Below are 45,535 nucleotides of genomic sequence, written 5' to 3'. Positions count from 1 at the left end.
CTCCAGTGATACCCGTCGCACCAGTAGAACCAGTATCTCCAGTGATACCTGTAGCACCAGTAGGACCAGTAGCTCCAGTGATACCTGTAGCGCCAGTAGGACCAGTATCTCCAGTGATGCCCGTTGCCCCCGTAGGTCCAGTAGGTCCGGTATCTCCAGTGATACCCGTGCTGCCTGTCGCGCCGGTATCTCCAGTAGCCCCGGTAGAACCGGTAGCCCCAGTAATACCTGTGGCACCAGTAGGTCCAGTTGAACCGGTAATACCCGTGGCACCAGTAGGTCCAGTTGAACCGGTGATACCCGTCGCCACGGTAGGTCCAGTAGCCCCAGTGATACCTGTAGCGCCAGTAGGCCCAGTTTCACCTGGTGCTGCTAAAAGTGTGTAATCTGACGACATATCTGGCGTACCTGAAGGTGGTGCAGAATCCACAATATACGTACCACCACCATAAGTGACCACTTGCCCTACTGAATATGTTGGTGCCATAACAGGATCATAGGCTTCAACACCACTTAATCCGATCCCAGTAGGCCCCGTAGGCCCAGTTTCTCCAGAAGCAGCCAAAAGGGTATAGTCGGGGGAGAGTCCAGGTATTCCTGATGGAGCGTCAACATTGGCAATGTAAGTACTGCCATTAAACGTGACCACTTGCCCTGCATCGTAATCTTGTGATTGTGAGGGATCAAAAGGAAGGGCGCCGGTTAACCCGCCAGCAGGTCCAGTAGGTCCGGTTGGTCCAGGGGGACCTGCTGGGCCTGCCGGGCCTCTTGGTCCAGCTCTTTGATTTGGTTTTGATTGCTTTATTCCTTTTGCAATGTGGCAGGGGTGATTCCCTTGAGATATATTTTGTTTTGGATATTCTTGTTTAATGAATGGACAGTCTCTTTTTCGAGGACGGTCATGACGTGATCTTTTGTAATGAGGCTGTTCATGGTATTTACCGCAAAAGGGACATTTGTGTTCGAATTGATTGTACAAATTGCCCATCTCCTAGAATTGATATTTCATTCTATGTGCAAATTTTCAAATTGGAAGTAAAACCTAGAAAATCATCATTTCGAAAATCATCGAATCAAATCATTTAAATCTTTCATGGATTTGTGTTATGGTGTTGAAAGTATAAAATAGTATGATTTTTGACAGAAATGGGGACATCATTTATGAGTCAATCAGTTTTACAAGGCAAAGCCTATTCCGTTTTAAATTTATCCTCAGTGACAGAAGGAGGTACCATTAAAGAATCTTTTGATCGTAGTATGGATTTAGCAAAAAAGGCGGAGAAGTGGGGCTATCATAGATACTGGCTGGCAGAACACCATAACATGGAAGGGGTAGCGAGCTCTGCAACGTCAGTTTTAATTGGATATATTGCGGGAGGAACCGAAAAAATTCGAGTAGGATCTGGCGGGATTATGCTGCCAAACCACTCTTCACTTGTCATTGCCGAACAATTTGGCACACTTGAGACATTGTATCCGGGGAGAATTGATTTAGGTCTTGGCAGAGCACCAGGGACAGATCAGTTAACAGCAAGAGCGCTTAGACGTAATCTTCATAACGGAGAAGATTTCCCAGAGCAGCTTGAAGAACTTCGTCAATATTTCAAGCCGACCGGTCAGGTTAAAAAACATGTAAGAGCTGTTCCAGGAGAAGGTCTGGACATTCCGATTTGGCTCCTTGGTTCAAGTGGTTTTAGCGCCAGACTTGCAGGAGAACTTGGATTACCATTTGCCTTTGCAGCACATTTCTCACCTAAAAATACAATTCCCGCGTTAGAGTTGTACAGACAGTCATTTAGACCTTCTGATGTATTAAAAGAGCCTTATGCCATGGTCGGTGTGACGGTTTTTGCTGCAGATCAAACAGAACGGGCTGAATACTTGGCAACATCTCATTATCAGCGGTTTTTAAGTCTCATTCGCAACACACCAGGAAAACTGAAGGCACCTGTCGACAGCATGGACGGTCTTTGGAGTCCATATGAAAAGGCGATGGTGGATGAACAATTAAGCTCGACTATCATTGGGGATAAAGAAAAAGTAAAAATAGAATTAGAAGCCTTTATTGAAGCTACACAAGCAGATGAAGTGATGATTAATTCGGATATGTTTGATCATCAAGAAAGAATGCGTTCGTATGAAATCATCGGAGAGATCTTTCAAGAGGCACAAGAAAAATAAACATAAAAAAAGAACTGCACAGAGCAGTTCTTTTTTATTTAAGCTTTTGTAAAAATGCGAAATGGTTGTCCGATTGGCAGAACAATACGGCCAAAATGTGTATTAAGAACAACAGCTGCAGAACCATAAAATGAAAGCAGGGAAATGATCAATTCTGCAATACCAGCCATGGTATGAGTCAAATCATACATCACACCAAATGTACTAAGGGAAAGACCAATGAATAAGAAATCAATAAAGACGAAAATCAAAAATAACACTTTATGTGTTTCCATTGCACCAATCGTCATAAACAAGCTGAAAATCAAATAACCAATAAACGCAAAGCCTAGCTGTTTTGGATCTGCTGCTCCCGCAAGCGTTTTCCCAAAGACGCCGGCTTGAATGAGCCAAGTTGTTCCAACGCCCATCCAGAAAAGACCGAATGCGCCAAAAGCAGTGGCTCCAAAAATATTATGATGCTTTGAATCTTGTATGGACGCGATCAGCTGCGCGATTCCTCCAAGGAAGATAGCCCAAGGTAAAATAAGGGAAGTGCCATCTGTGATTCCTAGTTTTTGTGAGGACGCAACGAGCGTCACCATTGCTAAACCAAACAAACCAAGTGGTGTTGGGTCTGCAATTGATAATCGAATTGCTTGAACATTCTGTTTTTCCATAATGACCTCCTACAATTTGCACTTACAAAAGATACTCGAATTCGATAGAAACGTCAAGCTCTTTTTTAGTAGACACTTGCATCGTCTTCCAAATAAATCTATATTTAATACATATCAAATGTGATAGAAAAAGAGGGATAAAATGAGTAAAGGCTTATCTGGAAAAACGATTGCCATTTGTGGAACAAGAAAAACAGAAGAAATGCGTACACTTGTCGAAAAACAAGGAGGACAAGCCGTTATTCGCTCTCTTCAAGGAACCGTATTTTTAGCCAAAGAGGAATTAAAGCCAGGCATAGAAACCTTTGTGAGGCAAGGGGCCGACTGGGTGATCTTGACAACAGGCATCGGTACAGATACATTGATTGAGAGTGCGGAAGAGCTGCAGCTTGGTAAAGAATTTATGAACATTCTATCAAACGCACATATTGCTTCAAGAGGGTACAAAACCTTTGCTGCTTTGAAAAAACGCGGAATTCAGCCTGAGGTCTCTGATGAAGACGGTACGGTTCGTGACTTGATTTCAAAGCTTGAAGACAAGGAATTTCAAGGCAAACGTGTGATGGTGCAGCTTCATGGTGAAAATGCACCAGCTCTCATTCAGTTTTTACATGACAAGGGGGCAGATGTTTTGCCGCTTTTACCATATCAGCACACACCTCCTGAACCAGAGGCAGCTGAAACGCTGCTGCGAGAAATGAAAGATGGACTAGTTCATGCCGTCTGTTTTACAACCGCTGTCCAGGTTCACGCCTTTTTCAAACTAGCCGCAGAATGGGGCAGAAAAGAAGAATTGCAAGCATTATTCGAGCAGCACGTGCTTGCAGTAGCTGTCGGAAAAGTCACTGCTGAAGCTTTAAAAGAAGAAGGAATAAACCGAATTCTTGCCCCGTCACTTGAGAGAATGGGTGCAATGATTATAGAATTATCCCAATATATGAAAAAACAATCAGCACACATATAAAAAAACGCCTTTCACCAGATCAGTGAAAGGCGTTTTGGTTAGATTGTCCGTTTTCGATTCGTCCGAATTTTTTTGAGTACAAAGTAGAGAACAATCAGGACAATGGCAATGACCATAATAGGGGTTGTATAAGCATGAGCAACACTTTGAATATGATCCCATTTTGTCCCAAGCTGCATGCCAAGATAGATAAATAAGATAGACCAAGGGATGGCAGCTAATCCTGTCAAGAAAACGAATTTCAAAAAAGGCATCTTGGCAATACCCGCTGGAATCGAGATGGCATGACGGACAACAGGGATAAAGCGCGCGGTAAACACTACACCGGTTCCATACCGGTCAAACCAGCGCTCTGCAGTCGCGATATGATGTTCATGGATGAATAAATACTTTCCATACTTTGTTAAAAAAGGTCTTCCGCCGTACAGACCGATCCAGTATATAAAACACTGGGCGAGTGTACCTCCAATGACGCCGGCAATCACAGCTCCAACAAAACCAATTGTGCCTGTTGACACCATATATCCGCCATAGGCAAGTACAATTTCACTAGGAATGATTTCAATCATCAGCCCTAGTGCTACACCTACATAACCTAGGCTTGTCAGCCAGGTCAAAATTTCATTAAAAAAGGTTCCCATTCATTTCACTCTGCCTTTAAATACGATTTTCTTCAAGCATCCTTATAAGAGCCTATGCTTGTTTTTCTTCTCTCATGAGTATGCTTTGCATATATGCTAGCATGGCTGGCCGCATATCATGACGCATTAATCCAAGTTCTGCCGCTGCCTTAAATGAGCCGAGCTTATCACCAACATCAAATCTCATTCCCTCTAATTGTGTTGCATAAATGGGTGATTCATGTGCAATGATTTTCAGCGCATCTGTCAGCTGGATTTCGTTCCCGGTACCTCTCTCGATTCCTTGTAAAATAGGAAAAATCGATGGTGTTAACAGGTACCTGCCCATGACGGCTAAATCGGAAGGAGCTTCATGAATAGCTGGCTTTTCCACTAAGTCTGTGACTTCAAACACTTGACCGTCTATTCTAGCTGGTTTTATCATACCATACTTGCTGACATCTAGACGATCCACTTGCTGGACGCCAATGACCTCTCTTTGTTTGTCTTCAAAGACTTCCATGAGCTGAGAGAGTGCTGGTCTTTCTGACACCATGACATCATCACCTAAAAGGACCGCAAAAGGATCGTTACCAGTAAAATGACGTGCACATAATACCGCATGTCCAAGACCTAAGGGCTCCTTTTGACGAATATAATGAATATTGGCCATATCCGCAATATGTTTGATTTCAGCCAGCTGTTCTTCTTTCCCTTTTTCAAGCAAATTCTGTTCTAGCTCAATCGAACGGTCAAAGTGATCTTCAATCGATTTTTTGTTTCTTCCTGTGATAATCAGTATATCTTCAATTCCTGATTGAACAGCCTCCTCAACTATGTATTGAATGGCGGGTTTGTCGATAATAGGCAGCATTTCCTTTGGCTGTGCTTTCGTTGCGGGTAAAAAACGTGTGCCTAATCCGGCTGCTGGTATGACGGCTTTTTTGATGTTCATTGAATCATCGCTCCATTTCTGATGGTTTATTTTCTGAAGGAAAAACCCATAGGCGGCTTCCAGTAAAAGTGATCTTCATGCCAAGAAGGGTGCCAATCGCTTTACTAATAATTAATGAGAAACCTGCTAGCTGCATGACATATAAGACAACATAGGTGAGAAGACACGCTGCTCCGTTGACTGTGGCCCACTTGATCCATTCCCACCTGTCAGCTTTCTTTTTTACTTGGAACGTCCATTTTCGATTCCAAACATAACTGTTCAGCATCCCTGCAGTATAGGACAGGCACTGGGCAAGAAAAGGGGGAACAAAGAAGGCGGTTAAAAAAAAGAAGAACAGAAAGTCAATCATTGTATTGCTTGCACCTACAATGAAAAATGCGGCATAGGTCCGAATATTACTCTTTGTCATGTGAAGAATCATCACCTCCTAGAGTTTGAGTGGGTGTATGAATACTATACAAAAGCGAGTTGACGAATCAGTGAAGAAAAGATGAAAAAAACATGAACAAGCGATATCCGTTTTTTCACCAGCTCGTGATATAATTTGTAAGATGAAACGAACGGGTGGTGCACAAACATGTATTTAACAATCGCAGAAACAGCTGAATACTTGGAAGTATCAGAATCGTATATTGAAAAATTAATCCAGCAAAAAAAGATCCGTTACGTATTTGACGGGGAATCTTATCTTATTTATCAAGGGCAGTTTCAAACGCATTTAAAGCAGCTCGAACAATATAAAGAGCTCGTCCAAGAGATCTTAAATGAACCGATTCCGGAAGACCCCGATGTAAAGGATGAAGATTAGAATATTGTCATTTTTTCAATTGATTCAACATGGATCAATGTAGAAAGAATAATCTTTATATTAACTTATGCTCAAATGGTTCTCGCTCTTTCTCGAATGACAATCATTAGCAGCAAAAGGCAGTGAAAACAATGGGGACAACTACTTTATGTGAAGCCTGTCAAAAAAACGAAATGAACGTTGTAGAATCGTCTGATGAACCGAAACAGCCTTATCAATTATGCTATCAATGCCACGAAAGACTACTCACCTATTCATTACGGCCTATTGAATGGTATAACCTAGCTGTTCTCCATTCTCCTAAACAATTTTTACTCCCGCGATGATTTTTATGGAGAGGACGGACAGGCTTTCCAACTAAAGGAGGACGTCGTCATTACCAAAAGTGAGAAAGCACCAACATTAGAAGCCGTTAGGCGTGATTTGGTGTCTTTATTAGACTTTTCAATCACTAGATGGTTTCTTGAGGATGATGTCATCGATGCGCTAAAGCAGCACGATCAGCAAAAAATCTTGGATTCTATTCAAAGTAGGTTTTATGAAACGGAGCATGCCGAAGTGAAATCACGAATGTTAGAAATCGCGGCTGATGTTCTCGATACATTTGCCGCTGAATGGGTCAGGGAACTTTTGGATCACGAGGACGAAGAATTCCTTTATCCACTTTCGTGGGCAGCAGCCAGCTGTTTGCCAGAAGATGAGGGATTACACCATATATTGAAAAAAATGAAATCGATCAGTGAAAAAGAATTGCCGTTAGAGGCTTTTATTTGCCTGCACCGTTTCCGTTCTCACAAAATATTGGATTGGATGGAGTCAAATTGCACCCATTTTCACGATCAGTGGGGAAGGCTGGCAGCCGTCAGCTGCCCAACCTGGGAGAGAATGAAATCTTGGCTAAACAAAGGAAGACCTTTCAGCTTAATTGCACTAGATACATTGGCAAACTGTGCAGGGAATAGACCGGCCCTAGTGGAACAATATTCACCTAAAATCCTTAAAACGGATAAAAATGAAGTAGAAAAGATTTTACATGATGTTAATCAAAAAGATCCGGTTCCACGAGTGAAAATGAAAGTGTCCAAAATCTTGGAGAACAAACAAGACATATTTGCATAAGCCTTTTTATTGGCTGACTCCCGTTTGAACAATTTTCATGTGGCATTTCACTTGTACATCTGCATCAGGATAAATGTCTTGCCATTTTTCTGGTGTCATTGCCTTGTCTTTTGATCTATACCTAAGGCCCAGTCCAAGCGGGTCTATGTTTTGCTTTTTAAATGACTGTACAAGATCTTCTCCTTGCTGAGTGATACGTTTTTCAACTTCTTTTTCGACTTGGTCCAATATATTCGGTTTATCAATTTTTTTGGACTTCATGAATTCTTTTAATTCGCCTTTTAGTTTGATATCAATCGTGATATGAGGCTTTTTTGTTAGGTTTTTCGTCGGTTTGATCTGGTAAGACACATGTGATTTGATATTTTCAATGACAACATGAGTCTTCGCTCGATTATGCAATTGAAACTCATAGATGCCATTTTTATGATTTTCAATCATCGCTTTAAATGTGAACGTGTCTTCTCCTGGAATATGACCCACCATTTTTTCTTGATCAAATAGAGCAACGCCTGAGACCTTGATGGCATTGCTTGTTCTTTTAATGTAAGGGAGATAAGCATCGACCCCTTTTGCCATCATCTGATTCATAAAAATATGCTGATTTGTGACAGGCTCATTGCCATTTCGCATATTTTGGGCTAACAGATCAGAGAGATATACACCTATATTTAAGTTCGTTTGATTCATTTTTGTGTATAATAATTCTTCGACTTCTCCGCCAACAATCGCAAACACTTGGCGTGAACCAATAATAGGATCACGATAAATGTAATTCATTAAATCGATCATGCCGACTTCTTTTGCTAACTTTTCACTGACTAAAATAACGAGCACCTGGCCCATAACCACCGGAAAAGGCGATTTTTCTGACACGAGAAATTGGATATTACTAATCGTGTTTGACTTTGCACTTAATATTTGATAGCTGCCTTGCTCTTCACTTTTAAAGACGGGAAAGACAAAAAAGCCCTTCATTTCGCCATCTTCCATTAAATCAAATCCTGCCGCCTGGGAGATATTTAATTCATCTAATAGACGGGGCTGTGCACAGCTAGTTAACAAAAGACTAAACAACATGAGACCTATGAGTACATACTGTTTCATGTTCGTTTTTTCACCCACCTTTTTTTCAGCATCAGTCCAATGACCATACAGACAATCAATCCATAGATCAGAATGAATCCGCTAAATTCCACCCATTGATTAAAGGTTTCAAAAGAAGTTGCACTGGCAAAAAACGAAAACATGATCAGAATGAGGATGCTGAGTCCGATGAATGTGACGCGCTGGCTCGTATGAAGCACTTGTTTTGCCATGCGGCTCGCAGCCCATAATGGAATCGCGATATTTGGAATGATCAAAATCAGCCAAAGAGACACTTCAATAAATTCAAAACGCTGGATAAACGGAAGCTTCACAATGCTGGTTAACGTTAGCGTCGGCCATTTTGTTAATTTGAGCTGAGCACTTGAGTAATATGCAATGGAGACGAGAAAAGTGAGCAAGTTTAAGCATGTTGTAAATAATACCCCCATGTGAGCAAATTTTTGAGATGTCTGAGCTTGTTTAATAAAGGGATAATAGACAAGCAGCGTCCCAAAACCAAACATGGATAAGGACGCATCTTTGACTCCCACAAGCAGCTGAGAAAATGTATGATCAAACATTGGGAACATGAAACGAATATGACTATATTTCATGACATAAAAACAAATAAACGTCATCCAATACGTCAGTACAATGCTAAAAAATGCCCATCCAGCAATGGTTCTAAAGCCGCCGGTATGAATGTAATACACAAGCAGCAGCAGTACGGATGCAAACAAAAGACCAGGGATTTCTTTAAACAGCCATACATGGATCACATCCATGTAATGGATAAGAACGGTCAGCGACAAAGAAGCAAAATATAAGATATAAAGAATGTTGAATAATTGCCCAATCCATTTGCCAAATACATATTGTGTGATTTCACCAAATTCATCCGAAGGTGCCTTTTTAAACATCAAGTACATGAGAAAGATCATGACATTGACGCTCATGCCAGAAATCAGAATGGCGATCCATCCATCATTATTGATAGAACGAACAAGGTTTGTTTGAAAGTTTAAAATGCTGACACCGACTTGATTGGCATTGATGAGAAAAAACACAAAATAAGGGGATACTTGAAATTTCTCTTTGACAGAAGAAGAGCTCATTCATTCACTTCCTTATTCATAAAAATCATTTTTCCCCTTGCGGCCTTGCTTAGGCTTAGAGCGATGGATGGTTTCATTTTGCGGACGTAAATTTTCCGGCCTTTTGTTCAAAAAACGGAGCTGAGGACGAATCAAACTGCCCTTTAAATCAGCAAGGCGCATTGGAAAAATAGGCTCTAAATACGGCCGGCCAATTGAAGTTAATTTCATTAAATGGGTGAGCAGAAAGGATCCCATCACTGCAATACCTAATGCGCCCCAAACCTGTGCTGCGAGTAAAAAAGGAAATCTCAGCAACCGAATGGCACTGCCCATTTTGTAAATAGGGGTGACAAATGAGGCAAGAGCAGAAAGGGCAACAATAATGAGTAAAATATTGCTCGTTAAGCCTGCTGCTACAGCAGCCTGTCCAATGACAATCCCTCCAACAATCCCAAGTGTCTGCCCGACTTTAGCCGGGAGCCTTGACCCTGCTTCTCTTAGTAATTCAATCGAAATCTCTAAAAATAGTGCCTCAATGATCGGAGGAAATGGCACAAGATAGCGCGAGGACACAATGGTTTCTAATAAATCCTTTGGGATCAGCTCATAATGAAAGGTTAAAACGGCAACATATAAAGGTGTTGCAAAAATGGAAAATATCACAGCAAATATGCGTAACAGCCTAAAGCAAGAAGCCGCAATCCATGACATATTGTAGTCTTCCATAGTGGAAAAATACTCAAGTAAAATAGTCGGGGCAAGCAAGACATGAGGCGAACCATCCACTAATATGGCAATTTTCCCTTCTGATAAACCTGAAGACACGCGGTCGGGTCTTTCTGTATTCAAAAACAACGGAAAGATCGTATTGGACACATCATAAAGCATTTGAGCAAGGTAATTCGCATCTGAAATCTGATCATAATTAACGTCCTCAATTCGCTGAAGAACCGTTTCGATGTTTTCCGGGTTGGCGATTTCTTCAATATATAACACGGCTACTTTTGTTTGAGACAGCGTACCAACCGTCTTTTCCTCAACTTTCAGGTTAGGCGTCGGCAGCCGCCGCCTGACCAAATTTAAATTGGTATCTAAAACCTCCACAAATGCTTCCTGAGCACTGATAATGCCAAATTCAATCTCAGGCGGACCTACTTGTCTGCCTTTCTTTTCTTCAATCGGCAAAAGAAGCGTTTTGCCCCAGTCTGTCTCAAGTCTAATAGCAATGCTGCCCCGGTGAAGGGCTTCTTCCACTTTTTGAAGATCGCTCGTGATGACAGCCTGCTCAATGGGAATTCGTTCTTTCAGCTCTTCAAGAGTTGGTGTCAGGTGCAGTTGTTTGAGGGAGGGGAGAATTTGTTCATGTAGAAGATGTCCATTAATTAACGAACGAAAAAAGGAAATCCTATACAGGAAATCTCCATTTCGAGACAGCTCATTTGTAAAATCAGCAGAACGTGACAATGCTTCAAATACTGAATTCGGGTCCTTGTGTTGTTTGTTTTTCTTCAGCATTTGAACCAGCTCCTTCGGCGATTTGCCTCTATTATCTAACCAATTGTCTAAAGATATGCATGAAAAAAAGCGTTCAGCTTGATGGGCTGGACGCTTTTTTTCCATATAGAACGGCTTCTAATAATAAATCAGCTAAATGGACCGCGCGCATGCTCGGCGAGTGCCCTGAGCGTTTGATGCCTGCTGCCATTTGCAGCTGACAGCCTGGATTAGACGTAACAATGGCAGCGGCCTTTGTTTGGCTGGCTTCTGTCATTTTATGATCTAAAATTTGCATCGACATCTTTGGCTGCAACATGTTGTAAATGCCAGCTGAGCCGCAGCACCGGCCCGAATCCTTCATTTCTTTAAATGATACACCGTGAATGGCCTTCATCAGCACCCTTGGCGCATGCAGTACACCCATTCCGTTCCGCAAATGACAGGAATCTTGATAGGTGATGACTTGCTCTGGCAAAGCAAGCGGCATGCGGCGGTGAAATTCAAGCTCCACTAAAATGTCTGATATATCTGTGATTTTCTTTGAGAAGACTTCACTTCGCTTTTGAAAATCCGGATCATCGCAAAGCAAATGATCGTAATCACTTAAAAAAGCGCCACAACCGCCCGCATTCATGACAATGGCATCCGCATCTATCTGTTCAAAAGCTTCAATATTCCGCTTTGCTAACTGTTTCGCTTGTTCTTTTTCACCGCTATGGCCATGGAGCGCTCCGCAGCACGTCTGAATAGGAGGGACGATGACGTCACAGCCTGCCAGCTGCAAAAGCTGGATGGTTGCTTCGTTTGTACTGGAAAAAACCGTGTCCATTAAACAACCAGTAAAAAAGGCGACTCGTTTTCTCGCTGGCCCGGCGGCTTTGTATTCCGTCAAACGGCTTTTCTGTTGACGCGGCACCTTTGGAAGCGCCTGTTCCATCAGGCGTAAGTGCGGTGGAAGCACCTTCAGCATGCCAGTTTTACGGGCGGCCGTTTGCAGACCAGATGTTTGATAAAATCGAAGAAGTCCTGCTGCTTGCCTCATTCGGCTTTGTGAAGGAAAGAGACCTTTAAACACGACACGTCTTACAAGTTTGACAGGGATGGATTGTTTTTTGTGCTGCTGAATGATGTCTCTTGCATCCTCAAGTAACCTTCCATATTTGACGCCGGAAGGGCAGACCGGTTCACATGCACGGCAGCCAAGACAAAGATTCAGTGAATGCTCGACATCTTCATCTGGCTCAATGACGCCGTCTCTCACCGCCTTCATTAAAGCAATTCGGCCGCGGGGAGAGTGTGTTTCTTGCTGACCAGATTCAATATAAGTAGGGCAGGAAGGGAGGCAGAAGCCGCAGCGCATGCAATTGAGTAGCTCTTTTTCGTCCATCTGCTGCTGAAATGTTTGCTGAATCTCTGTTTGTTTAGAACTCATGAGACCACCACCCGCTTTCTTGCGGCTTTTCCAAACACTTTATCAGGGTTCATGATATTTTCCGGGTCAAGCGCTTGTTTGATCGCTTTCATTGCCGCAATGCCTTCTTTTTTAACCTTTAGTTCTAAGTAAGGGGCTTTCATAAGACCTACGCCATGTTCACCCGTAATGGTGCCGCCAAGTGAGACTGCTTTTTCAAAAATGGCCTGAAAGGCTTCTTCCACCCGTTTCATTTCTTCTTCATTTCTTGCATCTGCTGCACAAGTAGGATGCAAATTGCCATCACCTGCATGACCAAATGTACAGATTTTCACTTTGTACTCCTTCGCAATGTCTTCGATCGCCCGCACCATGCTGGCAATTTCAGACCGGGGAACTGTGGCATCTTCTAAAATGGTCGTCGGGCTTAAGCGGGCGAGGGCAGATAAAGCGGATCGTCTCGCTGTTAAAAGTGCATTTGCTTCTTCTTCAGAATGAGCGATATTCACTTCTTTTGCACCGTACTGCTGGCAAATTTTTGCGATGCTCTGCATATCACGGGCAACCGCCTCAGGATGGCCGTCTTGTTCGATTAACAGCACCGCTTGAACGTCAGTCGGCAAACCGATTTTTGCAAAGTCTTCAACGACTTCCAGAGTCGGCTGATCCATAAATTCTAATGTAGCGGGGATGATACGCTCGGCAATAATCGCCGACACTGAAGCGGCGGCTTCCTCTAAACTTTCATATAAGCAAAGCATCGTTTGTTTTGTTTCTGGAAGCGGCAAAAGCTTCAGCGTGGCTTCAGTGACAATCCCGAGCGTTCCTTCTGAACCTACGAACAAACGGGTCATATCATACCCGGCCACGTCCTTTGCAAGCTTGCCGCCTGTTTTGATGATGTCACCGTTTGGCAGAACGACTTCAAGTCCAAGGACATAATCTCTCGTCACTCCATACTTTAACCCCCGGAGACCACCTGAATTTTCATTAATATTTCCGCCTAATGTAGAGATTTTCATAGAGCTTGGATCAGGTGGATAGAAGAGGCCTTTCGCCTCTACTTGGTGAATGAGTTCCTGTGTGATCAAACCAGGCTGCACCGTTGCTGTCAGGTTTTCTTCATCTATTTCTATTAATTGGTTCATTCTTGTAAACAGCATCACAAGTCCGCCTTGAGTGGGACATGTGCCTGCACAAAGGTTCGTTCCTGATCCTCTTGGCACGATCGGAATGTTATATGAGGAGCAGAGCCGGACAATTTGCTGGACTTCCTCAGCCGCGCGCGGGCTTACGATGACATCTGGCATATACTGGAAATTTGGTGTTGCATCATAAGAGTAGGCAAGCCGATCGGCTTTACTGTCCTGCATGTAAGACGCACCGACAATCTTTTTTAATTGATTTAAAAATTCAGAATGTAACATACGCATTCAACTCCTATTGATGAGACGTATCGTTTCTTTCAGTATAAAAAAAGAATCGCCTTATGCCTATGGACGATTCTACAAAATATCGGGCTGTTCGCTTCGTTTTTTTGGATCATGATCTAATAGCATGAAGGCTAAATAAAAGAGCATTGCATCTTGCATACGCTTTGGATCAAGTGTCGTTAAATCTTGGATGCGTTTTAGCCTGTAATGCAGTGTATTGATATGGATATGCATCGCTTCTGCTGTATATTTCAATGAGCAATCTGATGTCATAAGCACCCGCAATGTTTTCACTAATTCAGGATAGGGGAGAAGAGGGGCGATTGTTCGATCAAGAAACACTTCTTTTGTTTCCTGACTCACTTCCTCCATAAAAAGTTCAAGCGTTAAATCTTCATCAAATACAATCGGTGTATCAGCATGTGCCATTTTTAATGCTCGAAAGGCTTGTTGAAAGGATTGCTTCATCAAATGAGCAGCTGCTGGTTTTCCCGCTCCAATCAAAACCCCCTGTGTGCCCCGCGCCGTAAGGGAGGCATGGATGTGAAACAGGCGCTGCTGCAAGGCTTTACGATCATCTGCTGTTGTCTGCAGCATGAGCAAAAAACGGGCATGCCCCCAGCGGACGATGATCTCCTGACTAGTGAGATGCAGCGTTTCCTTCCATTCTTTGTATTGATTCTGCTTCATAAACGATTCATCCTGACAATCGATCAGGACAACCGCACGCTCCTTGGTGATATCAAGCTGAAGCCGCGACGCTTTTTCAGTGAGATCAATCGCTGTCTCTGGCAGATGAAGCCAGTCGAATACAAACGCTTCGAGCTGACGTTCATCCGTTTCAGTTTCTTGAAAAAATTCATGTTCATGAATAAGCAGCTCTGTCATTTTTCTTAATATTTCGCCAAAAGGAGACACATGTATAGGATCTCCTGTCATTCCAATGACCCCGATGACCTCTTGCTTAAAATAAATAGGCAGATTGATGCCAGCTTTGACGCCCTTCATGTGCTGCTGGTCATCCTTTGTGAGAATTCGTTTCTGTCCTTCAAAAGATGTCAGATACGCTCCTTCATGAAATTGTCCAACGCGCGCTGGATCAGTTGCTGCAATGATGGTGCCGTTTGTTTGTGCAATGATGATTTCCTCAGTCAGCACCTTTTTAACCTCGTCTACGATTTTTTCTGCCAGTGTCATTGTGAGCAAAACGTACCCCTCCGAGATGTTTCTTTTGACACTATCATACCATCATATGCTAGGACATATCTTTCTTTTCATGAGTTATGCTAAAATAATGAATGCACATGAAGAAGAAAGGAGACATAGCCATGTCGTTACTAAATCGCTTACAAGAACTATTAAAAGAAGGACAGGCGCTGACAGACTTCGAATATGATGAAGCGGCGCGCCATAATTGGAGATTAGAAGGGTCGAGAATTAAAGAAGAAGCCCGCTTTGGCGATGTATATATAGAACGTGTAGACAAGGAATCAGAGGACATGATTCAAACAGAAAACGCCTCATTTCTAAACACACCGCTTACATATGTGAAAAAACATCAAAAAGAATTCATTTATATCGAATCAAAGTGGTTTGATGTCGTGAAAGTGGATGGCTTGGCCATTGAATGGGATGAAGTGTTTCAAACGTATACCGTGCTATTCGGTTTAAAACGTCCTAAAAAAGACACGGGTATTCTAAAGGACATGCTATCGCCATTAAATGGTGCTCAGCTTCAATTTAATGGAGAAGATGGCTTATTTGATGTGAATTTGCAACTTCTTGAGCTTGAGGACATCCACGAAGATACGGCTTTCATTGACGTCATCTCGGCCGTGTACCGATTTTTATTCCGAATGAACATGCACCTTGAAATCAATGAATCAAAAAACGGCTCAAATTCCTGAGCCGTTTTTTTGTCCATCTATTCATTTGATGAAGGTGTGACAAACCGTACATCATGCTCTTTTCCATATTGAAGATAATCTTCATTTGGCTCCTGATTGGTCACGACGATATCAATCTCGTGCAAATCACAAAACGTGGTCAAGGCGTAATGATCGAATTTGCTATCATCCACTAATAAAAAGGTTTTGGCACTTTTTTGAACAAGCGTCTTTTTAATATCGGTTTCAAGCGGAGACGAATTCGTGACGCCGTGATCAATGGATAAACCAGTTGACGCGATAAAGGCTTTATTGACATTGTAAGCTTTTAAGCGCTCAACACTTTGATAGCCAACGAAAGAATTCGTTTTTCTTTCAAGCATCCCGCCAGTGGAAAAGATGGTGAGATTTTCATAAGGCATCGCCTGTGTAATGAAATCGACATTATTGGTCACAATGGTCACCTGCTTCTCCGTCAAATAGGGGAGCATCTCAAGCGTTGTCGTACCAGAATCAATAAAAATCATATCCCCGTTTTCCACAAAAGCGGCAGCCGTCTGACCGATCAATTGCTTTTTACTGAGCTGACGGATCTTTCGCTCCTGATACACCACTAACGTTGAGTGGTTCACAGCCACTCCGCCATACACTTTTTTGAGCACGCCAGACTCGACCAATGCCTGTACATCTCGGCGTATCGTGTTTTTTGAGACACCAAAATGCGCCACAAGCTCATCAAGTGAGGCAGATTCCCGGTCAAACACATACTCTTTGATTTGCTGAATCCGTTTTGTTTTTATCATACTTCATATCTCCAATCAATCCGAATGTCCTTTCTCCATTATACCAATAAATTCTCTTACTGGGATTAGGTCAATTGTTTCTCTTTTCTCCTTTGATATAAAAGCGTATGATAGAAAAAAGAACGAAACCAGAAAGGACTTTCACTTCTATGAATCAATCAAACAACCCATTTTCAAAGCTTGCGAATTTTAGAGAAGTAGGGGGACTTCAAACAACAGATGGGATGGTGATCAAACAGGGAATGATTTATCGATCCGCAGACTTATCCCGTTTGTCGAAACAAGACATCGAAATATTCTCAGCACTCGGAATTCAAACCGTTTGTGACCTCCGTACAGCCTCAGAACGTAAATCACATCCGCCAAAGATCAAGGAACACGACAAAATCGTCCATATTCCGATGCAGCCGGACAGTAAGATGCCAAGTAAATGGACCATGTTTCGTATGCTGGTAACAGAAGGGAAGTCTCTCTCATTTACACCGATCATGAAAGAGTTATATCAAAGCATGCTGACAGAGCGTAAAGAAGAGATTCGGCAGCTGTTCACACTGCTTTCAGATCAAAGCCATTACCCGCTGATGCTTCACTGCACGAGTGGCAAGGACCGTACAGGTTTTTTATCTGCCCTGATTCAGTTAACAGCAGGTGTACCGCTGGCTGTCGTTTTAAGTGAATACATGCGTTCCAATGAAGGCGTGCAAATGCTCATCAGAAGGCAGGAACGATTTGTCCGATTGATGAGTTTATACCGGGTGTCAAAAGAACAAATTCAGCCGCTTGTCGGTGTGCAGCAAGATTATCTTGAAGATGTGCTGCACGAAATGCTGGAGACATACGGTAGTGCAGAGCGGTATTTAATTGAAGCCTGCAAAGTCCCTGAATCCCAGCTCAAGGAAATGAAAAATATTCTGCTTACACCATCTGCTGGCATTCCATCACAAAAAGCGGAATAAACTTAAGATGAGGTGATGCAAAACATGCTGAAAAAGATCAGTATGACAGTTTTAACACTGATGTTGATGTTTGTATTTTTATTGATTCCTTCTAGCAGTCTAGCAGCTCGTGCAGTGCCAAAAGGGAAGCTTGAGAGCACAAGAGAGATGCGCGCGGTATGGATTGCATCGGTTTATAACTTAGATTGGCCCTCAAAGAAGGGGCTGCCTGCAGCAGAGCAGAAACAAGAGTTCATTCGTTTGTTAGACGAAATCAAAGCGATGAATATGAATGCCGTCATTATGCAAATTAAACCAACAGCAGATGCCTTTTATCCTTCAGCATACGGGCCGTGGTCAGAATATTTGACTGGAACACAAGGGAAAGATCCGGGGTATGATCCGCTTGAATTTATGATAGAAGAAGCTCATAAACGCGGCCTCGAATTTCACGCTTGGTTTAACCCTTATCGAATCACAATGAATCATACTGATCTCAGCCGTTTGTCTGCCGATCATCCTGCAAGAGAGCATCCTGATTGGACAATTGCCTATGGTAATCAGCTTTATTACAATCCTGGTATTCCTGAAACTCAGGACTTCATTGTAGGCGGCATAGAAGAAGTTGTGAAAAACTACGATATTGATGCGGTGCATATGGATGATTATTTTTATCCATATAAAATAGCCGGTGTCTCGTTTCCAGATCAAGAAACGTATGAAACATATGGAAAAAAAGCATTTACTCATATAGAAGATTGGCGAAGAGATAATGTGAACCAACTCGTGAAGCAAATCAATGACACCATTAAGAAAGAAAAACCGTATGTGAAATTTGGTATTAGTCCATTCGGTGTATGGCGCAACATAAAAGATGACCCGACTGGTTCAAACACCACAGCAGGTATGACCAACTACGATGATTTGTATGCTGATACAAGAGAGTGGATTCAGCAGCACGATATTGATTATGTTACTCCGCAAATTTACTGGAGCATCGGCTTTCAAGCTGCCGATTATAATGTGCTGACGAAATGGTGGTCAAATGAGGTGAAAGGGGAGCCGGTTCACCTGTACATTGGTCAGGCGGCATATAAAATTAATCAAAACAGTGATCCTGCTTGGTCTGACCCGGAAGAATATTTCAGGCAGATTGAGCTGAACAGGCAGTCACAGCTCGTGCAGGGAAGCATGCATTTCAGCCTGAAGGATATCAATCGCAACCCTTTGAATGTAAAGGATCGATTGATAGAAGAGTCATACCGCAAACCAGCTCTCATTCCAGAAATGCCTTGGCTTCATCAGAAAGCCCCTAAAAAACCAATCATTCAATCTGTGAAAAAGACATCGGATGGTGCGGCTTTACAAATCAAAAATGATCCGCATTCTACCGTATCCTATTATGCGGTCTATCAATTAACAAATAAAGGAACATATGAATTGCTGCAAACGGTTAGAAAAGAAAAAGACGCCATAACAACGATTAAAGACCTCCCAGTCAATCAAAAGAAAATGGATACTTACAAGATTACGGCTCTTAATCGTCTTCATCACGAAAGCAAGCCTTCTACAAGAATAGTGAAATAACGAAAAAGCATGAATGAGATTTTCTTCGTTCATGCTTTTTTTCTATTATTCTTGTTTTAATTTTCTGAATTCAATCAAGCTTGGCATGAAGCAGCTGCTTGATTAATAAATATGATAGAAAAGAGCTAAAGGGGGAAGCAAGATGGATTTTGAATTAACGAAAGAACAACAAATGATCCGCCAGATGGTCAAAGATTTCGCCAAAGCAGAAATTGCACCACTCGCTCAAACGATTGATAAACAGGCCGTATTCCCAGCCAAAACGTTTCAAAAAATGGGGGAACTCGGCTTTATGGGCATCCCCTTTCCAGAGAAATACGGCGGCTCAGGAGGAGATACGATATCATATGCACTCGCTGTAGAAGAAATCGGAAAACAGTGCGGTAGTACAGGTCTTAGTTATGCCGCAGCCGTCTCCTTAGGCGCAAGCCCGCTTTATTACTTCGGTACAGAGGAACAAAAGATGGACCACCTTGTCCCGCTGGCTTCTGGAACAGCACTTGGTTCCTTCGGATTAACAGAACCAAATGCAGGGTCAGATGCAAAAGGGACGAAAACAAAAGCAGTCAAAGACGGACAAGAGTATGTCATTAGCGGGGAGAAGTGCTGGATCACAAACGCCAATTTTGCCAGAACCATTATCGTCACTGCTGTCTCGGATCATGATGAAAACGGCCGCCCAATCATCTCCGCCTTCATTGTGGAGAAAGGGCAAAAAGGGCTGACCATTACAAATCCATATGACAAAATGGGCGTGCGCGGTTCAGATACAGCAGAAATCATTTTAGACGGTGTACGTGTACCCGCCCAGAATATTTTAGGAGACCCAGCGAAAGGCTTTAAACAATTTTTATATACATTAGACGGGGGACGCATTTCAATTGCAGCGTTATCAGTTGGTATCGCACAAGCTGCACTAGATGCTTCGCTCTCGCATGCAAAAGAAAGAAAGCAATTTGGGCAGACCCTTTCTTCCTTCCAAGCGATTCAGTTTAAGCTGGCAGATATGGCGATGCAAATAGAGCTCGCCAGACAAATGGTTTGGAAAGCCGCTTGGCTGAAAGATCACGGCAAGCCGTTTACAAAAGAAGCTGCCTATGCCAAACTTTTCGCTTCTGAAATGGCGACAAAAGCAAGTCTTGATGCTGTTCAAATTCACGGGGGAACAGGCTACATGAAAGAATGTGGTGTAGAACGGCTTGTGAGAGATGCGAAGCTAATGGAAATTGGAGAAGGGACCTCTGAAATTCAGCGTCTAGTCATCGCAAGACAACTGTTAGCGTAATCCGATAATGAAAACGCTTACCATCAATAGAGGAGGAAAGCCATGATGTCGATTCATCCACAAACGATCGGCTCTCTATTAAAAGAGAAAATGGAGCAGCATCCAGCACATGAAGCCATTGTGTATCCAGAACATTCTTTACGTTATTCATATGAAGCGTTTTATCGAGAAGTCAAGGAAACCGGGAAAGGTCTTATGGCATTAGGTGTTCAAAAAGGGGATCATATCGCCATCATGGCGCCCAATGTACCTGAATGGCTCATGTTGCAATTCGCCTGCGCGTCAATTGGAGCCGTTCTTGTCACCGTAAATACGAATTTTCAAGCACAAGAACTCGCCTATTTACTCAAGCATTCTGATAGCAGCATGCTGTTTATCGTAGACGGGTTTAAAGAGACATCCTATGTCAAAATGCTTGAAGAACTCATACCGGAGCTTCAAAACGCTCATCAAGGAGAGATCACATCCTCATCTTTTCCTTATTTAAAAAGTGTCGTCTATATAGGTGAGCACACGCCAAAGGGCATGCGCAGCTGGAACAGTATTCAAGCAGCTGCCAAAAGAACAGAGGATCATGAGTGGGAGAAGCGAATGGATGAGCTTGCACCTGATGATGTCATTAATATGCAATATACTTCAGGCACAACCGGCTACCCAAAAGGAGTCATGCTCAGCCATACAAACATTGTCTGCAATGCCAGCCAAATCGCAGATTGTATGAAGCTTACCCAAAAGGATCGAATGTGTATCCCTGTTCCTTTCTTTCATTGCTTTGGATCCGTTCTTGGCGTGCTTGCTTGTCTCACAAAAGGAGGAACGATCATTCCAGTTGAATCCTTCCATCCAGAGAGAGTTCTTCAAACCGTGGAAAAAGAGAAGTGCACCGTCCTTCACGGCGTCCCGACAATGTTCATTGCAGAGCTCGACCATCCGAATTTTCACCAATACGATCTGTCCACATTACGAACGGGCATTATGGCAGGATCTCTTTGCCCATCTCATGTGATGAAGGCCGTCATTGAACAAATGGGACTGAAGGAGCTCACGATTGCGTACGGACAGACTGAAAGCTCTCCTGTCATTACCCAAACAAGAACGGATGATTCATTTGAAAGACGGGTTCAAACGGTCGGCCGGGCGCTTCCTCACATCGAAGTGAAAATCACCGTTCCAGGCACACCGGAGGAAGTACCAAGAGGAGAACAAGGCGAGCTGTGTACAAGAGGCTATCATGTGATGAAAGGCTACTATAAAAATGAAGAAGCCACAAATGAAGTGATTGATCAGGACGGCTGGCTTCATACGGGTGATTTAGCAGAGATGGATGAGGACGGCTATGTGAAAATCACAGGACGGCTGAAAGATATGATCATTAGAGGCGGGGAGAATGTTTACCCAAAAGAGATTGAGGACGTTCTTTATACTCATCCGGACATTCTTGATGCACAGGTCGTTGGTATACCTGACGAGACGTATGGAGAAGAAGCCGCCGCATTCATTCGGCTCAAGCAAGGCAGGGCAGTGACAATTGAGACACTCACCAGCTATTGTCAGTCGCAAATGGCACGCTACAAAATTCCTAAATATTTTTTCATCACTGACGAGTATCCAATGACCGCATCAGGGAAGATTCAAAAATTTCGTCTGAAAAAGCAGGCGCTTGATCTAATAAAGGAGTGAAGGCAGCGATGTTTCAAAAAGTACTGATTGCAAATCGAGGCGAAATTGCCAGGCGCATTATTCGAACGTGTAAAAGGCTCGGGATCCACACCGTCGCCGTTTATTCAGAAGCAGATCAGCATGCACTTCATGTGCAAGAAGCAGACAGCGCCTATCCGATTGGAGGCGCGAAAGTATCTGAAAGCTATTTAAATATGGAAGCCATCATTCGTGTAGCCAATCAGACAAATACAGATGCCATCCACCCAGGATATGGCCTCTTATCAGAAAATGCAGCCTTTGCAGAACGCTGCCGCAGCGAAGGAATCGCCTTTATTGGTCCATCCGCACAAGTCATTCAGCGAATGGGGAATAAAATTGAAGCAAGAAGAACGATGGCTCAAGCAGGTATCCCCATTGTACCAGGCGTTTCAGCTCCGCTGCATGATGCAGAAGAAGGGATCAGTCAAGCGCAGTCACTCGGTTATCCAATCATGCTCAAGGCATCAAGCGGGGGCGGAGGAATTGGCATGCAGCTCGTGCAAAATGACGAGGAGCTGTACAGGGCTTTTGAAGGGAATCAAAAAAGAGCGCAAAGCTTTTTCAACGATGGGACGCTGTATATGGAAAAGGTCATTGAAAACGCTCGGCACATTGAAATTCAGGTCCTTTTTGATTCCTTCGGCCATGGGGTTCACTTATTTGAGCGCGACTGTTCACTCCAGCGAAGACATCAAAAAATCATTGAAGAAGCACCAGCCGCCTGTCTTGATGAATCAGTAAGACATCAGATGGGGGAGATGGCCGTCAAAGCAGCCAAAGCGATTGGGTATGAAAATGCAGGAACGATTGAATGTTTAGTTGATCAGCATCAACACTTTTATTTCCTAGAAATGAACACAAGATTACAAGTAGAGCACCCTGTCACAGAAGAAATTACAGGCATTGACCTTGTCGAGGAGCAGCTGAAAATCGCTGCATGTGAGCCGCTTTCCTTTAATCAGGAGGATATTCATCAAATCGGTCATGCCATCGAGGTTAGAATTTATGCGGAAGATCCCGTCACCTTTTATCCATCACCAGGAACGATCACTCGGCTCTCCACACCTGAAGCTCCGTATATCCGTCATGAGTCAAGTGTGACAAATGGAAGCATCATTACCCCTTTTTACGATCCAATGATTGCGAAAATGATCGTTTACGGTGATACGCGAAAAATTGCAATAGAACGATTAAAAGAGGCATTACAAGCATATGAAATAGAAGGGATCAAAACCAACTTACCGCTTTTAAGGGAAATGGCCGGATCTTCTGCTTTCTTACAAGGCAGCATCACAACCGATTTTCTCATGAAAAAAAGGGAGGAAAACCGTTCATGAAAACTGTCACAATTCAAATGGCCGGAAACTTGTGGAAGCTTCTTGTGAAACAAGGCGATGAAGTGCAAAAAGGACAGGAGGTTGCCATCTTAGAATCAATGAAAATGGAAATTCCGATCGTTGCTGAAGAGGCCGGGATCATCAGCAAAGTGCATAAGGCAGAGGGGGAGTTTGTCGATGAAGGAGAGGTTCTTTTAGAACTAACAGAATAGGAGGGAGCCAGATGGCATTACCAAAGAGTGTGCTTATCAGGGAGGTCGGCCCGCGGGACGGACTGCAAAATGAATCAGTCTGGCTGGACACAAGCGAGAAGCGAACGTGGATAGATCTGCTCGCAGCAGCCCAGCTCCCTTATATTGAAGTCACATCATTTGTTCATCCTAAATGGGTTCCAGCCTTAAAAGATGCTAAAGAACTCACCCAATCCTTAAACAAAAAAGACGACATCACCTATGCAGCACTCATTCCCAATGAAAAAGGCTTAGCTCATTTTTTTGAAGCGAATCTTGACACAGGGGCTATGTTTATCTCTTCGAGTGAAACACATAACAAGAAAAATATGAATCAATCCATCCATGAAACACTTCCTGTTATCAAACAAATGACAGCTGATTTAAAAGCAGCAGGAAAAAACACGCGCGCGTATATTTCCACCGTGTTTGGCTGCCCGTATGAAAAACAAGTGCCAATGGATCAAGTCCTGCGGTTAACGGATATTTTGCTATCTTATGGCATTGATGAAATATCTCTTGGTGACACCATCGGTGAAGCCCATCCGCTACAAGTAGAAAGGCGCTTAGACATTTTACTTGAACGTTTTCCTGCTGATAAAATCGCTCTTCATTTTCATGATACGAAGGGGATGGCTCTTGCCAATATTTATACGGCATTAAAAGCAGGGATCACCATATTTGACTCCTCCAGCGGGGGGCTTGGCGGATGTCCCTATGCACCTGGTTCCAGTGGAAATGTGGCGACAGAAGATGTGGTGCATATGCTTCAAAAACTAGGAATTGAGACAAATATTCACCTTCCTGCATTAATTCAAGCGGCGGAATGGATTGAAGCAAAAGTAGATCGAACCCTGCCTAGTCACTGTTTACGTGCTTTTCACTCTCAGACTACTTCATAAAGGATGAATAACATGACATCATTGGTCCATTTTTCGATACAAGATGAACAGATCGGCATCATGACCTTAAACAGGCCAGAACAAGCGAATTCCCTATCCGCTCCAATGCTGGAGGAGATCAATCAACTCATTCAAGAAATCAAACACGATGAAAGCATCCGCTGTCTGCTCATTACAGGAGCTGGTTCTAAAGTCTTTTGTGCTGGAGCAGATTTAAAAGAACGACGATTGATGACAGAAGCAGAAGCGAAAGGCGCTGTTCTTTCGATTCAGCAAACCTTTATCGAGATTGAATCTATTTCTGTACCTGTCATTGCAGTGATGAACGGACACGCACTAGGCGGAGGACTTGAGCTCGCGCTCGCTTGTGATCTCCGCATTGCACGAGCCGGAGCAAGACTCGGCCTGCCAGAAACAGGACTGGCTATCATACCAGGAGCCGGAGGGACGCAGCGGCTTCCGCGCCTCATTGGACTCGGTAAAGCAAAAGAACTTATTTTCACAGGCGCATCATTACAAGCAGAAGAAGCCATTCAAATCGGGCTCATTGAGCATATCTCTTTAGCAGATTCCCTCATGAACGATGCCATCTCTCTTGCAAAACAAATCATCAAAAATGGCCCGCTTGCCTTAAAAGAAGCGAAACAAGCGATTCAATCAAGCCTTGATCACGCTTTGCATACAGGTTTGACAAAGGAATACGAAGCCTATCTACGGCTCATTGAGACAGAAGATCGAACGGAAGGTCTTCGAGCCTTCCAAGAAAAACGAACACCTCGATACAGAGGCAGGTAGCAAGAAAGGGGAATGGGTATGATTGAAGAATATGAACTGAAAAAACATCAGATTCTGAAAGGCGGAGCCGAGCGATACCATCAAAAAAACAAAGAAAAAGGAAAATTGTTCGTCCGTGACCGCCTCCAGTTGTTATTAGATGAGGATTCTTTCATTGAGGATGCCATGTTTGCCGAGTGTCACAATGAACATTTACCAGCAGATGGTGTTATCACAGGGACGGGGCGGATGAATGGGCAGACTGTTTGCGTCATGGCAAATGATTCTACCGTCAAGGCAGGATCATGGGGCGTCAAAACGGTAGAAAAAATCATTAGAATCCAGGAAACAGCCGAAAAGCTCAACTGCCCAATGCTGTATTTAGTCGACTCTGCGGGTGCTAGAATCACCGATCAAATCGCCATGTTTCCAGGCAGAAGGGGCGCAGGCCGCATTTTTTATAACCAGGTGAAGCTGTCTGGACGTATTCCGCAAATTTGTTTACTATTTGGTCCTTCTGCAGCCGGAGGTGCCTACATTCCTGCTTTTTGTGACATCGTCGTCATGGTCGAAGGGAATGCCTCAATGTACTTAGGCTCACCGCGAATGGCCGAAATGGTGATTGGAGAAAAAGTATCACTTGAAGAAATGGGCGGAGCAAAAATGCATTGCAGTATTTCTGGATGCGGCGATATTTTAGCAAAAACAGAGGAAGAAGCCATTCAAATTGCTCGCACTTATTTAACTTACATGCCTGCCAACTATACAGAAAAACCAAAACGGGCAGCCGCAATCGCACCTAAACCATCAGAAATCACCATCCAAGACCTCATCCCTAAAGGGCAGAATACCCCTTTTGATATGTATCAGCTCATTGATTTACTCATTGATGAAGGATCATTTTTTGAAATCAAAAAACTGTTTGCCGCAGAATTGATCACAGGCTTTGGCCGCATGAATGGTCAGCCTGTCGGTCTTATCGCCAACCAGCCGAGGGTAAAAGGCGGCGTTTTATTCCATGATTCAGCCGACAAAGCCGCCAAGTTTATTCAGCTATGTGACGCCTTTCATATTCCACTCCTTTTCCTTGCCGATATACCGGGGTTTATGATCGGAACAAAAGTGGAACAAGCAGGCATTATCAGACACGGGGCGAAAATGATTTCCGCCATGTCGGAGGCAACCGTTCCGAAAATATCCGTCATTGTTCGTAAAGCATACGGTGCAGGTTTATATGCAATGGCAGGTCCAGCCTTTGAACCAGACTGCTGTCTCGCACTTCCATCAGCACAAATTGCTGTCATGGGACCAGAAGCCGCTGTAAATGCGGTCTATGCGAATAAAATTGCCGAACTGCCTGCTGAGGAAAGAACGGCATTTATTCAAGAGAAACGCAAGGAATACCAGGAAGATATGAATATATATGAGCTTGCCTCTGAAATGATAGTCGATGGTGTCATCCCATTTGACCATTTGCGAGATGAGCTTTGTCATAGATTACAAGCCTATACCTCTAAAGAGATGACATTTACAAGACGAAAACACCCGGTTTATCCGGTCTAAAGGGGGCGGCCTCATGATGAATCAAAAACCAGCGTGGATACCCGAAGAGCAGATGATGAAACAAACACGCCTTTACAAATGGATGCATTCACTTGGTTTTTCTACTTATGATGCGTTCTATCAAGCTAGTATCGAGCGGACCGATTGGTTTTGGAGAGAAGCCGAGAAGGCGGTCGGCATCGTGTGGAAGGAGCCGTATGAAGCCGCATTAGGCCAAGATTCATTCATGTGGCCCAATTGGTATAAAGGCGGCCGGCTCAACGTGGTCGAAACGGCTGTTGACAAGTGGGCAGAGAATGAAGAAACCCAGCATCAACCAGCTGTGATGTGGAGAAATGAAGCGGGAGAAGAGAGAAGATGGACGTTCCTCGAACTTCAAGAAAAGGTCAATCGTCTCGCTGCTGGTTTTTTGAAGAAGGGAATACAAAAAGGGGATGTGGCGGTCATTTATATGCCGATGCTTCCGGAAACAGCTGCCGTCATGCTTGCCTTTGCAAAGATTGGTGTCATCTTTAGCCCGGTTTTTTCTGGCTATGGAAGCGAGCCTCTTGCCGTACGTATTCGTGCATCAGGTGCAACCATTGTCGTCACAGGCTCTAGCGTGACGCGCAGAGGAAAGACGATCAACATGCGTGAATGTGCGGCAGAAGCAATCGACAAAACCAAGACTGTCAAAACAGTCATTGTACACGCTTCCTCTCATACTGGATATAAAGAGGATATTCAGTTAAACGATTTGTTAAAAGAAGAACCACTGAGTAAAACGACTTATCTTTCAAATGAAGATCCCCTTATGATCTTATACACGTCTGGAACAACCGGTACACCAAAAGGGGCTGTTCATACACACGCAGGCTTTCCTGTAAAAGCGGCTTTTGATGCCGGTCTTTGTATGGACGTTGCAAAAGGAGACCGTTTGTTTTGGCTCACAGACATGGGATGGATGATGGGGCCATTTCTCGTCTTTGGCGGCTTGATCAATGGAGCTGCAATTGTTTTATATGACGGCGCCCCCGATTATCCAGATGAACAGCACCTTTGGTCATTCATCCACGAGCAAAAAGTCACCCATTTTGGACTTTCACCTACTTTTGTTCGATCTGCGATGCGGCAAAACCTTTCAGACATTGAGCTGCCGCATGTGAAAGCCATCATATCTACAGGTGAACCGTGGAATGAAGCACCATGGCAATGGCTTTTTGACACCATTGGTCAAAAGCACATTCCAATCTTAAATTACTCAGGGGGAACAGAGGTTTCTGGCGGTATTGTAGGAAGTACGCTGCTTCGTCCAATCAAACCGATCCTTTTTAATGCGGCAATCTTAGGAATGGCGGCAGATGTGTATAATGAGGCAGGAGAGAGCGTGCTGAATGAGGTAGGAGAACTTGTTGTGAAAAAGCCGTGGGTTGGCATGACATGTGGGTTTTGGAAAGATCCGGAGCGATATGAAGACACCTATTTTAAACGATTTGATGGGGTGTGGACGCACGGTGATTGGGTGATGCAATCAGAGGATGGCGCATTCCATATCACGGGCAGATCGGATGATGTCATTAATACAGCAGGTAAACGCATTGGTCCAGCTGAAATTGAATCCATTCTTACCTGGCATCCAGCCGTACATGAGGCTGCTGTGATTGGAGTAAAGGATGAGGTGAAGGGAGAAGCACTAGTTTGTTTCATCGTGGCCAGTTCACAGTCTTTCGAAGAAGCAGCACTCATTCAAGAGCTCAAAATACATGTTGGTTCATATGCGGGAAAAGCGCTCACACCAAAGGAAATTCATCTCATTTCAGCTTTACCGAAAACAAGAAACGGAAAAATCGTCCGTCGTTTATTAAAAGGAGCTTATGAACAGCAGCCTTCACCAGATCTTTCGTCTCTAGATAACCCTGATGTGTATAACAGCATTTGCGAATACTTGAAAAGGAAACAAAGTCCATAAAAAAAGACAGGAGAGCGTCCTGTCTTTTTTATTGCACATGAAAATTCGTGCCATCTGTTGTTTCTTTTACAATACCTGCCCGAATCACAAAATCACCGAAATGTTCATTTTCTTCTCGTTCTTTTGCGTAGCGGGGAAGAATAGAGCCAAGTTCTTTTAAAATGTCGTCTTCACCCACATTTTCACGGTATAATTTACTTAATCTGCTGCCATCAAATGCGGCACCAAGATACATATTATACTTACCAGGTGATTTTCCAATAAATCCAATCTCTCCAAGCGCATGACGAGCACAGCCATTTGGACATCCAGTCATTCGAATGGTGATTTCTTTATCACTTAATCCGTTTTCTTCAACGATGTCTTCGATTTTATCAATCAATCGTGGAAGGTAGCGCTCTGCTTCAGCCATCGCTAAACCGCAAGTTGGCAAAGATACACAAGCCATTGAGCTGCGGCGCAGGGCAGAATGCTGCTGGCCGTCTGATAAACCAAACTTCTGAATGAGCTGCTCGATTTGTTTCTTTTTGTGAGATGTGACGTTTCCAATGATCAAATTTTGATTCGCTGTTAAGCGGAAGTCACCTGTATGAATCTTTGCGATTTCACGAATGCCTGTCATCAGCGGGTAGTCATCGTAATCCGTGATGCGTCCGCCTTCTACAAACATCGTATAATGCCATCTGCCATTGATGCCTTTTACCCAGCCATAGCGGTCACCGTTATGATCAAAGTGATAATCCTTTGCCTCTAAAAGAGTAAACCCAAGACGGCGCTCAAGCTCTTCTTTTACATTCTCAAGACCAAGGCGGTCCACTGTATATTTAAAGCGGGCATTTTTTCGCACGGAACGGTTTCCGTAGTCACGTTGAATGGTGATGACTTGTTTGGCAATTTCTACGACTTGTTCAGGTGTACAAAAGCCGATGACCTTTGCAAGCTGTGGATAGGTCGCTGTATCACCATGAGTCATGCCCATTCCGCCGCCAATTGCGACATTAAAACCGACCAGTTGATCGTTTTCTATAATGGCAATGAAACCTAGATCCTGCGAAAAGACATCAATGTCATTAGCAGGAGGGACGGCCACGCCAATTTTAAATTTTCTTGGTAAATAAAGCGGACCATACATCGGTTCAACCTCAGTGTCAGGTGTTGCTGCAACCTTTTCCTCATCAAGCCAAATTTCGTGATAAGCTCTTGTTTGCGGGAGCAGGTCATCACTTAATTTTTTCGCCAGCTCGTATACATCATGGTGCACTTCTGATTGATAGGGGTTTGATGTACACATGACATTCCGGTTCACGTCGCCGCAAGCAGCAATTGTATCAAGCATAGTAGAATGAATGTCTTGAATGGTTTTTTTCATATTCCATTTTAAAATACCGTGAAGCTGGAAGGTTTCACGAGTTGTCAGCTTTAACGTACCGTTTCCGTATTTGTGAGCAAGTTCATCCATCACAAGCCACTGTTTGGATGTAGCGATTCCGCCAGGAAGGCGGACGCGCAGCATAAATTGATAGGCAGGCTCAAGCTTTTGTTTTTGTCGTTCATTTCTCAGGTCACGATCATCCTGTAAATAACTGCCGTGATGCTTCATCAGGCGGTTGTCATCATCAGGAATACCCGCTGAAATCGGATCAAGCATCACTTCTTTTAATGTACCCCGTAAATAATCACTTTTTTCTTTGATTTCCTCTACGTCGCTCGGAGGTCCATCCGGCGCTGTTAATGCTGTCTTCACCATGTAAGTAAAAGCTCCTTTCTTTCAACCATTCAATCAATATACGTCACGCTGATAGCGTTTTTGCTGCTGCAAGTTGGCTAGATAGCTTTCAGCTTTCTCTTTGCTCATCGCACCTTCTTCTTGGATGATTGATAGAAGGGTATCATGAACATCATGCGCCATATGTTTTTCATCTCCGCAGACATATACATAGGCACCTTGCTCCAGCCATTCGAATAATTCTTTACTTTGTTTCTTCATTTGATGCTGGACATATACTTTTTCCTCTGAATCTCTTGAAAAAGCCACATCCATTTTCGTTAACACACCATCTTTTAACCACTTTTGCCATTCGGTTTGATATAAGAAATCCGTCACAAAGTGCTGATCACCGAAGAACAACCATGACTTTCCATCTGCACCGACTTCCTCACGCTCCTGCATAAAGGAACGGAAAGGGGCGATGCCTGTGCCTGGTCCTACCATAATGATCGGTGCATCAGGGTTTTCAGGAAGCTTAAAGTTTTGATTGTGCTGAATATAAACAGGCAACTTATCACCTGGCTCTAAGCGCTCCGCACATAAGATTGAGCAGACACCTTGACGTTCTCTTCCGTGAGCATCATATCTCACAGCACCGATCGTCAAATGAACTTCTTCTTCATTGGCTTTCAGGCTGCTTGCAATGGAATAAAGGCGTGCCGGAATTTTTCTTAAAATGGCAGTGAAGTCTGCCGCTGTTCCTTCAAAAGGACCGAAGTCACGAGCAGCATCTACTAAATCTCTTCCTGCTATATACGCTTTCAGCTTTTCTTCGTTTCCTTCTTCTAAAAGGACCTGCAAGGCTTCGCTTTTTGTAAAGGACGCTATCTTTTGAAGAAGAGGTTTTGTTAAGACGGTAATCTCAAAATGAGAGGTGAGTGCTTCCTTTAAAGGAAGCGTGTCGCCGTTTTTATGAACAGTTACGGCTTCCTCTGCATTCCATCCGCAGGCTGTAATCAATTCATCAACAAGCGCTGGATCATTTGTTGGATAAATACCAAGGCTGTCACCCGGCTCATAAACAAGTCCTGATCCTTCAAGAGAAAGCTCCAAATGACGGGTTTCTTTGTTAGAACCGCGGCCATTTAGGTTGATATTTTCAAGCACTTCAGCATAAAAAGGATTTGTTCTTGAGTATTCAGATGCAGCCGTTTGAGTGTTTGCTTCCGCTGATTCTTGCGGGGTTGCTGCGGCTCCGCCTTTACTAAGTGAAGATGCCACCCCTTGAAGCCATTCAGAAAACGGCTCATCATAATCAAGGTCACAGTCCACTCGATCGAACAGACGCGTTCCGCCAAGCTCTTTTAAGCGCTCATCAAATTCTTTACCTGTTTGACAGAAGAATTCGTAAGAGCTGTCACCAAGTGATAGGACAGAAAAGCTTAAATGATCAAGCTTTGGTGCACGTCTGCCGTGAACATATTCATGGAAAGAAAGGGCATTATCAGGCGGATCTCCCTCGCCATGTGTGCTGACGATAATCAGTAAATTGTTTATTTTTTTCAGACTATTTGGTTTAAAATCTGACATAGAAGAGAGCGTCACTTGAAAACCTTTCTCTTCAAGATGCTGCGCTGTCTTTTTTGCTAACCCTTCAGAATTGCCTGTTTGTGAGCCATAAAGTACGGTCACATCTTTGCTGACAGGCTGCGCTGGTGCTGCAGCAGAAGGAGAAGGGGCTAGGGCAGTATTTTCTGATCCGGCTAAAGCTGCCTGTGCTGATAAATAACCGGTAAGCCAAATTTTTTGCTGATCTGTTAAAGTCGGAAGCAGCTGATTAAGCAGTTCTGCCTGCTCCTGACTAAACGGACTGTTCAATACATGAAGTTGCAACGATATCCACCTCACAAGGAATATAAACATAGATTAATTCGATAGGAATTATATATATAGGTTCAATTTGAACTTTACCGAAAGTTTGCCATTAAGTAAAATATATAATATTGATTGTCATGATTAAGATTTCTAATACCTTTGCAAGGTGAAATTACTTTATTCAGTCAAGGAGGTAATATGAGTATTATTAGAGATTTGGAAGATCCAAAAGTTAAGTTTAAATTAATAAAAAATGTATCTATCCAAAGACAGGAACTAGAAAAATTAAATCTGAGACAAATTGCAGATCTTCGAATTTATGCCAAAGATAAATACGAGAGAGCTGCCAACTTTTCCACAAAAGCTTCTATTATAACAATAACAATTGTGCCAGCATTTTTATTTTTGAACTCTTACTTTAATTCATATTTTAACTATGGATTAGATGTTATTACTAAAAAGCACAAAACTAACGATTCGAAATTGCAAAATGCTTTCGATGAAATTTCAATAAATATAATGGATACTTATCTGAATATCGCTTTAAGTATATTGTTATGTGTTTTTATTGTTCTTCTCAGTAGAAGAATTGATGTTTCCAAAACAAATAAACTTTTCAATTTAATTGATGAAGTATATGACATGAAATTAAAACGAGAGGAAAAATTTCAAGAGGATTATAAACAAATGCAAAAGAGAAGAGCTATGAATTGGAAGGTAATTTCTTGTGTTCATTATTCTGACCGTTTCGAGATTTTAATGAAATCTCCAAATCGAAAAGAAGCTGAATTTTTTATGTTCTATGAATTAGATCATATTAAAGAGGTTGAAGTAATTTTTGGGATTAGTGGAAAAGTGAGTTCACGATCATTATTATAGGCACCACTTTAAACCACAATGACTTTTTTATGTTCTGATTTAACAAAAGTAGATTCTAAAAAGCTGTCACAGGGTCAAACGATTGAGGTTTGGTTTGATGAGTTACAAGAATCGTTTCCTCCTAAAGCAAAGGTCGAAAAATATAAAATCATGATGGATAAGTAGGGAGCAGGGGGCAGATTCTTTCTATCATGAAAAAGGAGAAAAACCTCAAGATTTTTCTCCTTTCCCAAATTATGCTGTTGGAAGTCCCATCACAGCTTTCACTTCTAAATATTCCTCGATTCCGAAGTCTCCCCATTCTCTTCCGATACCAGATTGCTTAAAGCCGCCAAATGGGGCAAAGTAATCTGTTTCGGCGTTGTTAATGGTAATTTGACCGGCACGAATATGTTCAGCTACATATTTTAATGTTTTTTCATCTTTTCCAACCACATAGCCAGCAAGACCGTACACTGTATCATTGGCAATCTCAAGGGCATGATCAAGGTCCTTATATGTGATTACACTCATGACGGGTCCGAATATTTCCTCTTGCGCAATGGTCATATCATTTTTCACATTTGTGAAAATTGTATGCTTAGCGAAATAGCCCTTGTCTAGTCCGTCCGGCTTCCCAGTTCCCCCAGCAAGCAGGTGAGCACCTTCTTCAATTCCTTTTTCAATATAAGACTGTACGGTATCCCATTGCTTTTTGGAGACAAGCGGGCCAGTGGCGTGATCTTCTCGCGGATCACCAACTGTAAACTTCGGCAGGGCATTCAGCAGCGCTTTTTCAAATGTGTCTTTCATTGATTCAGGAATCAGCACACGTGTAGCTGCGGAACACACTTGACCTGTATTCATCGCAATATGATGAACGGCTGTTTCGGCTGCCTCATCCACATCTGCATCATCTAAGACGATAAGAGGGGATTTCCCGCCAAGCTCAAGAGCCACTTTCTTAATATTGTCTGCAGCATTTTCCATTATTTTAGAGCCGACAGCACCTGATCCCGTAAATGAAACAAAGTCAATATCAGGGTGTGAGCTAATGCCGTCACCAATGACATCACCAGTTCCGTTTACTAGGTTGAAGACGCCTTTCGGTACGCCTGCTTCATCAATGATGTCTGCAAGAATCATTGCGGCAAAAGGTGTAATTTCCGCAGGCTTTAAGACAACTGGTGAGCCTGCTGCAATGGCACCCGCGATTTTAAGTGATGTTTGATTCGTTGGGAAATTCCAAGGTGTAATCAATCCACTGACACCAATCGCTTCTTTTATAATGGTATGCCCGCCGCGATTCTCAGTAAATGTATACGATTTAAGTGCTTCCGCTGCTTTAGAAAAATGTTCATGTCCCATTTTGTAATGAACCTCTTCTGATACTTTCAGCGGTGCACCAAGCTCTTGTGTCATGACTTCTATTAGTTCATCCTTACGCTTTTCGTAGCCGCGCACAATGTTTTCCAGCATCTTTATGCGTTCATTTCGAGATGTTTTTGAGAAAGAAGGAAAGGCGGCACGAGCGGCTTTAACTGCCTTATCTAAATCTTCTTTTGTACCTAAGCTAATGGTGCCAATGACTTCCTCTGTAGCAGGATTGATGACCTCCGTCGTTTCGTTTCCTGTTGATGCGATCCATTCTCCGTTAATAAAATGTTTCTCTTGTTTTCTCATTCTGACATGTCTCCTTTTTATATGTGATTCCAATCAATATTCTGTTTTCAGGTGATATAAAACTGTACCCACTGTGAAAAATCTAAAACGATGAAACTGCAAAAGAAAAAGTTTCTGATATAATACGCAAAGTGGGACATATGTCCTTTTCAACATTAGGGCATCTATCTTTTAATGGAACTAGACTGAAAAAAGAAGGAGCATTTGAACGAATGAAAGGTGTTATTTTCGCTTTATTAGGAGGCGCTTGTATTACACTGCAAGGCGTAGCAAACGCAAGAATCAGCCAGGATATCGGGACATGGCAGGCGGCAACCATCACGCAGCTGACCGGTTTTATTATTGCACTGATCATTTTACTGATTGTACGTGAAGGACACTTCAGGGAATATCGAAAGGTGCAGCCGCTTTATTTAGTAGGCGGTGCATTTGCAGCCATTATTATTTTCAATGAAGTGACTGCGATTCAAATGATCGGTGTCACACTGACCATTGCTGCTTTGCTCATTGCACAGCTTGCTTTCACCTTTGCAATTGATGCAAAAGGATGGTTTGGTGTACAGAAAAAGAAAATGAAATGGCCGCATTATGCAGGAATTCTATTGATGATCGCAGGCGTCATCATTTTAAAGCTATAAAGGAGGACGTCAGATGGAGGAGCTCCATGATGAATCTCTATTTTCCTCTTATCTCAAGGCACATGAATTAGAAAACGTCTTTCATCAGAAACTCATATCACACGTCAGCTTATGGCGCTATGAGCAAGGTGAGCTGATTTGTTCAAAGGGAGATCAGAGGGAGCACTTGTACTTGTTAGTAAAAGGAAAATTAAAGATTTTCACCACCACAAAAGAAGGGAAGACCTTTATTCTTTGTTTTAAACATCCTCTTGAAGCGATTGGAGATATTGAATACGTTCAGCAGACAGATATGGTCAATACAGTGGAGGCTGTCACAGAAGTACATATGCTAAGGATTTCTCATCAAGCGCTCATGCGCCATGCGAAGGATGACCCCCGCGTGTTAACCTTTTTACTAAAGGGCATCACAAACAAATTTTATACGAAATCAAACGATTTGAGCTTCCATCTTTTATATCCTGTAGAGGTCAGGCTTGCAAGCTACTTATTGTCTGTGTTAACAGGGAATAACAGCGCGAGCGCACTTCGTCTTACTGATGCGGCGAGCTTAATTGGTACAAGCTACCGTCATATTAACCGGGTGATTCAGCAATTTTGTAAAAAAAGGCTGATAGAGAGGCGAAGAGGGAAAATTACGATTCTTGACCGGGAAGGACTCTTAGAAATAGCGGAGCGAAACATTTATGAATAGAAGAAATGAAGGGATTCAGACATGATCATAGGAATAGGATTAGCCATTACGGCTGGCGCACTCGTCAGCTTACAAACCATTTTTAACAGTAAGGTCAATGAGCAGACAGGCTCTTGGTCAACGACCACTCTCGTTCTAGGTATGGGCTTTATTGCTTCACTTTTGATGGGTCTTTTGCTAGAAGGAACCGGCATGTTTCAATTAAGACATATGGAAGCGTGGTACTGGATGAGCGGAGCCATTGGAGTAGGGGTGGTCATCTGCCTCGTTCAAAGCATCAAACGTCTCGGTCCAACTTATGGAATCTCGATTGTCCTGATTTCACAGCTCGGCTCTGCGCTTTTGTTCGATTCGCTTGGCTGGCTTGGGTTAGAGAAAGTGGAATTTTCTCCCGCAAAACTATTAGGAGTCATTGTGATTGTTGCGGGGATATTGGTATTTAAATTGACCAAATTGGAGTCAGCAGAAGAGGATCAATCAGAAGAAAAAGGGCTGCCACAAGAGTAGCTGCCCTTTAGATCAACCGCCGCCATAGAACGGTTATCGCGGATAGCCCATTTAAAAGGAGCCTTTTCATCAAAGGCTTTTTTTTCTGCCCATAGGACGCCGCTTTATAGGCTGCTTTGTCCTTTGCGACGAGAATACTATAGGCTATTTTACGTTCTATTGCCTGAGTAAGTGATAGCGCAAACGGGGCACTATCAATGACCAAAATCGACTCTGTATTTAAAAAACTAGACCTCGCATCTAAATTATATGTCCCGATAATACTTAAATAATCATCAACGACCATTGATTTCGCGTGAATAGAATATGGACCTTCATATTCATATAAATGAACACCAGTTTTCATCAGTTCCTTTTTCGTGCTTAAATATCCTGCAAAAGCTAACGGATTTGGCGTCGCTGTAAGAGAATTCGTAACAACTGTCGTTTGAATCTCGCTAGCTAATGGAGTGAGGCCGTCTTTCATGGGTCGTGTCGGGATAATATAAGGCGTCTGTATGAGCACAGAACGCTTTGCTCGGTGAGCAAGATCGTTTAGTTTTTTGAGCACAAGAGGACGCTTATTGAAGCGCTCCACAGGATTAGTAAAAAATGCAATCTGCTTTACTGAGGTGCCATCTGCTGCCCAATTAAAGGACGACATCACAAAAGGTTCTTTCGCATGCACTGCCTCCTGATAGGATCTAAGCAGGTTCTTTCTTAGTTTTAAGCCTTTCTTTGCTTTTTGTTTGGAGAACACAGCTTTTGTTCTTTTCGTAAAGTCATGATTCCATAAATAAACGAAGTATTGCTCCATTTCATCTAATACTTTTCCTTTTTTGTTGTTATAAAGCAGCACATCGCGGTCAAATGCAAAATCTTTTGGGGGCTGATCTGCAAAGTATTTATCACCGATATTTCTTCCACCCATCACAGCCACTCTGCCATCTACCAGCAGCAGCTTATCATGAAGGCGGTTATGCCACGTCCATGGCTTAAATAACCGAAAGGGCTCATAAAAACGAATGGCCATGTTCGGGTGATTTGCCACGGCATACTGTAAATGCTTCAGCGGTCCACGCAAACTGTGGCAGATGCCGTCTAAAAGCAGCTGAACCTTTACCCCTCGATCAGCTGCTTCAATTAATGCACCTAGTACCCATTCGGCTGTTTTTCCCTTTTGAATGGAATAATAACTTAGGCGGATCATTCTCTTTGCCTCACGAATCATTTGAATTCTGGCCTGGCCAGACTCAAATCCATCATCAAGAAGCATCACTTGATTTATGCCTTGATCGTCGCCTGAGATCGAAGAGGCTTTATAGATACAATGTTCTTTGCATGTTTTTTGGATCGGTAAATAAAACAAAACAAATGCGGTCAAAAAGACATAAACGACATAGAGAAGGATCAGAAAAAACAAAAGATGAAGCATTCGGATCAGCTCCTTTCACATAGACACCACTTTTCCTTAGTTTATGTCAAAAATAAAATTTCACTCATTTTCGCCTTTCATCTAAATACATGACAAAAGAATCATCTTGTTTTTATTGGGCATTTAATTATAGTATGAAATGAATAAGGGGGAATCGAATTGAATGAATCATTATTTAACATCCCAAGTGATGTATATCAAACGTTAAGTGAAACAGAACGATATTTACTCAATTATATTCACCAGCATTTAGAGGATATCTCCACCTTATCCATTGTCACTTTAAGCGAAAGAGCGAATGTATCAACGGCCACGATTGTCAGACTGATGAAAAAAATTGGCTATAACGGCTATACATCCTTTAAATATCGATTGAAACAAGAAAAGAAAATGACAGATGCAAGCGACCAGCTCAAAAATATTGATGAAGACATCAAACTAGCAATTCGGAAAAATGAAGAAGAGGTTTTAAAAACGATACAGCTGCAAAGTATTGGACAAATTGAAGATGCCGTTCAAAAAATACATAATGCAGACAAAATTTATATTTTCGGCAGGGGCTTCTCAGAGATGATCGCCAAAGAGATGACCATCAAATTACAGCTCATCGGGAAAACATGTGAAGTACACGACGATCCGAATATCATTCGGCTGAAATCGCGAGACATTGAAAAAAGTGAGCTTGCCATCTTTGTTTCATTAAATGGCGAAACAACTGAGCTTGTTGAAGCGTGTCAAAACCTCAGTATGAAGCAAGTCACAACTATTACGGTTACAACAAGAATAGATTCTACATTAAGCAAAATATCAGATATGACACTAGTCGGATATAAAGGGGAACAATCTTTCTTCCCAGATTATGAAGTCAGATCCCGCCTGTCTCTTCATGTCATTGCCCGCATTTTACTTGATGCTTATGTGATCCGAATGAAATAACCAATAAGAAAGCCTTCGAGACTTTGATCTGGAAGGCTTTTTCTCATGAAAACCTTTACACATTCTGAAAACATTTTCACTGAATCGTATGAGATACTTTCTTTAGAGAAAAGAAAGAAGGTGAAACCAATTGATTTATACCTGCACCTTAAATCCTGCTATTGACCTATATATTGCATTAAAAGAAATGCGGGCAAATGCAGTCAATCGCACAGAAGATGAAGATTATCAGCCGAATGGAAAAGGCGTGAACGTGTCGATTATGCTAAAGAAATATGGCTTCACCAGCACTGCATTAGGATTTATTGCTGGGTTTTCAGGGTCTTATATTGAACAATCCTTAAAGGATCTCTCCATTCAGACCGATTTTATCTCGGTTGAAGGAATCACACGCATTAATGTTTTTATCAATACGACAGAAGAATACAAGCTCGTGAACCAGGGCCCTGCAATTGAAGAAAAAGCGCTTCACGCCTTTCGTGAGAAAATTGCGGCTATCCCGCAGGGAGGCATCCTCATCATGTCAGGCAGTCTGCCAAAAGGCGTTCCTGTCAGCATTTTTTCAGAAGTAGCAGCTATTTGCCATCAACAGAAGGTCAAGTTCATTTTAGACACAAGCTCAGCAGCAGTTCTTAAGACGCTTCAATACAAGCCTTATTTATTAAAACCGAATGAAGAAGAAATCGCTGCTTTTTTCGGCAAAACACATCCTTTGTCAGAAAAAGAACTCATTCAATCAGGAGAAAAGCTCATTGAGATGGGTGCAGAGCAAGTGCTTATTTCCCGAGGCGAGGAAGGGGCTTTATTTATTACGAAGGACGCAGCGTTTAAAGGAAACGCACCAACAGGCACTGTCGTAAACACAGCTTGTTCTGGAGATGCGATGCTCGCAGCTTTTCTTAGTAAACACCTTGAAGGACACTCACCTGAAGAGTGCTTACGCTACGGCATTGCAACGGGAGCATCCACTGCGTTTTCAAAAGGCTTAAGTGATTTACATGACATTGATTCATTGATTGAGCAAGTACACATTCAGAAGATCTAAGGGGGAATAACACATGAGCCGCAAAAAAATTGTCGCTGCAACCGGCTGTCCAACAGGCATTGCACACACATTCATGGCAGCTGAAGCATTAAAAATCGCTGCTGAGCAGCTAGGGGTCGACATTAAAGTCGAAACGCATGGTCAAGTAGGAATTGAAAACGCTTTAACTGATCAAGACATTATGGAGGCAGATGGGGTCATTGTGGCAGCCGATAAAGATGTGCATACAGACCGTTTTCACGGCAAACCACTCATTGAAGTGCCTGTAGCCAAAGGCATTCGCACGCCGGCTGAGCTGATTCAGAGCATTATAAATGGAGATGCCCCCGTTCATCAAGTGAAAGGAAGAGGTTCTGGAACGGAGAAACCATCAGCTCCTTCATCCTCTCAACAAAAGTCGGCAAATAAATGGATACACACCATTTATAAGCACTTAATGAACGGTGTATCACACATGCTACCATTTGTTGTTGGAGGCGGGGTCTTAATTGCCCTTTCTTTCTTATTTGGTATCTACTCTGCTGATCCTAAGCACGAAACGTATCATCCGTTTGCTGCCTATTTGAAAAGCATTGGCGGACTTGGCTTCAGCTTAATGGTACCAATTTTAGCAGCATTTATCGCTGATTCGATTGCTAGACGCCCAGGGATGGTCGTCGGATTTATAGGTGGTCTCCTTGCAAATGATGGAGGTGCTGGTTTCTTAGGCGGTATTATCGCAGGTTTTGCAGCAGGATATATCATTTTATTGCTTCAATTCTTGCTTCAAAAATTACCAGCATCACTTGATGGACTAAAATCGATCTTCATCTATCCTGTCATCGGTATTTTCTTAATTGGGGCTGTCATGACCCCGTTGTTAGTTCCAATCACAGGGCTAAATAATTCCTTAATGGACTTTCTTTCATCTGTACAATCCACAAATCCGCTGCTTTTAGGCTTAATTGTTGGAGCAATGTGTGGATTTGATATGGGCGGACCCTTTAACAAAGCAGCCTATGTCACAGGAACGGCTTTACTTGCAGAAGGTAACCTTTACTTCATGGCAGGTGTATCAGCAGCATGTATCACACCGCCGCTTATCATTGCGATTGCCACAACGATTTTCCGAAAACATTTCACGCCACAAGAACGAAATGCAGGGGCAATTAACTATATTCTAGGGGCGACACATATTACAGAAGGAGCCATTCCATTTGCGGCCAAAAACCCGGTCGTTGTCCTGCCAATTATCATGTTTGGCTCGGCCATCTCTGCTATATTGACATATTTGTTTGGCGTACAGGTTCCAGCTCCGCACGGTGGATTCCTAGTTCTGCCGGTCGTCACAGGTGCATTCCAATGGGTGCTTTCCATACTAATCGGCTCACTCGTAGGTGCGATTCTCTACGGACTTTACCGTAAAAAAATAGACAACCCCGCAGTTTAAAAGGGAGGAGGAGAAATGATGGAACATATCTATATGAATCTTCACGAAACAGCTTCTTCACAGGCTGGCGTGTTCGCAGCCATTGCAGACATTGCCTATAAAGCAGGTATTTGCACCTCACCAGAGGATGTCAAAAAAGGCTTAGCGGAAAGGGAAGCACTTAGTACAACAGGATTTCAAGATGGATTTGCCATTCCGCATACACAAACAGAAGCCATCACGAAACCAGCACTTGTGATCGTCCGCACGGAAACAGGAATTGAATGGGACGCTTTTGATGGGAAGCCTTGCTTTTTCTTCTTATCCTTACTGATCCCTAAAAGTGAAGCAGGGACGACTCATTTAAAAGCTCTTTCAGCCCTTTCACGAGGCTTAATGGATGAAACGAAACGTCAAAAACTGCTGGAAACAAGAACAAATGAAGACATGCTTGCTGTATTAGAAACGGATATTTTAACTAGAGAGGATGTTTGATCATGCCTTTACTTTCAACAACACCGATGCTTGAGGCTGCGAAAAAAGAACAATACGGAATTGTGGCATTCAATGTACACTCCTTTGACAGTATCTATTGGGTGCTCGAAACTGCTGCAGAATTAAAGTCACCTGTGATTTTGCAAACAACGGTTGGAACGGTTCAATCTCTTGGAGCAAAAGCGATTGCAGATACAGTGAAGGCAGCGGCTGATCAATATCAAATCCCAATCGGTCTTCACCTGGATCACTGCACAGACTTTGATGTGATTCTCACCTGTATCAGGGCCGGGTATACATCCGTTATGATCGATGCATCCATGCACTCATATGAAGAAAATGTACGCCGGACAAAAGAAGTCGTGGATCTTGCCTTAAAAGTCGGTGTAAATGTCGAAGCAGAGCTAGGCAAGGTAGGCGGTGTAGAAGATGATATCGTCGTCGATGAAAAGGATGCTGAAAAAGCCGTTCCATCAGAATGCCGCCAATTTGTAGAAGAAACTGGGGTGCCTACTTTAGCGCCTGCGATTGGTACTGCCCATGGCATTTATAAAGGGGTGCCGGATATTGACTTTGCCCGCATTGAACAAATTGCAGCGCTGGTTGATGTACCACTTGTCCTGCACGGTGGTTCCGCTGTACCAGATGAGGATGTCAAGCGATGCGTTGCACTTGGTATGGCAAAGGTGAATGTCTCAACTGAACTGAAAAATGCGTATTCCGAAGCAATACGTGATCATTTCTCAAACGAACCTGAAAGCTTAGATCCGCGTATGTATTTACAAAAAGCAAAACAAGCAGCAAAAGACATGGTCCAATCGAAAATACGAATCGTGGGCAGTGAGGGCAAAGCCCATCCGTTATATCAATAAGAAAAAAAGCAGAGCCGCTATCGCTCTGCTTTTTCACATTATTCGTTTTCTTTCATTTCATTAGATGTGCGTACCCGTGCATTTCCCATAAATACGACCGTAATCGCCGCAAGTGCAATCGGGAATAATGCAAGCAAAAATACGTACGTAATACTTTGTGACATCGCATCGATGACTTTATTTAAAATATCAGTCGGAATTTGTGAGCGAGCACCTTCTTGGAAAATAGCCTGTGGATCGCTTATTTGAGAAGGGGCTCCTTTCATGCCGCTAAAGGCATCAGCTAAACGATTTGTCAGCACATTGGTTTGAATCGTTCCGAAAATTGTTACACCGAGCGTCATCCCAAGTGATCTCATAAATGAATTGGTCGAGTTTGCACTGCCTCGGTAGCGCGGCTCAAGATCATTCATTGAAGCTGACGGCAGAAGGGAGAAGCTGAAGCCAACGCCAAAGCCTGATATCATCATAAAGAGTGTGAGCCACAGTCTTGCTGTATCTGGTGACATATTGGCAAGCAGCAACATCCCAGCGAAAAATGAAATGACAGAAATGGTCATCAAACGTCTGAAAGGCACTTTCGTCTGCATCGTTCCGCCAATCATACTGCCAATGACTGATCCAATCATCATTGGTGTTAAAATAAACCCTGCACTTGTCGCAGATTCACCGTACACCGCTTGCACGAAAATAGGAATAAAGACAGCAAGGATAATAAATGTCCCGCCATATAAAAACGCCAAAATTTGAGATGTTGCAAATAATCGATTTTTAAACATCCAAAATGAGATAATCGGCTCCTCCGCTTTACGCTCAACAATAAAGAAGATCGTACCGAACACAAGGAACACAGCAAAAAGTGTGAGGATTTGCACCGAATCCCAAGCATAAGATTTACCGCCAAGCTCAAGAGCGAACATTAAGCTGACAACCGCAACGACAAGTGTAATAGCACCTGACCAGTCGATTTTCTGTTTACGATGTTCAAGCGATTCCTGATAGTATCTGGCGATCAAGAAGACACTGACAATACCAATTGGCACATTAATATAGAAAACCCAATGCCAACCGATCGAATCCGTAATAATAGCACCTAAAAGCGGTCCGAGTACACTTGATAAACCAAAGACTGCTCCAAACATACCAGACATTTTCCCGCGCTTTTCAGGCGGGAAGATGTCAAAGATAATCGTAAATGCGATTGGAAGAAGTGCACCGCCCCCAAGCCCTTGAATGGCTCGGTAAATAATGAGCTGATCCATCGTTTGTGCGATACCGCACAGCGCTGATCCAATTAAAAAGAAAATAAGTCCAAACAGAAAAAAACGCTTTCGACCATACATATCAGAAAGCTTTCCGTAAATAGGCATTCCCGCCATCACTGCCACCATATAAGAAGCCGTTACCCAAGCAAATTTATCAAAATTGCCTAAATCTGCTACGATGCTTCCCATCGCTGTTGCAACAATGGTATTGTCCATCGCTGCCATAAAAATCCCTAACAGCAAACCGATGACAACAAAGCGAGTGGATGCCTTTCCTTTATCCACATGATTCATTTCATTTACCTCCTGCTTACGTTCTCTCATTATTTTTGCTATGATCAACTTAACCATAAAGTAAGAGAACATTTATCTTGATGATCAAGATAAATTGATTTTAAAGGGAGGAGAACAAGTTGTCAATAAAGAACGAGGCTGAAGACAGAGCAGCCCAGATCATATATACAATGAGGCGCCTCGCCACACGAACCGTTTTGTTCCACCAAGCGGCCGCTCAATCGCTCGGCCTTTTTCCAACAGATCTCAAATCCGCCGATTTATTAAACGAACTCGGCCCCCTCACAGCAGGGGAATTAAGTGAAAAAACAGGCCTTAGCTCAGGTGCGGTCACAGCACTTATTGACCGCCTTGTCAAAGCGGGCTACGCCAAAAGAGAAAAGGACCCAAAGGACAAACGAAGAGTTATCATTGTTCCATTAACGGCAGGGAAATCACAGGTGAAAGAACTCTTTCGATCCTTATCAACATCAACGAAGGAACTCACAAATGAATACAAACCAGAAGAATTAGATTTAATTATTCAATTTATAACTGAAGCAGCAGATATCATGGAGCAAGAACTTCAATTACTTAAGTCTAAATCGTAAAAAGTACACTGATGCGGGTGTGCTTTTTCTAATTGCATTCCTAATTCATGTAGGGATTGCCTCGACTAGTGACATCTTCCTTACCATAAAAGTGCTCTATAACACTTTTTTATAATGGAGTAGCTCAAAAAAATGTTCTATTTAAAAGATTGTTCTAAAAACTACATTATAATTGTTATGACAAAAGTGGAGCTAATGAATTCTATAGTTTGCTTTTCAATTGAAACAATGTTCATTTACATAATCAGTATTGTTTTTGTATCTTAATGCCTATTTAATGACAAACTTTGTATTGGTAAAATTGACCTTGTCAATGAATAGGAAGGAGTGAATTCTGCTGGGGAAGATACTTGATGCAAAAGCACTAACAAGTGCCATGGACACAAGAGCAAAACACTATCAGGAACTCCGTGAACAAATGGTAGATTTAAAAAAGGCATTACAAAGTGTTGCCAACCTCGGTGAT

Annotated in this window: 43 protein-coding genes and 1 pseudogene; 27 read left to right on the top strand and 17 right to left on the bottom strand. The window is 42.8% G+C overall.

The genetic code is table 11. From position 1 onward, the window contains the following. Positions 1-988: pseudogene (locus AWT60_RS11155) on the bottom strand (collagen-like protein); the annotation flags it as partial. A 173-nt stretch (positions 989-1,161) separates the two neighbouring features. Between AWT60_RS11155 and AWT60_RS11150 the strand changes: the two are divergent. Further along, a complete protein-coding gene (locus AWT60_RS11150; protein ID WP_046311375.1) occupies positions 1,162-2,181 on the top strand; it encodes an LLM class flavin-dependent oxidoreductase in 1,020 nt (339 codons plus the stop codon). Between the two features lie 38 nt (positions 2,182-2,219). Here the strand turns inward: AWT60_RS11150 and AWT60_RS11145 are convergent, their stop codons facing one another. Then, positions 2,220-2,840 (bottom strand): acetate uptake transporter, encoded by a 621-nt coding sequence (locus AWT60_RS11145; RefSeq protein WP_218677269.1) that lies wholly within the window; start codon positions 2,838-2,840, stop codon positions 2,220-2,222. Between the two features lie 142 nt (positions 2,841-2,982). Here AWT60_RS11145 and AWT60_RS11140 point away from each other — a divergent pair, with 142 nt between their 5' ends. After that, a complete protein-coding gene (locus AWT60_RS11140) occupies positions 2,983-3,804 on the top strand; it encodes a uroporphyrinogen-III synthase (protein WP_218677268.1) in 822 nt (273 codons plus the stop codon). A gap of 38 nt (positions 3,805-3,842) precedes the next feature. Here the strand turns inward: AWT60_RS11140 and uptA are convergent, their stop codons facing one another. The 3 genes from uptA to AWT60_RS11125 are packed head-to-tail and all read right to left on the bottom strand — an operon-like array spanning position 3,843 to position 5,803. Further along, a complete protein-coding gene (gene uptA / locus AWT60_RS11135) occupies positions 3,843-4,445 on the bottom strand; it encodes an undecaprenyl phosphate transporter UptA (RefSeq protein ID WP_034284052.1) in 603 nt (200 codons plus the stop codon). 52 nt (positions 4,446-4,497) lie between these two features. Further along, positions 4,498-5,379 carry a UTP--glucose-1-phosphate uridylyltransferase GalU gene (galU, locus tag AWT60_RS11130; RefSeq protein WP_076839822.1) on the bottom strand — a complete coding sequence of 294 codons (882 nt, stop codon included), beginning with the start codon at positions 5,377-5,379 and terminating at the stop codon, positions 4,498-4,500. Positions 5,380-5,383: 4 nt separating this feature from the next. Continuing rightward, entirely contained in the window at positions 5,384-5,803 is a 420-nt protein-coding gene (locus AWT60_RS11125; protein ID WP_083703978.1) for a GtrA family protein, read from the bottom strand. Positions 5,804-5,959: 156 nt separating this feature from the next. Between AWT60_RS11125 and AWT60_RS11120 the strand changes: the two genes are divergently transcribed. Then, complete coding sequence (locus tag AWT60_RS11120) at positions 5,960-6,190, top strand: excisionase family DNA-binding protein (protein ID WP_076839819.1); 231 nt, start codon at positions 5,960-5,962, stop codon at positions 6,188-6,190. A gap of 426 nt (positions 6,191-6,616) precedes the next feature. After that, a complete protein-coding gene (locus AWT60_RS11115) occupies positions 6,617-7,309 on the top strand; it encodes a hypothetical protein (protein ID WP_256928476.1) in 693 nt (230 codons plus the stop codon). A gap of 6 nt (positions 7,310-7,315) precedes the next feature. Here AWT60_RS11115 and AWT60_RS11110 read toward each other — a convergent pair whose 3' ends face one another. From AWT60_RS11110 to AWT60_RS11085, 6 genes are all read right to left on the bottom strand, one after another. Continuing rightward, complete coding sequence (locus tag AWT60_RS11110; RefSeq protein WP_218677267.1) at positions 7,316-8,416, bottom strand: Ger(x)C family spore germination protein; 1,101 nt, start codon at positions 8,414-8,416, stop codon at positions 7,316-7,318. Continuing rightward, the gene (locus AWT60_RS11105; protein ID WP_087975306.1) at positions 8,413-9,513 is read right to left on the bottom strand and encodes a GerAB/ArcD/ProY family transporter; all 1,101 of its coding nucleotides are present in this window, start codon (positions 9,511-9,513) and stop codon (positions 8,413-8,415) included. Before AWT60_RS11105 ends, AWT60_RS11110 begins: the two co-directional genes overlap by 4 nt. Before the next feature lie 12 nt (positions 9,514-9,525). Continuing rightward, the gene (locus AWT60_RS11100; protein WP_218677266.1) at positions 9,526-11,010 is read right to left on the bottom strand and encodes a spore germination protein; all 1,485 of its coding nucleotides are present in this window, start codon (positions 11,008-11,010) and stop codon (positions 9,526-9,528) included. Between the two features lie 73 nt (positions 11,011-11,083). Next, on the bottom strand, positions 11,084-12,424 hold the full coding sequence (locus tag AWT60_RS11095) for a (Fe-S)-binding protein (RefSeq protein WP_087975307.1): 1,341 nt from the start codon (positions 12,422-12,424) through the stop codon (positions 11,084-11,086). Next, on the bottom strand, positions 12,421-13,830 hold the full coding sequence (glcD, locus tag AWT60_RS11090; RefSeq protein ID WP_218677265.1) for a glycolate oxidase subunit GlcD: 1,410 nt from the start codon (positions 13,828-13,830) through the stop codon (positions 12,421-12,423). The genes AWT60_RS11095 and glcD overlap by 4 nt, the downstream gene beginning before the upstream one ends. A gap of 78 nt (positions 13,831-13,908) precedes the next feature. Further along, positions 13,909-15,042 carry a CdaR family transcriptional regulator gene (locus AWT60_RS11085; protein WP_087975309.1) on the bottom strand — a complete coding sequence of 378 codons (1,134 nt, stop codon included), beginning with the start codon at positions 15,040-15,042 and terminating at the stop codon, positions 13,909-13,911. A gap of 122 nt (positions 15,043-15,164) precedes the next feature. Here AWT60_RS11085 and AWT60_RS11080 point away from each other — a divergent pair, with 122 nt between their 5' ends. Then, on the top strand, positions 15,165-15,743 hold the full coding sequence (locus AWT60_RS11080) for a branched-chain amino acid aminotransferase (protein ID WP_218677264.1): 579 nt from the start codon (positions 15,165-15,167) through the stop codon (positions 15,741-15,743). Between the two features lie 17 nt (positions 15,744-15,760). On the opposite strand, the gene AWT60_RS11075 is transcribed toward AWT60_RS11080, so the two are convergent. Then, positions 15,761-16,525 carry a DeoR/GlpR family DNA-binding transcription regulator gene (locus AWT60_RS11075; protein ID WP_070325915.1) on the bottom strand — a complete coding sequence of 255 codons (765 nt, stop codon included), beginning with the start codon at positions 16,523-16,525 and terminating at the stop codon, positions 15,761-15,763. Positions 16,526-16,674: 149 nt separating this feature from the next. Here AWT60_RS11075 and AWT60_RS11070 point away from each other — a divergent pair, with 149 nt between their 5' ends. The 10 genes from AWT60_RS11070 to AWT60_RS11025 all read left to right on the top strand — a co-directional run bounded on the left by AWT60_RS11070 (position 16,675) and on the right by AWT60_RS11025 (position 28,787). Beyond that, on the top strand, positions 16,675-17,481 hold the full coding sequence (locus AWT60_RS11070; protein ID WP_163115590.1) for a tyrosine-protein phosphatase: 807 nt from the start codon (positions 16,675-16,677) through the stop codon (positions 17,479-17,481). Between the two features lie 24 nt (positions 17,482-17,505). After that, positions 17,506-19,047, top strand: coding sequence for a glycoside hydrolase family 10-like protein (locus AWT60_RS11065; RefSeq protein ID WP_218677263.1), 1,542 nt, complete (start codon positions 17,506-17,508; stop codon positions 19,045-19,047). Between the two features lie 142 nt (positions 19,048-19,189). Next, positions 19,190-20,332, top strand: a complete 1,143-nt coding sequence (locus AWT60_RS11060; protein WP_075623280.1) for an acyl-CoA dehydrogenase family protein — start codon at positions 19,190-19,192, stop codon at positions 20,330-20,332. 42 nt (positions 20,333-20,374) lie between these two features. Next, a complete protein-coding gene (locus AWT60_RS11055; protein WP_218677262.1) occupies positions 20,375-22,012 on the top strand; it encodes an AMP-binding protein in 1,638 nt (545 codons plus the stop codon). Between the two features lie 8 nt (positions 22,013-22,020). Continuing rightward, positions 22,021-23,370 carry an acetyl-CoA carboxylase biotin carboxylase subunit gene (locus AWT60_RS11050; protein WP_218677261.1) on the top strand — a complete coding sequence of 450 codons (1,350 nt, stop codon included), beginning with the start codon at positions 22,021-22,023 and terminating at the stop codon, positions 23,368-23,370. Further along, positions 23,367-23,582 carry an acetyl-CoA carboxylase biotin carboxyl carrier protein subunit gene (locus AWT60_RS11045; RefSeq protein ID WP_041109356.1) on the top strand — a complete coding sequence of 72 codons (216 nt, stop codon included), beginning with the start codon at positions 23,367-23,369 and terminating at the stop codon, positions 23,580-23,582. The genes AWT60_RS11050 and AWT60_RS11045 overlap by 4 nt, the downstream gene beginning before the upstream one ends. Before the next feature lie 11 nt (positions 23,583-23,593). Continuing rightward, complete coding sequence (locus tag AWT60_RS11040) at positions 23,594-24,502, top strand: hydroxymethylglutaryl-CoA lyase (protein WP_218677260.1); 909 nt, start codon at positions 23,594-23,596, stop codon at positions 24,500-24,502. 12 nt (positions 24,503-24,514) lie between these two features. Next, a complete protein-coding gene (locus tag AWT60_RS11035) occupies positions 24,515-25,297 on the top strand; it encodes an enoyl-CoA hydratase-related protein (RefSeq protein WP_218677259.1) in 783 nt (260 codons plus the stop codon). An 18-nt stretch (positions 25,298-25,315) separates the two neighbouring features. Further along, the gene (locus AWT60_RS11030) at positions 25,316-26,839 is read left to right on the top strand and encodes an acyl-CoA carboxylase subunit beta (RefSeq protein ID WP_218677258.1); all 1,524 of its coding nucleotides are present in this window, start codon (positions 25,316-25,318) and stop codon (positions 26,837-26,839) included. A gap of 13 nt (positions 26,840-26,852) precedes the next feature. Further along, the gene (locus tag AWT60_RS11025) at positions 26,853-28,787 is read left to right on the top strand and encodes an AMP-binding protein (RefSeq protein ID WP_218677257.1); all 1,935 of its coding nucleotides are present in this window, start codon (positions 26,853-26,855) and stop codon (positions 28,785-28,787) included. A gap of 28 nt (positions 28,788-28,815) precedes the next feature. On the opposite strand, the gene cysI is transcribed toward AWT60_RS11025, so the two are convergent. Continuing rightward, on the bottom strand, positions 28,816-30,534 hold the full coding sequence (gene cysI, locus AWT60_RS11020) for an assimilatory sulfite reductase (NADPH) hemoprotein subunit (protein ID WP_218677256.1): 1,719 nt from the start codon (positions 30,532-30,534) through the stop codon (positions 28,816-28,818). Between the two features lie 33 nt (positions 30,535-30,567). Next, the gene (locus AWT60_RS11015; RefSeq protein WP_218677255.1) at positions 30,568-32,388 is read right to left on the bottom strand and encodes an assimilatory sulfite reductase (NADPH) flavoprotein subunit; all 1,821 of its coding nucleotides are present in this window, start codon (positions 32,386-32,388) and stop codon (positions 30,568-30,570) included. Between the two features lie 180 nt (positions 32,389-32,568). Here AWT60_RS11015 and AWT60_RS11010 point away from each other — a divergent pair, with 180 nt between their 5' ends. Together AWT60_RS11010 and AWT60_RS18760 are read left to right on the top strand one after the other, a co-directional pair. Further along, on the top strand, positions 32,569-33,249 hold the full coding sequence (locus tag AWT60_RS11010; RefSeq protein ID WP_076839794.1) for a hypothetical protein: 681 nt from the start codon (positions 32,569-32,571) through the stop codon (positions 33,247-33,249). A gap of 18 nt (positions 33,250-33,267) precedes the next feature. After that, on the top strand, positions 33,268-33,414 hold the full coding sequence (locus AWT60_RS18760) for a DUF3221 domain-containing protein (RefSeq protein WP_218677254.1): 147 nt from the start codon (positions 33,268-33,270) through the stop codon (positions 33,412-33,414). 69 nt (positions 33,415-33,483) lie between these two features. Here AWT60_RS18760 and AWT60_RS11000 read toward each other — a convergent pair whose 3' ends face one another. After that, on the bottom strand, positions 33,484-34,911 hold the full coding sequence (locus AWT60_RS11000; RefSeq protein WP_076839792.1) for an aldehyde dehydrogenase family protein: 1,428 nt from the start codon (positions 34,909-34,911) through the stop codon (positions 33,484-33,486). A gap of 212 nt (positions 34,912-35,123) precedes the next feature. Between AWT60_RS11000 and AWT60_RS10995 the strand changes: the two genes are divergently transcribed. Genes AWT60_RS10995 through AWT60_RS10985 form a run of 3 tightly spaced genes read left to right on the top strand, consistent with a single transcriptional unit; the run spans position 35,124 to position 36,750 of the window. Next, the gene (locus AWT60_RS10995; protein ID WP_076839790.1) at positions 35,124-35,549 is read left to right on the top strand and encodes a DMT family transporter; all 426 of its coding nucleotides are present in this window, start codon (positions 35,124-35,126) and stop codon (positions 35,547-35,549) included. Positions 35,550-35,562: 13 nt separating this feature from the next. Further along, a complete protein-coding gene (locus tag AWT60_RS10990; protein ID WP_076839789.1) occupies positions 35,563-36,243 on the top strand; it encodes a Crp/Fnr family transcriptional regulator in 681 nt (226 codons plus the stop codon). 21 nt (positions 36,244-36,264) lie between these two features. Continuing rightward, entirely contained in the window at positions 36,265-36,750 is a 486-nt protein-coding gene (locus tag AWT60_RS10985; protein ID WP_034284003.1) for a DMT family transporter, read from the top strand. A 7-nt stretch (positions 36,751-36,757) separates the two neighbouring features. Here the strand turns inward: AWT60_RS10985 and AWT60_RS10980 are convergent, their stop codons facing one another. After that, on the bottom strand, positions 36,758-38,164 hold the full coding sequence (locus AWT60_RS10980; protein WP_076839787.1) for a phospholipase D-like domain-containing protein: 1,407 nt from the start codon (positions 38,162-38,164) through the stop codon (positions 36,758-36,760). Between the two features lie 159 nt (positions 38,165-38,323). Here AWT60_RS10980 and AWT60_RS10975 point away from each other — a divergent pair, with 159 nt between their 5' ends. The 5 genes from AWT60_RS10975 to AWT60_RS10955 all read left to right on the top strand — a co-directional run bounded on the left by AWT60_RS10975 (position 38,324) and on the right by AWT60_RS10955 (position 42,920). Continuing rightward, on the top strand, positions 38,324-39,100 hold the full coding sequence (locus tag AWT60_RS10975) for a MurR/RpiR family transcriptional regulator (RefSeq protein WP_218677253.1): 777 nt from the start codon (positions 38,324-38,326) through the stop codon (positions 39,098-39,100). A gap of 130 nt (positions 39,101-39,230) precedes the next feature. Beyond that, a complete protein-coding gene (gene pfkB / locus AWT60_RS10970; protein WP_087975326.1) occupies positions 39,231-40,145 on the top strand; it encodes a 1-phosphofructokinase in 915 nt (304 codons plus the stop codon). Between the two features lie 13 nt (positions 40,146-40,158). Then, positions 40,159-41,574, top strand: a complete 1,416-nt coding sequence (locus AWT60_RS10965) for a PTS fructose transporter subunit IIC (protein ID WP_087975327.1) — start codon at positions 40,159-40,161, stop codon at positions 41,572-41,574. A gap of 15 nt (positions 41,575-41,589) precedes the next feature. Next, the gene (locus AWT60_RS10960) at positions 41,590-42,048 is read left to right on the top strand and encodes a PTS sugar transporter subunit IIA (protein ID WP_024427781.1); all 459 of its coding nucleotides are present in this window, start codon (positions 41,590-41,592) and stop codon (positions 42,046-42,048) included. A gap of 2 nt (positions 42,049-42,050) precedes the next feature. Beyond that, a complete protein-coding gene (locus AWT60_RS10955) occupies positions 42,051-42,920 on the top strand; it encodes a class II fructose-bisphosphate aldolase (RefSeq protein WP_041109336.1) in 870 nt (289 codons plus the stop codon). 38 nt (positions 42,921-42,958) lie between these two features. Here AWT60_RS10955 and AWT60_RS10950 read toward each other — a convergent pair whose 3' ends face one another. Then, positions 42,959-44,479: an MDR family MFS transporter gene (locus AWT60_RS10950; RefSeq protein WP_041109334.1), complete on the bottom strand. Its 1,521-nt coding sequence runs from the start codon at positions 44,477-44,479 to the stop codon at positions 42,959-42,961. Positions 44,480-44,649: 170 nt separating this feature from the next. On the opposite strand from AWT60_RS10950, the gene AWT60_RS10945 reads away from it, so the two are divergent. Both AWT60_RS10945 and AWT60_RS10940 read left to right on the top strand, forming a co-directional pair. Further along, positions 44,650-45,069 carry a MarR family winged helix-turn-helix transcriptional regulator gene (locus AWT60_RS10945; protein WP_256928477.1) on the top strand — a complete coding sequence of 140 codons (420 nt, stop codon included), beginning with the start codon at positions 44,650-44,652 and terminating at the stop codon, positions 45,067-45,069. Between the two features lie 334 nt (positions 45,070-45,403). Beyond that, positions 45,404-45,535: T7SS effector LXG polymorphic toxin (locus AWT60_RS10940; RefSeq protein ID WP_218677271.1), on the top strand; the 132-nt coding region annotated here is incomplete at its 3' end.

This window comes from Bacillus sp. F2HM (assembly GCF_019266135.1).
GTDB lineage: Bacteria > Bacillota > Bacilli > Bacillales > Bacillaceae > Bacillus > Bacillus safensis.
Note: the sequence above shows the minus strand (reverse complement) of the source record. Positions and strands in the feature narration are given on the sequence as shown.

Excerpts from the sequence above, each read along its gene's own strand:
- AWT60_RS11070 (WP_163115590.1), top strand. The coding sequence starts at position 16,675 with ATGAATCAATCAAACAACCCATTTTCAAAGCTTGCGAATTTTAGAGAA.
- AWT60_RS11125 (WP_083703978.1), bottom strand. The coding sequence starts at position 5,803 with ATGATTCTTCACATGACAAAGAGTAATATTCGGACCTATGCCGCATTT.
- galU (WP_076839822.1), bottom strand. The coding sequence starts at position 5,379 with ATGAACATCAAAAAAGCCGTCATACCAGCAGCCGGATTAGGCACACGT.
- AWT60_RS11050 (WP_218677261.1), top strand. The coding sequence starts at position 22,021 with ATGTTTCAAAAAGTACTGATTGCAAATCGAGGCGAAATTGCCAGGCGC.
- AWT60_RS11105 (WP_087975306.1), bottom strand. The coding sequence starts at position 9,513 with ATGAGCTCTTCTTCTGTCAAAGAGAAATTTCAAGTATCCCCTTATTTT.
- AWT60_RS11150 (WP_046311375.1), top strand. The coding sequence starts at position 1,162 with ATGAGTCAATCAGTTTTACAAGGCAAAGCCTATTCCGTTTTAAATTTA.
- AWT60_RS11055 (WP_218677262.1), top strand. The coding sequence starts at position 20,375 with ATGATGTCGATTCATCCACAAACGATCGGCTCTCTATTAAAAGAGAAA.
- AWT60_RS11100 (WP_218677266.1), bottom strand. The coding sequence starts at position 11,010 with ATGCTGAAGAAAAACAAACAACACAAGGACCCGAATTCAGTATTTGAA.
- AWT60_RS11065 (WP_218677263.1), top strand. The coding sequence starts at position 17,506 with ATGCTGAAAAAGATCAGTATGACAGTTTTAACACTGATGTTGATGTTT.
- uptA (WP_034284052.1), bottom strand. The coding sequence starts at position 4,445 with ATGGGAACCTTTTTTAATGAAATTTTGACCTGGCTGACAAGCCTAGGT.
- AWT60_RS11075 (WP_070325915.1), bottom strand. The coding sequence starts at position 16,525 with ATGATAAAAACAAAACGGATTCAGCAAATCAAAGAGTATGTGTTTGAC.
- AWT60_RS10985 (WP_034284003.1), top strand. The coding sequence starts at position 36,265 with ATGATCATAGGAATAGGATTAGCCATTACGGCTGGCGCACTCGTCAGC.
- AWT60_RS10980 (WP_076839787.1), bottom strand. The coding sequence starts at position 38,164 with ATGCTTCATCTTTTGTTTTTTCTGATCCTTCTCTATGTCGTTTATGTC.
- AWT60_RS10955 (WP_041109336.1), top strand. The coding sequence starts at position 42,051 with ATGCCTTTACTTTCAACAACACCGATGCTTGAGGCTGCGAAAAAAGAA.
- AWT60_RS11095 (WP_087975307.1), bottom strand. The coding sequence starts at position 12,424 with ATGAGTTCTAAACAAACAGAGATTCAGCAAACATTTCAGCAGCAGATG.
- AWT60_RS11145 (WP_218677269.1), bottom strand. The coding sequence starts at position 2,840 with ATGGAAAAACAGAATGTTCAAGCAATTCGATTATCAATTGCAGACCCA.
- AWT60_RS10960 (WP_024427781.1), top strand. The coding sequence starts at position 41,590 with ATGATGGAACATATCTATATGAATCTTCACGAAACAGCTTCTTCACAG.
- AWT60_RS10990 (WP_076839789.1), top strand. The coding sequence starts at position 35,563 with ATGGAGGAGCTCCATGATGAATCTCTATTTTCCTCTTATCTCAAGGCA.
- AWT60_RS11110 (WP_218677267.1), bottom strand. The coding sequence starts at position 8,416 with ATGAAACAGTATGTACTCATAGGTCTCATGTTGTTTAGTCTTTTGTTA.
- glcD (WP_218677265.1), bottom strand. The coding sequence starts at position 13,830 with ATGTTACATTCTGAATTTTTAAATCAATTAAAAAAGATTGTCGGTGCG.
- AWT60_RS10950 (WP_041109334.1), bottom strand. The coding sequence starts at position 44,479 with ATGAATCATGTGGATAAAGGAAAGGCATCCACTCGCTTTGTTGTCATC.
- AWT60_RS11000 (WP_076839792.1), bottom strand. The coding sequence starts at position 34,911 with ATGAGAAAACAAGAGAAACATTTTATTAACGGAGAATGGATCGCATCA.
- AWT60_RS11140 (WP_218677268.1), top strand. The coding sequence starts at position 2,983 with ATGAGTAAAGGCTTATCTGGAAAAACGATTGCCATTTGTGGAACAAGA.
- AWT60_RS18760 (WP_218677254.1), top strand. The coding sequence starts at position 33,268 with ATGACTTTTTTATGTTCTGATTTAACAAAAGTAGATTCTAAAAAGCTG.
- AWT60_RS11060 (WP_075623280.1), top strand. The coding sequence starts at position 19,190 with ATGGATTTTGAATTAACGAAAGAACAACAAATGATCCGCCAGATGGTC.
- AWT60_RS10965 (WP_087975327.1), top strand. The coding sequence starts at position 40,159 with ATGAGCCGCAAAAAAATTGTCGCTGCAACCGGCTGTCCAACAGGCATT.
- AWT60_RS11045 (WP_041109356.1), top strand. The coding sequence starts at position 23,367 with ATGAAAACTGTCACAATTCAAATGGCCGGAAACTTGTGGAAGCTTCTT.
- AWT60_RS10945 (WP_256928477.1), top strand. The coding sequence starts at position 44,650 with ATGAGGCGCCTCGCCACACGAACCGTTTTGTTCCACCAAGCGGCCGCT.
- AWT60_RS11040 (WP_218677260.1), top strand. The coding sequence starts at position 23,594 with ATGGCATTACCAAAGAGTGTGCTTATCAGGGAGGTCGGCCCGCGGGAC.
- AWT60_RS11030 (WP_218677258.1), top strand. The coding sequence starts at position 25,316 with ATGATTGAAGAATATGAACTGAAAAAACATCAGATTCTGAAAGGCGGA.
- AWT60_RS11120 (WP_076839819.1), top strand. The coding sequence starts at position 5,960 with ATGTATTTAACAATCGCAGAAACAGCTGAATACTTGGAAGTATCAGAA.
- AWT60_RS10995 (WP_076839790.1), top strand. The coding sequence starts at position 35,124 with ATGAAAGGTGTTATTTTCGCTTTATTAGGAGGCGCTTGTATTACACTG.
- cysI (WP_218677256.1), bottom strand. The coding sequence starts at position 30,534 with ATGGTGAAGACAGCATTAACAGCGCCGGATGGACCTCCGAGCGACGTA.
- AWT60_RS11010 (WP_076839794.1), top strand. The coding sequence starts at position 32,569 with ATGAGTATTATTAGAGATTTGGAAGATCCAAAAGTTAAGTTTAAATTA.
- AWT60_RS11025 (WP_218677257.1), top strand. The coding sequence starts at position 26,853 with ATGATGAATCAAAAACCAGCGTGGATACCCGAAGAGCAGATGATGAAA.
- AWT60_RS11035 (WP_218677259.1), top strand. The coding sequence starts at position 24,515 with ATGACATCATTGGTCCATTTTTCGATACAAGATGAACAGATCGGCATC.
- AWT60_RS11080 (WP_218677264.1), top strand. The coding sequence starts at position 15,165 with ATGTCGTTACTAAATCGCTTACAAGAACTATTAAAAGAAGGACAGGCG.